At 30.5% G+C, this 57,671-nt stretch carries 51 protein-coding genes and 7 tRNA genes (2 of these 58 cut by a window edge); 13 read left to right on the top strand and 45 right to left on the bottom strand.

Translation table 11 applies throughout. The annotated features are described in order from the left end of the window. From spoIIE to purR, 26 genes are all read right to left on the bottom strand, one after another. Positions 1-816, bottom strand: partial view of a stage II sporulation protein E gene (spoIIE, locus tag BEE63_RS12350; protein ID WP_066021677.1) — the start only. 1,572 nt of this gene lie to the left of the window's left edge; the window shows 816 of its 2,388 coding nt (coding positions 1-816); the start codon lies at positions 814-816; the stop codon falls past the left edge of the window. A 260-nt stretch (positions 817-1,076) separates the two neighbouring features. Further along, positions 1,077-1,153 (bottom strand) — tRNA-Met (locus tag BEE63_RS12345). A gap of 6 nt (positions 1,154-1,159) precedes the next feature. Then, positions 1,160-1,235 (bottom strand) — tRNA-Met (locus tag BEE63_RS12340). Positions 1,236-1,244: 9 nt separating this feature from the next. Beyond that, positions 1,245-1,334: transfer RNA gene (locus BEE63_RS12335), tRNA-Leu, on the bottom strand. A 19-nt stretch (positions 1,335-1,353) separates the two neighbouring features. Beyond that, a tRNA-Met gene (locus BEE63_RS12330) sits at positions 1,354-1,429 on the bottom strand. A 9-nt stretch (positions 1,430-1,438) separates the two neighbouring features. Next, a tRNA-Leu gene (locus BEE63_RS12325) sits at positions 1,439-1,528 on the bottom strand. Between the two features lie 113 nt (positions 1,529-1,641). Then, positions 1,642-2,052, bottom strand: coding sequence for a S1 domain-containing RNA-binding protein (locus tag BEE63_RS12320; RefSeq protein ID WP_066021676.1), 411 nt, complete (start codon positions 2,050-2,052; stop codon positions 1,642-1,644). A gap of 41 nt (positions 2,053-2,093) precedes the next feature. After that, complete coding sequence (locus BEE63_RS12315) at positions 2,094-2,366, bottom strand: FtsB family cell division protein (protein WP_066021675.1); 273 nt, start codon at positions 2,364-2,366, stop codon at positions 2,094-2,096. Between the two features lie 94 nt (positions 2,367-2,460). Then, on the bottom strand, positions 2,461-2,844 hold the full coding sequence (yabQ, locus tag BEE63_RS12310) for a spore cortex biosynthesis protein YabQ (RefSeq protein ID WP_066021674.1): 384 nt from the start codon (positions 2,842-2,844) through the stop codon (positions 2,461-2,463). A 9-nt stretch (positions 2,845-2,853) separates the two neighbouring features. Then, a complete protein-coding gene (yabP, locus tag BEE63_RS12305) occupies positions 2,854-3,150 on the bottom strand; it encodes a sporulation protein YabP (protein WP_066021673.1) in 297 nt (98 codons plus the stop codon). A 59-nt stretch (positions 3,151-3,209) separates the two neighbouring features. Then, positions 3,210-3,464 carry an RNA-binding S4 domain-containing protein gene (locus tag BEE63_RS12300; RefSeq protein WP_066021672.1) on the bottom strand — a complete coding sequence of 85 codons (255 nt, stop codon included), beginning with the start codon at positions 3,462-3,464 and terminating at the stop codon, positions 3,210-3,212. An 89-nt stretch (positions 3,465-3,553) separates the two neighbouring features. Continuing rightward, complete coding sequence (locus BEE63_RS12295) at positions 3,554-3,829, bottom strand: HU family DNA-binding protein (protein WP_066021671.1); 276 nt, start codon at positions 3,827-3,829, stop codon at positions 3,554-3,556. Between the two features lie 109 nt (positions 3,830-3,938). Then, on the bottom strand, positions 3,939-5,384 hold the full coding sequence (gene mazG, locus BEE63_RS12290; RefSeq protein ID WP_066021670.1) for a nucleoside triphosphate pyrophosphohydrolase: 1,446 nt from the start codon (positions 5,382-5,384) through the stop codon (positions 3,939-3,941). Between the two features lie 15 nt (positions 5,385-5,399). After that, a complete protein-coding gene (locus tag BEE63_RS12285) occupies positions 5,400-6,941 on the bottom strand; it encodes a putative polysaccharide biosynthesis protein (RefSeq protein ID WP_066021669.1) in 1,542 nt (513 codons plus the stop codon). A gap of 73 nt (positions 6,942-7,014) precedes the next feature. Beyond that, the gene (gene spoVT / locus BEE63_RS12280; protein WP_066021668.1) at positions 7,015-7,566 is read right to left on the bottom strand and encodes a stage V sporulation protein T; all 552 of its coding nucleotides are present in this window, start codon (positions 7,564-7,566) and stop codon (positions 7,015-7,017) included. A gap of 228 nt (positions 7,567-7,794) precedes the next feature. Next, on the bottom strand, positions 7,795-8,796 hold the full coding sequence (locus tag BEE63_RS12275; protein ID WP_066021667.1) for a peptidylprolyl isomerase: 1,002 nt from the start codon (positions 8,794-8,796) through the stop codon (positions 7,795-7,797). Positions 8,797-8,943: 147 nt separating this feature from the next. Then, the gene (gene mfd / locus BEE63_RS12270; protein ID WP_066021666.1) at positions 8,944-12,459 is read right to left on the bottom strand and encodes a transcription-repair coupling factor; all 3,516 of its coding nucleotides are present in this window, start codon (positions 12,457-12,459) and stop codon (positions 8,944-8,946) included. A gap of 16 nt (positions 12,460-12,475) precedes the next feature. Beyond that, entirely contained in the window at positions 12,476-13,042 is a 567-nt protein-coding gene (pth, locus tag BEE63_RS12265; protein ID WP_066021665.1) for an aminoacyl-tRNA hydrolase, read from the bottom strand. A gap of 240 nt (positions 13,043-13,282) precedes the next feature. Further along, positions 13,283-14,479, bottom strand: coding sequence for a S1C family serine protease (locus BEE63_RS12260; protein ID WP_066021664.1), 1,197 nt, complete (start codon positions 14,477-14,479; stop codon positions 13,283-13,285). A 152-nt stretch (positions 14,480-14,631) separates the two neighbouring features. Beyond that, positions 14,632-16,059, bottom strand: coding sequence for a sensor histidine kinase (locus tag BEE63_RS12255; protein ID WP_066021663.1), 1,428 nt, complete (start codon positions 16,057-16,059; stop codon positions 14,632-14,634). A gap of 2 nt (positions 16,060-16,061) precedes the next feature. Continuing rightward, positions 16,062-16,748, bottom strand: a complete 687-nt coding sequence (locus BEE63_RS12250) for a response regulator transcription factor (RefSeq protein WP_066021662.1) — start codon at positions 16,746-16,748, stop codon at positions 16,062-16,064. 179 nt (positions 16,749-16,927) lie between these two features. Further along, the gene (locus BEE63_RS12245; protein WP_066021661.1) at positions 16,928-17,893 is read right to left on the bottom strand and encodes a ribose-phosphate diphosphokinase; all 966 of its coding nucleotides are present in this window, start codon (positions 17,891-17,893) and stop codon (positions 16,928-16,930) included. Between the two features lie 22 nt (positions 17,894-17,915). Then, positions 17,916-19,286: a bifunctional UDP-N-acetylglucosamine diphosphorylase/glucosamine-1-phosphate N-acetyltransferase GlmU gene (gene glmU / locus BEE63_RS12240; RefSeq protein WP_066021660.1), complete on the bottom strand. Its 1,371-nt coding sequence runs from the start codon at positions 19,284-19,286 to the stop codon at positions 17,916-17,918. A 510-nt stretch (positions 19,287-19,796) separates the two neighbouring features. Further along, positions 19,797-21,101 carry a helix-turn-helix transcriptional regulator gene (locus BEE63_RS12235; RefSeq protein WP_066021659.1) on the bottom strand — a complete coding sequence of 435 codons (1,305 nt, stop codon included), beginning with the start codon at positions 21,099-21,101 and terminating at the stop codon, positions 19,797-19,799. A gap of 208 nt (positions 21,102-21,309) precedes the next feature. After that, positions 21,310-21,597 (bottom strand): septation regulator SpoVG, encoded by a 288-nt coding sequence (spoVG, locus tag BEE63_RS12230; RefSeq protein ID WP_066021658.1) that lies wholly within the window; start codon positions 21,595-21,597, stop codon positions 21,310-21,312. Positions 21,598-21,721: 124 nt separating this feature from the next. After that, entirely contained in the window at positions 21,722-22,537 is an 816-nt protein-coding gene (gene purR / locus BEE63_RS12225) for a pur operon repressor (RefSeq protein WP_066021657.1), read from the bottom strand. Between the two features lie 282 nt (positions 22,538-22,819). On the opposite strand from purR, the gene murC reads away from it, so the two are divergent. From murC to BEE63_RS12190, 7 genes are all read left to right on the top strand, one after another. Next, entirely contained in the window at positions 22,820-24,193 is a 1,374-nt protein-coding gene (gene murC / locus BEE63_RS12220) for a UDP-N-acetylmuramate--L-alanine ligase (RefSeq protein ID WP_066021656.1), read from the top strand. Between the two features lie 194 nt (positions 24,194-24,387). Then, positions 24,388-24,702: a hypothetical protein gene (locus BEE63_RS12215; RefSeq protein WP_066021655.1), complete on the top strand. Its 315-nt coding sequence runs from the start codon at positions 24,388-24,390 to the stop codon at positions 24,700-24,702. A gap of 643 nt (positions 24,703-25,345) precedes the next feature. Then, a tRNA-Pro gene (locus tag BEE63_RS12210) sits at positions 25,346-25,421 on the top strand. A 50-nt stretch (positions 25,422-25,471) separates the two neighbouring features. Continuing rightward, positions 25,472-25,546: transfer RNA gene (locus BEE63_RS12205), tRNA-Pro, on the top strand. Between the two features lie 135 nt (positions 25,547-25,681). After that, complete coding sequence (locus BEE63_RS12200; protein ID WP_066021654.1) at positions 25,682-26,338, top strand: hypothetical protein; 657 nt, start codon at positions 25,682-25,684, stop codon at positions 26,336-26,338. Positions 26,339-26,502: 164 nt separating this feature from the next. Then, positions 26,503-27,858: a [Fe-Fe] hydrogenase large subunit C-terminal domain-containing protein gene (locus tag BEE63_RS12195; protein ID WP_066021653.1), complete on the top strand. Its 1,356-nt coding sequence runs from the start codon at positions 26,503-26,505 to the stop codon at positions 27,856-27,858. 62 nt (positions 27,859-27,920) lie between these two features. Continuing rightward, the gene (locus tag BEE63_RS12190; RefSeq protein WP_066021652.1) at positions 27,921-28,568 is read left to right on the top strand and encodes an HAD family hydrolase; all 648 of its coding nucleotides are present in this window, start codon (positions 27,921-27,923) and stop codon (positions 28,566-28,568) included. A gap of 323 nt (positions 28,569-28,891) precedes the next feature. On the opposite strand, the gene BEE63_RS12185 is transcribed toward BEE63_RS12190, so the two are convergent. From BEE63_RS12185 to BEE63_RS12140, 10 genes are all read right to left on the bottom strand, one after another. Next, complete coding sequence (locus BEE63_RS12185) at positions 28,892-29,410, bottom strand: methyltransferase family protein (protein ID WP_066021651.1); 519 nt, start codon at positions 29,408-29,410, stop codon at positions 28,892-28,894. Between the two features lie 534 nt (positions 29,411-29,944). After that, a complete protein-coding gene (locus BEE63_RS12180) occupies positions 29,945-30,379 on the bottom strand; it encodes a hypothetical protein (protein ID WP_066021650.1) in 435 nt (144 codons plus the stop codon). Between the two features lie 532 nt (positions 30,380-30,911). Further along, positions 30,912-32,345 (bottom strand): zinc ribbon domain-containing protein, encoded by a 1,434-nt coding sequence (locus BEE63_RS12175; RefSeq protein ID WP_066021649.1) that lies wholly within the window; start codon positions 32,343-32,345, stop codon positions 30,912-30,914. A 30-nt stretch (positions 32,346-32,375) separates the two neighbouring features. Next, positions 32,376-33,230, bottom strand: coding sequence for a zinc ribbon domain-containing protein (locus tag BEE63_RS12170; RefSeq protein WP_066021648.1), 855 nt, complete (start codon positions 33,228-33,230; stop codon positions 32,376-32,378). Positions 33,231-33,479: 249 nt separating this feature from the next. Continuing rightward, positions 33,480-34,418 carry a PucR family transcriptional regulator gene (locus BEE63_RS12165; protein WP_066021647.1) on the bottom strand — a complete coding sequence of 313 codons (939 nt, stop codon included), beginning with the start codon at positions 34,416-34,418 and terminating at the stop codon, positions 33,480-33,482. A 56-nt stretch (positions 34,419-34,474) separates the two neighbouring features. Further along, entirely contained in the window at positions 34,475-35,584 is a 1,110-nt protein-coding gene (locus BEE63_RS12160; protein ID WP_066021646.1) for an ABC transporter ATP-binding protein, read from the bottom strand. 86 nt (positions 35,585-35,670) lie between these two features. Continuing rightward, positions 35,671-36,606, bottom strand: coding sequence for a TIGR01212 family radical SAM protein (locus BEE63_RS12155; protein ID WP_066023226.1), 936 nt, complete (start codon positions 36,604-36,606; stop codon positions 35,671-35,673). Between the two features lie 43 nt (positions 36,607-36,649). Then, a complete protein-coding gene (locus tag BEE63_RS12150) occupies positions 36,650-37,279 on the bottom strand; it encodes an O-methyltransferase (protein WP_066021645.1) in 630 nt (209 codons plus the stop codon). Between the two features lie 31 nt (positions 37,280-37,310). Then, positions 37,311-37,775, bottom strand: a complete 465-nt coding sequence (locus tag BEE63_RS12145) for a MarR family winged helix-turn-helix transcriptional regulator (protein WP_066021644.1) — start codon at positions 37,773-37,775, stop codon at positions 37,311-37,313. Between the two features lie 73 nt (positions 37,776-37,848). After that, the gene (locus BEE63_RS12140; RefSeq protein WP_066021643.1) at positions 37,849-38,928 is read right to left on the bottom strand and encodes a hypothetical protein; all 1,080 of its coding nucleotides are present in this window, start codon (positions 38,926-38,928) and stop codon (positions 37,849-37,851) included. Positions 38,929-39,069: 141 nt separating this feature from the next. Here BEE63_RS12140 and BEE63_RS12135 point away from each other — a divergent pair, with 141 nt between their 5' ends. Together BEE63_RS12135 and BEE63_RS12130 are read left to right on the top strand one after the other, a co-directional pair. Next, positions 39,070-40,107 carry a YkvI family membrane protein gene (locus BEE63_RS12135; protein ID WP_100369883.1) on the top strand — a complete coding sequence of 346 codons (1,038 nt, stop codon included), beginning with the start codon at positions 39,070-39,072 and terminating at the stop codon, positions 40,105-40,107. Positions 40,108-40,123: 16 nt separating this feature from the next. Further along, complete coding sequence (locus BEE63_RS12130; RefSeq protein ID WP_066021641.1) at positions 40,124-41,020, top strand: radical SAM protein; 897 nt, start codon at positions 40,124-40,126, stop codon at positions 41,018-41,020. A 228-nt stretch (positions 41,021-41,248) separates the two neighbouring features. On the opposite strand, the gene BEE63_RS12125 is transcribed toward BEE63_RS12130, so the two are convergent. The 4 genes from BEE63_RS12125 to BEE63_RS12110 all read right to left on the bottom strand — a co-directional run bounded on the left by BEE63_RS12125 (position 41,249) and on the right by BEE63_RS12110 (position 49,200). Then, a complete protein-coding gene (locus BEE63_RS12125; protein WP_066021640.1) occupies positions 41,249-42,127 on the bottom strand; it encodes a C39 family peptidase in 879 nt (292 codons plus the stop codon). A gap of 292 nt (positions 42,128-42,419) precedes the next feature. Further along, positions 42,420-44,219 (bottom strand): heme NO-binding domain-containing protein, encoded by a 1,800-nt coding sequence (locus tag BEE63_RS12120; RefSeq protein ID WP_066021639.1) that lies wholly within the window; start codon positions 44,217-44,219, stop codon positions 42,420-42,422. Positions 44,220-44,313: 94 nt separating this feature from the next. Continuing rightward, the gene (locus tag BEE63_RS12115; RefSeq protein ID WP_066021638.1) at positions 44,314-45,642 is read right to left on the bottom strand and encodes a peptidoglycan-binding domain-containing protein; all 1,329 of its coding nucleotides are present in this window, start codon (positions 45,640-45,642) and stop codon (positions 44,314-44,316) included. Between the two features lie 66 nt (positions 45,643-45,708). Continuing rightward, positions 45,709-49,200, bottom strand: coding sequence for a S8 family peptidase (locus BEE63_RS12110; RefSeq protein WP_175400890.1), 3,492 nt, complete (start codon positions 49,198-49,200; stop codon positions 45,709-45,711). A 163-nt stretch (positions 49,201-49,363) separates the two neighbouring features. Between BEE63_RS12110 and BEE63_RS12105 the strand changes: the two genes are divergently transcribed. Then, positions 49,364-49,780 (top strand): pyridoxamine 5'-phosphate oxidase family protein, encoded by a 417-nt coding sequence (locus tag BEE63_RS12105; protein ID WP_066021637.1) that lies wholly within the window; start codon positions 49,364-49,366, stop codon positions 49,778-49,780. Positions 49,781-49,866: 86 nt separating this feature from the next. On the opposite strand, the gene BEE63_RS12100 is transcribed toward BEE63_RS12105, so the two are convergent. From BEE63_RS12100 to murI, 4 genes are all read right to left on the bottom strand, one after another. Next, entirely contained in the window at positions 49,867-50,535 is a 669-nt protein-coding gene (locus BEE63_RS12100; RefSeq protein ID WP_066021636.1) for a S24 family peptidase, read from the bottom strand. Between the two features lie 627 nt (positions 50,536-51,162). Then, entirely contained in the window at positions 51,163-51,537 is a 375-nt protein-coding gene (locus BEE63_RS12095; protein ID WP_066021635.1) for a DUF3783 domain-containing protein, read from the bottom strand. Between the two features lie 42 nt (positions 51,538-51,579). Continuing rightward, entirely contained in the window at positions 51,580-52,032 is a 453-nt protein-coding gene (locus BEE63_RS12090; RefSeq protein ID WP_066021634.1) for a hypothetical protein, read from the bottom strand. Positions 52,033-52,176: 144 nt separating this feature from the next. Beyond that, a complete protein-coding gene (gene murI / locus BEE63_RS12085) occupies positions 52,177-52,953 on the bottom strand; it encodes a glutamate racemase (RefSeq protein WP_066021633.1) in 777 nt (258 codons plus the stop codon). A 258-nt stretch (positions 52,954-53,211) separates the two neighbouring features. Between murI and BEE63_RS12080 the strand changes: the two genes are divergently transcribed. Next, positions 53,212-54,711 carry a DUF3369 domain-containing protein gene (locus BEE63_RS12080; protein ID WP_081312537.1) on the top strand — a complete coding sequence of 500 codons (1,500 nt, stop codon included), beginning with the start codon at positions 53,212-53,214 and terminating at the stop codon, positions 54,709-54,711. An 832-nt stretch (positions 54,712-55,543) separates the two neighbouring features. Here the strand turns inward: BEE63_RS12080 and proC are convergent. Continuing rightward, positions 55,544-56,350 (bottom strand): pyrroline-5-carboxylate reductase, encoded by an 807-nt coding sequence (gene proC, locus BEE63_RS12075; RefSeq protein ID WP_066021631.1) that lies wholly within the window; start codon positions 56,348-56,350, stop codon positions 55,544-55,546. A gap of 201 nt (positions 56,351-56,551) precedes the next feature. On the opposite strand from proC, the gene proB reads away from it, so the two are divergent. After that, entirely contained in the window at positions 56,552-57,352 is an 801-nt protein-coding gene (proB, locus tag BEE63_RS12070) for a glutamate 5-kinase (RefSeq protein ID WP_066021630.1), read from the top strand. 22 nt (positions 57,353-57,374) lie between these two features. After that, a protein-coding gene (locus tag BEE63_RS12065; protein WP_066021629.1) for a glutamate-5-semialdehyde dehydrogenase crosses the window boundary here: on the top strand, positions 57,375-57,671 show its 5' portion. It continues 960 nt past the right edge of the window; only the first 297 of its 1,257 coding nucleotides appear in the window; its start codon is at positions 57,375-57,377; its stop codon lies off the right edge, out of view.

The following is a 57,671-nucleotide window of genomic DNA, read 5'->3' as shown; positions in this document are numbered from 1 at the left end:
AATCCATTTGCCAAAATCTTTAAAAATGCTTACTATAAATCCTGAAAGTCCGAATATTCCTATATACACTATCAAATTACTACTATTCATTCCTATTATAGTTCCCATAGCAATACCGCCAGCTGCCCCAGCCGAATTACCTACAACATATGATACTATAAGTACAAAAGCCATAGCCATAATATTTCTTACTGATACATTAAAAATATTAAGATTTCTAGTTCCCGAGATTATAAGTGCTATAACTATAGACATACTTATTATTTCTTCACTTGCAAAAATATGTTTTGTCTTTATATTATCAAAGCATATAATAGAATATCCAAGAATATAATAAATTGAAGCAATACAGGCAATTTGAATTAAAGTAAATATAAGTGATGACTGAATAGTAAGCTTCTGAACAAAGATTTTAAACATATTAAATTCTATAAAAAGCATCACTAAAGCTGTAATTAATTTTTTTAAATCATCTTTTTCTCTCATAATTATCATGATTAACGTAACAACAATCGCAGCTAATTCATACATAACAACATCTTCTATTTCACCTGTAAGCGATATATATCCAATTAAACTGCCAAGCGAAGCGGCAAATGAAACTTTTTCATCTTTTTTAAAAATTAAAATGCAAGCTAAAAAAGCTAGTCCAAATGGAACCATAGAATTTATCATTATAACTCTACTTATGGCAAACGAACTTATCCCGTATACAAACAATTTTATAATAGTGGATTTTTTTATTTTTTCAACTTTAGTATTTTTTTCTGATTTAGACGCTCTTTCATATGTAAGTATTTCACTATTATATTGCATTTCAACATCCCCAATCTATAACATACATATTATTAAATAAGAATATGTAATAATTTTCCGTACTGGCATTTTTAATTATATCAGATACGTTTGGAAATGTTTGTCAATTATTGTTTGCTTTATCACTTTTTTTTAAGACATTTATCCCTACAATTATTTATAAAGTGAAAAAAGGATGCTTTATTTTGAATAAGTGTAAAAATAATTATTTAGTTAAATAACAAAAAGACTTTCACACATTAATGTGAAAGTCTTCTATTTGGTAGCGGAAATAGGACTTGAACCTACGACACTTCGGGTATGAACCGAATGCTCTAGCCAGCTGAGCTATTCCGCCATGTTATGGTTGCGGGGATAGGACTTGAACCTATGACCTTCGGGTTATGAGCCCGACGAGCTGCCAGCTGCTCCACCCCGCGATATTGTACTGGTGCCGAAGACCGGAATCGAACCGGTACGATGTGATTAGCATCGCAGGATTTTAAGTCCTGTGCGTCTGCCAGTTCCGCCACTTCGGCAAATACATATTAAATTAAATGGTTGCGGGGATAGGACTTGAACCTATGACCTTCGGGTTATGAGCCCGACGAGCTGCCAGCTGCTCCACCCCGCGATATTATATTGGTGCCGAAGACCGGAATCGAACCGGTACGATGTGATTAGCATCGCAGGATTTTAAGTCCTGTGCGTCTGCCAGTTCCGCCACTTCGGCAAGCCACTCATTGGCGACAGTATTTATTATATAGTATACTTCTATACTTGTCAATGATAAATTTTAAAAAAGTTAAAAAAGCACGGAAATCCATTCCGTGCTTAATCTCATAATTAATGATTTGCATTTTTCTTATAGCCTCTTGAGCTTGAATCCTGATGTCTTTTTAAATCCTGAAATTTTTCTTCACTATCTTTTAAAAATCTAGATAGCTTATCTTCAAAATTAACTCCACTATTCTGATTACTTCTCTTGTTCCAATCAATTTCAATAGGTTTTGATGATTTTTTGTGTTCTATAGCTTGCTTTATAGATAAACTTATCTTTCCATTATCATCTACTGAAAGAACTTTGACTTTCACTTTATCATTTTCCTTTAGGTGATCGTGTATATCTTTTACAAATGAATCTGCCACTTCGGATATGTGAACCAATCCAGTTTTGCCTTCTACCTCCACAAATGCACCAAAATTAGTAATATTAACAACAGTACCCGTTAAGATACTTCCTGCCTTTAAGGTCATATAAAAAGACTCCTCCTTGATATTTATTGTGTATATAATTTTTATTTCTTACTATCCATTACAGGGATTTCGCCTTGTTTTATAAGACCTAACTTTTCCCTTGCAAGCTTCTCAGTATAACTATCAGTCTTAGATAATTTGATTTCATCCTGTAATTTTTGATTCTCTTTTTTCAGATTGTCAATACTTCCCTGCTTTTCAGCAATACTTTTGTTTATTTTATTTATGGTAATTTGTTGATTCACAAAAATATAACCCACATTAATCAATATAATAAAAAAAACTATATATTTGATTTTTGAACTGATTTTCATTTTTTATCCAATTCCCCTTTAAGGTTATAAATTTATTAAATACCTATACTATATATTTTAAAAGCTTTTTGACTTTTATTCAAGACATTTATGTTTATTTTTTATCTAAAAATAAGCACTCAAAAAAATATATAATAAACTTTAATAATATTCTCATAAATTTTATAGAATAATCAATAATTTTTTTCATTACATTCACAAATATACGACTTACAAATTTCATATAAAAGCATAATCCAAAAATTATGAACACATAAACATATGCATTTATGTACGCTTCATTAGTATATAATAAAAATATAAAAATTATTATAGCATCTAGAGTTAAAAATAATATATCTTCTATAAAAGTAACAATTTTATTAGGATGTTCAAATCCACGCATAACCCTGTACACATCAAATATCGCCGCTGCTATAATTCCTGCTGCAAAATTAGCTATAAAAAACATTAATTGTTCATGAATTGATAAAATCATATCTATGTCCTATTTAAACAATCTTGATATTATGCTGTCTTTTTTATTTGAGGCTTCATTTCCACTATATACACAGGAATTTATGGTACCAGTTATAGCTATATCACCATTTTGAACATCTAATTTATTCATTTTTAATTCCCTTCCCCTTATAGTAAGAGAACCTAAATTAGTATTGAGAACTATTTGTTCATCGTTAAAGTTAATCACTTCACTTACTCCCGTAAGTAAAAGTTTTTTTCTATTTTCTATAGTCATTAAACTTTTCTTATTATTCTCTATATTTACTTCCTTTTTGGATTCCATACAAATTACCTCCCATTCCACTTTTTAATATATATGTGAAATAGAAAGATTTTATCACTTTAAATTTGCTCTCCACTTATTATTTCATACATTTCTTTAGCTTCATTTTTTAGGACGTGATTTGCTACATTCACTACTTTAGCCTTAAAAACTTTATTAGCATATGTTATTTCTATAATATCATTTTCCTCAACATTCGTTCCTGGTTTTGCAACCTTACCATTTATGGATACCCTTCCGCTTTCACAGGCTTCTTTGGCAACAGTTCTTCGTTTTATTATTCTAGAAACCTTTAAATATTTATCTAACCTCATATATTAAACCTCCTGCTTGAAATATATTATCCTAAAACTTCAAAAATCCCGGCTAATCACCGGGATTTTCAAAATCTTTAACAATATAATTATTTATTAACTCTTTCCTTAAATTCTTTTCCTGCTTTAAATACCGGTACAGTAGATGCTGGTATTATTATTTCCTCTTTGGATCTTGGATTTCTTCCTTTTCTCTCAGCTCTTTCTCTAGTTTCAAAAGTACCGAATCCAACAAGTTGAACTTTTTCATGTTTTTCTAATGTTTCCTCGATGCTTTCTATAAATGCTTTTAATGCAACTTCCGCATCTTTTTTTGTTAAATTACCCTTTTCTGCTATACTAGTGATTAATTCAGCTTTGTTCACTTTTGTTACCTCCTTAAATTTTAAGAGTATGCTATAACCATATAAGCATATTCTTCATATAATATAAAAATCCTCCTTTTAAAGGACATTTTTATTGAATTTTAATACATTATTTTGATTTTGCTTCATTCCATAGAGCATTCATTTCCTCTAAAGACATATTCTTTAAATCAATGTTTTTTTCTTTTGCTCCATTCTCAATGCAGCTAAAACGTTTAATAAATTTGTCTATAGTATAATTTAATGCAAATTCACTGTCAATGTCAAGAAGTCTCGCAACATTTACCACTGAAAAAATTAAATCTCCGACTTCTTCTGTTATTCTGTCCCTTTTTATCCCTTTATATACATCTTTTACTTCATTAATTTCCTCAAACACTTTATTTAAAGCACTCTTGGCATCTTCAAAATCAAATCCAACTTTAGAAGCTTTTTTCTGAACCTTTTCAGCTCTTATAAGTGCTGGAAAATTTTTGGGTATATGCTTCATTTCATCAGTAAACGATTTTAAATTCTGTTCTTTCCTTTTTATTTCGTCCCATTTTTTCAAAACTTCAGTGGAATTTTTTAATTTTTCACTATTAAAAACATGAGGATGTCTCTCTATCATTTTATTGCAAATTCCAGAAATTATATCGTTTATATTAAAATACCCTTCCTCCTTACCTATTTGAGCATGAAATATTACCTGAAATAGCACATCTCCTAGTTCCTCTACCATGGCAGCATCATCTTTTTTATCAATGGCTTCTACTGCTTCATAGCTTTCTTCTATAAGTGATCTCTTTACTGTATCATGATTCTGTTCTCTATCCCATGGGCAGCCATTTTCTCCTCTAAGTATACTCATTATGTTTAAAAGATCATAAAAATCTTTATTGTTATTTAAGTCCTGAGGTACATAAACTGATGTGAGATAGTCTATGTCATTTTGCCTATCTAATTCATAAAGAGGTATTTTCCTAATGCTTTCCTGCCCTTCAATTCCCGCTGCTCTTACAAAATATATTTCAGTCTCATCTTTGTAATATTCCGTAAGTGCAAGTTTTACATCAGATGCTATAAAATTATTATATACCTGAGTAACAACAAGACCTATTCTTTTATCTAAAACCTGATTTTTTATATCAAACGCATCTACTATTTTAATTCCCTTTATTGGATCTATCTTAAGACTTTCCATTAAAGCATCAACAAAACTAACTGCCGGTACTATTTCAAATTCAACATCTTCTTTTTCACACAGTTCAATGAGCATCTGCACCGACTTTTCTGCAACAAGTGGATGACCTGGCACTGCATAAACTATGTCCTTAAGCTCTTTGACCTTATCTATTAAATCATGTGCTATAAAGCTGTATACTTCTTCAAAGTTATCTCCCGCATCATACTCTCCATCATAAGTACTATATTTTATTCCAAGTTTATCAAAGTACTCTACAACAGGATGCTTTTTCGTTCTAAAAAAAACATTATGTGCGGCGTTAATTTTTTCAACAGTTCCAAGAGTTAATGCTTTTTTCGAACCTGGCCCAAGTCCAACTATACTAATCACTTTTTTTCCCTCTCTTTACCTGATTTTTTTAAATCGAGATTTGATTTCACTATAATCAAATATTCCAAACAGAATAATTAATATAAAATATAATATTATCCCTGAAAAAACTGATATAGCAAAACTTAATAAATTATTCATAGTTTTCTTATAAATATTCATATATGAAAACATAACACCTATAATCATTATTATAGAGGCATATGCTGGTTTCATTATTATATCATACCATTTTATTTTAAAATTACAAACAATTTTAACAGCTATGACATTTAATATGCATGATAACATGTATCCAGATATAGTTCCTATAACAGCACCATATACATTAAACATCTTTATAGGCACCAAATAATTATTAATAAACACTTTTAACACACAGGCAAAAAACAAGTTAATAACAGGTATAGCATATTTTCCTACTCCTTGAAGTATAGATGTTGTAACCTGAGACAATACAATAAAAGGTATACTTATACTTAGATACTTTAGTATAGTGGCTCCACTTGAATGTCCTGGAAATATAAAATTCATAATCTGATTAGACATAAAAAATATACCTACAAACGATGGTATCGCTATAACCATTGAAATCCTTAAAGCCATTTCAATCTTATTTTTCACTTCATGATTTTTCTTTAAAATAAACGCTTCTGAAATCACAGGTACCAAAGATACACATAACGCAATGGATAAAGTTAACGGTACATTTATAAGCACAAAAGCTTTTCCAGTAAGTTGTCCATATAATTCAGCTGCTTTCCTGTAACTAAAACCCGCTTTAACTAAATTTTGAGGTACTAATATTGAATCTATAAGACTCATTATGCTGCTGACTGTAGAACCTAATGATATTGGTACAGCTATGTATAATAATTCATTTAATATCTTATAACTTTTTTTATATGATTTTACGCAATTAAATTCCTTTCTAACCTTCATGTACTTTATGAATAAATATACACCAGCAATAGCTGCCCCAAATACTGCTCCAAAGGCTGCACCACCTGCCGAATATTCTATTCCCTTTGGAAGAAGAATATATGCAAGTCCTACACCAACTATAACACGTCCAACTTGCTCAATAACCTGTGAAATTGCTGTCGGTGTCATATTCTGTAGTCCTTGAAAGAAGCCTCTAAATGAGCTTACTAAGGATATAATAAGTGGCGCTAGTGATATACCTATAAGTGAATAATATGATTTTTCATTCCAATTAAAAAAGCCCACTAATTGTCTTGAAAATAGAATAAGAAATAATGTAAATCCTCCCCCCATAATTGCCATGAGAAGAATGGCTTTTTTTAAAACTAAAATAATTCCTTCTCTATCATTCACTGCATTTCTCTCAGATACCATCTTTGAAATGGCAACTGGTATGCCTGATGCAGTTGCTATAAAAAACATATATAGCGGATATGACATCTGATAATATCCTATGCCTTCATCCCCAATAAGCATAATAAGAGGCCATCTAAAAAACATACCCAATACTTTTGCAATTATACCCGTAATTCCTAATATTAAAGTTCCTTTTATTAAAGTTTGTTTTTTCATTAAAATAATACCTCCAAATTCTCTATAAATATATTAATATTTATAATTTGAAGGTATTATTACTTTATTTATTTTATTGCTCCATTTGTTTACCAAGGAATGATGATGCAGTCTCTGCCATTTTAATTTCAAGATCTCCAAATTTTGCTTCATCATTTTCAGAAAAAATTATCACAGCACCTACAGCATCGCCTTCTGCAAGTATAGGAGCTACAATCTGAGCCTTGTATTTCTCTGTACCATCGTCTCCTTCATATATAGGAATTGCTTTTCCTGCCTCTGTCATATTAAAAACTTTTCTTTCGTCCATTATATTCTCGATTTCATTACTTATTCGCTTATCCATATATTCCTTTTTATTTCCCCCGCTTACAGTAATGACACCATCTCCATCGCAAATTATAACCGTATGCCCCATAGAAGCATTTAATGATTCGGCATATTCTTTTGAAAAATCACTTAATTCATTTATTGGAGAATACTTCTTTAAAATAACTCCCCCTTCTCTATCTGTAAATATCTCCAGTGGGTCTCCTTCCCTTATTCTGAGTGTTCTTCTTATTTCCTTTGGTATTACAACTCTCCCCAAATCGTCTATACGCCTAACAATACCTGTTGCTTTCATTATTATTCCCTCCTAAATTTATGTAAAGCATTTTTACATTTATAGTATCCAACTTATCTCCAAATTTTATGCATATATATTTACTTATTTTTCATAGAATAAAAAAAAAGAAGAAGTTTAGTATTAATTTGTCATTGAGAAACTTAACTTCCTGTTTAACAAACTATACTAAACTTCTTTCTATTATTTTCTTTTAGATTTCTAAATATTTTTTAAGTGTATATCGCATTACATAAGGTTCTTTTCATTTTTCTGTATATTAGCTTGATTTTCCCATTTCTTTAATGTGCTTTCATATACAGATTTTTGCTTATTACTCAATAGCTGCTGCTTTATTTCGTCTTTAACTTTATCAAAATCTTTTATTGGATATTCCGTTCTCTTTACACATTTTATTACATGCCACCCAAATTGAGTGTGTACAGGCTTACTAACTTCGTTATCCTTTAACTTTAAAGCTGCTGCCATAAAGGTTTTATCAAAATTAGAGTTATTCATTTCTACGTCTCCAAGATCTCCGCCTTTATCCTTTGTAGTATCTATAGATACAGCTTTAGCTACTGATTCAAAAGATTCCCCTTTATCTATTCTAGCTTTTGCTGCCTTTGCTTCCTTCTCTGTTTTTACTAGAATATGTTCTAAGTGTATCTTGTTAGGCTGCTCAGTATAAGAGCTCTTATTTGCATCATAATATTTTTTAGCTTCAGCGTCAGATACTGTTACACCTTTAGTCATCTTCTGAACTAATTTATCTGCAATAGCTTTAGTCTTCAATTCCTTTTTAAATTCAGCTGTTGTATAACCATACTTTGATAATGTACTCTTGAATTCAGATTCTGATTTAAACTGTTTTAGATATTGATTATATGTATCATCTACAGCAGCCTTTTCTTCATCCTTACTTAATGTTATCTTTTCATCCTTTGCCTTCTTTAAAAATATGTCCTGGTCAATAAGGCTTTTAACTATTGCATCTTTTTGCTTTTTTAATGCTGCCATGGCTTCTTCATTTTTAGTGTAGTCGTCACCATACTGAGATTTTAATTGTTCAATAGCATATTTTGCCTTGCTATCAACTTCTCCTCTAGTAATAGTTTTGTTCCCGTAATAAGTTGCAACAACTTTAGCATTTATAGCTTCTGGGTTCTTTTCTATCATATCACATCCTGCTGTAGAAAATGTAAACATTCCCAGTAAAAGTGCAGCAATCAGCTTTTTAGTGCTTCTCATTTTTATACCCCGCTCCTCACTATTTGTTTTTTTTATAATATTTTATTGTAAAAAACATTATTTAACTTTTTCATCATAATTAAATAAAACATCTATTTGTTTAACTTTATCATTTTTTTAACTTACAATTATAATTTTACCATAAATTTAATTTGTTTCAACTAAAGATTTCATATATTTTAAAAATTGTTTTAAATTTTCAAGTATATCTTCTCTTTTTACATCCTTCAAGCTATACATGATAGTAGGAGTATCCCCCATCTTAAACAAAACAGACTTATTATAATTTTTAAGCAATCCCTCTACTAATTTCTTACTAATTCTATCATTACTTTCAAATTTAATTTCAAGCTGATTTATTCTATCCTTAATTTCTAAAATACCCATTTCCCTTGCCACACTCTTTAAGCAAGCTATGAGCATAAGATTTTGAACAGTTTTAGGTATAGTTGAAAATCTATCTTCAAGTTCTTCTTTTATATCAATCATTTCATCATATGAATCTATAGCCGCAATTTTCTTATAAACAGATATCTTTAAAGTTTCATCATCAATAAAGGATGACGGTATATAAGCATCAACTTTTAAGTCCACAGTAGTTTCAACAGGCTCATTTTTAATTTCACCCTTTATTTGTTTTATGGTGTCTTCAAGCATTCTGCAGTATAAATCATAACCAATAGCTGCCATATGTCCATGCTGTGCAGAACCCATTATATTTCCTGCACCTCTTATCTCAAGATCTCGCATGGCAATTTTAAATCCAGAACCTAATTGTGTAAATTCTTTTATAGCTTTAAGCCTTTTTTCTGCAACTTCAGTTAATATCTTATCTTTTTTATAAGTAAAATAAGCATAGGCCATCCTATTAGTTCTTCCAACTCTACCTCTAAGCTGGTAAAGCTGAGAAAGTCCCATTTTATCAGCATTATAAATTATAAGCGTATTTACGTTCTGTATATCAATTCCAGTTTCTATTATAGTAGTACAAAGCAATATATCATAATTTCCTGACATAAAATCAAGCATTACATTTTCAAGCTCATGTTCGGACATTTGACCATGTGCTATTGCAATTCTAGCTTCTGGAACAAGTTTTCCAAGAGATGCTGCCATTTCTCTTATAGATTCAACTCTATTATATACAAAGAATATCTGTCCGCCCCTACCAATTTCTCTCATTATGGCATCACGTATAAGCTGATCATTATATTCAACAACATATGTCTGCACAGGATATCTTTCTTCAGGTGGAGTTTCAATTACGCTTATATCTCTAACACCAGTAAGTGACATATGAAGAGTTCTTGGAATAGGTGTAGCTGTCAAAGTTAAAACATCAATATTTTTCTTAAACTGCTTTAACTTCTCCTTGTGTGAAACCCCAAATCTTTGTTCCTCATCAATTATAAGCATTCCCAAATCCTTAAAACTAATCTCCTTATTTAAGATTCTATGAGTACCTATAATTATGTCTATATTTCCTTCTTTTAAAGCCTTAAGAGTTGATCTTTGCTCAGACTGACTCCTAAATCTACTTATCATATCTATCTTGACAGGAAAATCGGCAAATCGGTTTTTAAAATTGTTGTAATGCTGCTCTGCAAGTATAGTCGTAGGTACTAGAAAAGCCACTTGCTTGCCCTCCATAACAGCCTTAAATGCTGCCCTTACAGCTACTTCAGTTTTTCCATATCCAACATCACCACATATTAATCTATCCATAACTTTACCAGATTCCATATCACTTTTTATCTCTTCAATAGCTGAAATCTGATCTGGAGTTTCATTATACGGGAACTCATCTTCAAATTGTTTTTGCCAAACTGTATCCTTTGAATATTTGTGACCATTAACTGTCGATCTAACCGCATAAAGCTTAACAAGCTCCTCCGCAATTTCATTTATAGACTTTCTAACCTTATTTTTAGCCTTAGTCCACTCATTACTTCCAAGTTTATTTACCTTAGGAGCTTTTCCTTCGCTTCCTATATACTTCTGCACTAAATCAAGCTGCTCTACAGGGACATAAAGTTTATCATCTACAGCATAATTAAGTTCTAGGTAATCCTTCTTATGGCCCTGAACTTCAAGCTGTTTTATGCCCTTAAATATACCTATACCATGATTAACATGTACAACATAGTCTCCCGGTTTTAGTTCCGTAAAACTCTTTATTTTGCCTACACCTTTTCGCTTTTTTTTCTTTTCTTTTTTCTTTCTTGACGTTCCAAATATCTCCTTGTCAGAAATAACACACAATTTCATCTCTGGATATTTAAAACCCTTAAGTTGGCTTCCCGGTGTAACAACAATTTCTCCATAATCTACACTTAAAACACTATCTTTATATACGCTTTCTATGCCTCTATCTCTTAAACTTTCAACAAGTCTCTGACCTCTAGATTTAGTTCCACATAAAATTACTGTTTTATATCTTTCTTCTTTTAAATTTTTTATGTCATTAATCAAAATATCTATTTGACCTTGATAACTTGATAAAGTTATTTCATTAAATGCTATTTGAGCTCTAGCTCCATCCGAAATTGTTTTTTCAATAGACTCTAAGTTTATTATTTTTTTCTCTTTTAAAGTCTCATATACGGTATCCTCGGGAACAATTATATTACCTTGCTTAGGGAGTATATCCCCCCTCTGAAGAAAATTCTCGTAATTCTGTTCAAACTCATAATAAACGCTTTTAAGCTTGCCCTTACATCTTTCAAAATTATCCACAAAAATAACATAATTATTTACATAATCAAAAAAGCTTGAAGTTTTATCATAAAAATATGGGATGAAAGTATCTATAGTCTCAAAACCAGCCTTTTCTTTTAACTGTTCAAGATTATAATTAATTGTTTCCTTAAGATTTTTATAACTTTCTTCATTACTTTCTTTAAGTTTTTTAAGCGATTCATCTAACTCACTTTTAATTGAATTATAACCTTTTTCAATAGCTTCATCTGTAAGTATTATTTCTTTTGCTGGAAATATTTCTATTTTGTTTACTTTCTCTATACTTCTTTGAGATTCAGTATTAAAGCTCCTTATTGACTCTATTTCATCGCCAAAAAATTCAATTCTATAAGGAACATCTGATATAGGGGAGTATATGTCTATTATACCTCCCCTAACAGAAAATTGACCTTTAGCATCTACACTTTCAACGTGTTCATATCCACATTGAATTAATTTTGTTTTAAGCTCTTCAGCCTTTACTGTGTCCCCTAAAGATAACTTAAATGTAAACTTCTTATATAAATTTACAGGCAAATATACTGATGCTAAATTTTCCACAGAGGTAACTAATATCTTTTTACCCCTAGACATCATTTTTCTTATTACTTTTAATCTTTCCCACCTTAAATCTCCTGATACAGCATATATATTATAAAATACAACTTCTTTTGTTGGCATATAATATACATTTTGATTATAAAACGACAAGTCTTCATATATTTTCCTTGCCTGCGAATCACTATCCGTTACTACTAAAAAGGGGTTGTCTATTTCTTCATACAACCCACTTATTAAATAGCTTTTTCCTGATTCAGAAGTTCCACATAATTCTATAGGGAATTCACTGTTTTTTATTTTGCAAATAGCATCTTGAAATTTATTATTGCTTTTCAGAGGATGCATAAGCCCATCAAGTCTCATTTTAACACCTCTTAAATTATTCTAACTTCATGCCGTTAAATTTATTCATAGCACTTTCTAATCCATCTGCTACTATGCTGCTAACGGCTTCTGTAACAACATCAAAAACCTTTTCGATTATAACTCTATCGTTATCTTTAAACCTGCCAAGAACATAATCCACAAGATTTCCTATGGGATTTCCAACTCCTATTTTTATTCTGGGAAATTCATCTGAGGATAAATTAAGTATTATGTTTTTTATTCCATTATGTCCTCCTGCACTTCCTTTGCCTCTCATTCTAATCTTTCCAACATCAAGACTTATATCATCATATATAACAATAATATTTTCATTTTTCATTTTATAAAAATTTGCAGCCTCCTGTACACTTTCACCGCTTAAATTCATATATGTATACGGTTTTAATAAAATTACTTTCTCACCATTTATAATTCCACTTCCATATAAACCTTTAAACTTTTTTTTATCTATTTTTATATCATACCTATCTGCAATTTTTTCAATTGCATCAAAACCTGTGTTATGCCTTGTATGTTCGTACTTTTGTCCTGGATTACCAAGCCCAACTATTAGAAACACTTTTTACCACTACTTTCTTAATTGTTTAAAATTCAATACTTATATTATGAGTATAATAAAAAAAACTGTCAACAATTAATTTTCAATTACAGCCCTTTATAAACATAAGCTATACATTTTTCTATAGTTAAGCTTCAAAGCACTATGGCTTATGTATAAGCTAATTGTTTAATTAAAAAACTATAATTGAAATTTAAAATTGACAACCTATATGCACTAGATTAATTTAAATTAATCATTCTAATTCTTATTTTCGGTTAATACAATTTGAAGCTTAAGTAATTTTCCATTTCTATTAACCTTACATAGAACTTTATCTCCTACTTTTTTACTATTTAGTACATTTCCAATATCATCTATAGTAGTTATTCTTTGGCCATCTAATTCTAAAATTATATCACTTGGTTTTATACCCGCCTCTGCCGCACTACTTCTAGGTACAACTTCTTTTACATAAACACCCTCAAGTTTACTTTTAGAATTATCTTTAAGATCTCCTCCGACTATACCAACAAATGTTTTTATCACCTTTCCATTCTTCATAAGCTGATCTAATATCTCCTTAACATCGTTTATTGATACTGCAAAGCTAGCACCATCACTATCATAATCCATGTTAAGCTTATCGCTATTTATGCCTATAACTTCACCTTTTTCGTTGCATAATGCTCCACCGCTGTTTCCTGAATTTATAATAGCGCTTGTTTGCAAAACCCTATAATTTGAAATATCCATCACAGAAGAATCATCTGATGCCTTTAAGCTTCTACTTGCAGCACTTATTATACCTGCAGTAACATCACCGGAAGACTTATCACCAAGGAAATTTCCTACAGCAACAGCTATATCTCCAACCCTAACCTTAGATGAGTCTCCAAAAATAGCTGTAGGCAAATTATGACCATTTACTTTTATTATCGCTATATCTGATTCACCGTCAGATGCTATAACTTTGGAATCAAACTCTTTTCCATTAGATAATCTTACTAATATCTTATTAGCATCACTTATTAAATGAGAATTTGTAACTATATATCCGTCAGACTTAAATATTACCCCAGAACCAGTGATTGGCCCATGATTACTGGCATCACTTGAACTAACTATCCCAACTATGCTTGATCCTACTTCATCTGATACCTTATTAACTGAGTTTACTGGAATGCTGTTATTACTTCCTACAACAGATTTTTTTTCTTGAAACATAGGTGTGTTACTCTTTTCTGTAAGTTCATAATATCTTGTATTTACAACATATGTTGCTGTTATAGCACCAGATAATACAGAAATTGCTATAAAGGTTAATAATTTAAATAACTTTTTAAATTTAGATTTGCCGCTATTTCTGAAATTAATATTTCCCACATTATTCTTAGAATTATCTGTATTTACTTCCTTCCAGGTTACATCCTCTATTTCATTTTTGTCATCGAACAATTAGTGCACCCCCACAGAATTATTTAATATAGAGAAAGCAATTTAATTATATACTTAATTAAATTTTACACTTGTTGCTTTTTTATTATAACCTTAATTATTTATGCAAATATTAATAATTTGTAATAATTCCATAAATGTTACTATACTACTTACTTCACAGTTTTTAAGGTGAAAATAAATTCTACTCCGCCTTCTTTTTTATTTTCTACATTTATATCTTCTCCATGCTCAGTAAGTATGCTTCTCACAATTGGGAGACCCAGACCTGTACTCATTTTTCTAGTTCTAGCCTTATCTGATTTGTAAAATCTATCCCATATATGATTAAAATCTTGTTCTGAAATTTGCGGTCCATTATTATATATTGAAATGTAGGCTTTATTGTATTTCTCATTTGTTGTTATCTTTATCCTGCCACCACTATATACATATTTAACCGCATTATCTATTAAATTTGTAACTACTTGACTTATTCTATCTTTATCTGCAATCACATATAACTTATCGTCACTAAAACATACATCCACTGATAACTTTTTTTCTTTTATTTTCGTTTCAAACTTAAGAACTGTAAATCGTATTATTTCGTTAATATCTACTTTTGACAAATTTAGTTTTAAATGTCCAGCCTCTATAGAAGATAAATCCAATAAATCATTAACAAGTCTTGTAAGCCTATTTGTCTCATCATATGTAAGAGATAAATAGTATCTTTCCTTTTCCCTTGGAACTACACCATCAAGCATACCGCCTATAAAACCCTTTATAGAGGTTATTGGAGACCGTATTTCATGTGATACATTTGATATGAATTCTCTTCTATTTTTTTCTGATTTCTCAATAGAATCTGCCATAAAATTAAAAGATTCCCCAAGCTCACCTATTTCATCATTTGAGTTAATATTAACTCTCTTTTGGACCTCACCCTTAGCTATTTTTCTTGCTACGTCATTTATATTCTTAAGTGGGCTTAATATTATTTTTTGAGAAAGATAATACATAATAATACAGGCACCTATTATTGCAAATATCGCCGAAATCCATATTATTGCATATACCCTATTTAATGGGTGTTTGAAATCATTGTATGGAGTCGCCATTAATATTGTTCCCTTAAAATTATTATTAAATATCATCGGTATCCCATATAAATGAACAGTCCTTTTAAACACCTGACTATAATCAACACTTTTTTCTATAGTCTTCTCATTTTTTTCAACGTCATCCAAATCCTTGTCATTTATTTGAGTTCCAATTAAATAATCATTTTTAGGATTAGAGACAGCATATACATATCCATAATTGTCTACTACAACTATATCAGCATTTACATCCGTGTTTATATATGCAATTACTTCTTTTAAAGTATTATTTGTTCTCTCTATTGACATATTTCCTTCTATATATTGAAACGCAACGGCTTCAACATATTTTGCTTCTGTACCTACCTGACTCCTTTTTTGAGAAAAATAGTAGTTCTTAAACCAAAATGATAGAAAGGCAGACATAATAACAAAACTTATAGCAATTATTGCTGTATACGCCAGCATCATTTTGGAGAAAATTCCCTTTCTCATTATTATTTCACCTCAAATTTATATCCAACACCCCATACAGTTTGAATATCCCAGCCGCTTCCTTCCTGCAGCTTTTCTCTCAATCTCTTTACATGTACATCCACAGTTCTAGAATCGCCAGGATAATCATATCCCCATACTTCGCATAAAAGTTGCTCACGCGTAAATACCTTATTCTTGTTATTTGCAAGATAGTAAAGAAGCTCAAATTCCTTAGGTGGCATCTTTATTTCTTCTCCTTTATATATTACCGTATATGAACTCATATCTATTTTTAAGTCATTAAAATTAAGAACTTGATTTGAAACATTTTCTGAATTGGCCCTTCTTAATACTGCCTTAACTCTTGCTACTAACTCCTTTGGTTCAAAAGGTTTAACCATATAATCGTCTGCTCCTAATTCTAGAGCTAATACCTTATCAAAAGTTTCCCCCTTAGCAGTAAGCATTATAACTGGTGTATTGTCTGCCTTCCTTATCCATTTTAAAACATCAACACCGTCTTCCTTAGGTAGCATTATATCTAGTAAAACAATATCTGGTTTATATTCTATAAATACATCTTGTGCAGTTTTCCCATCATGACATAATTTAGTTGAATATCCACTGCTTTCAAGATAAAGTTTTATTACTTCACATATATTCTCATCATCATCTACTATTAATACTTTAGCCAAAGAATTATCCATATTATTTCCTCCTAGTATTTTTTATATCTATAATCAGTATTTATTATACTTTTAATCATTTTATACAATCCTATATATAATAATTTATCACACTTTTATAACTTAATCACTATTGGTTACAAAATGTTAACTAAAAAACAGGAATTACTTAAAAGTAATTCCTGTTTCTAAATTGCTAATCACTTATTTTCTTCTTGAAATATTTTACTTACAGGCATATCATCATAAATTCTTCTAATTGCCTCTGCAAATATAGGAGCAACTGATAAAACTTTTATTTTATCAATTTTTTTATCTCCATCAACTGGAATTGTATTTAAAATAACAACCTGTTTCAAAGGTGATTTATCAAGTCTCTCTATAGCAGGACCTGACAAAACGCCATGAGTGCAGCATGCATAAACTTCCTTAGCACCCATTTTTATTAGAGCTTCAGCTGCATTTACAATTGAACCTGCTGTATCAATCATATCATCTACAAGTATTGCTCTTTTGCCATTAACATCACCAATGATACTCATAACCTCTGAAACATTCGGTCTTGGTCTTCTCTTGTCTATAATAGCAATTGGTGCATGAAGCTTTTCTGCAAACTTTCTTGCTCTTTTAACCCCGCCTATATCAGGTGAAACCACAATAACTTCATCTTGATTCAAATTTAACTTTTTAAAGTATTTAGCAAGTATTGGCACTCCTTCTAAATGATCAACTGGTATGTCGAAAAATCCTTGTATCTGTGGAGCATGTAAATCCATAGTAAGAACCCTGTCCGCTCCCGCTGTATGTATTAAATCTGCCATTAATTTTGCTGTAATAGGTTGTCTTGCCTTTGCCTTTCTATCCTGTCTTGCATAAGCATAGTTAGGTATTACCGCAGTTATCCTTCCAGCCGAAGCTCTTTTAAATGCATCTAGCATAATTAAAAGCTCCATTATACTATCATTAACAGGTTCACATAATGTTTGAATTAAAAATAAATCAGTACCTCTAACAGTTTCATTAATATCAACAGATATTTCACCATTACTGAACTTACTTACCTTTGAATCTCCAACTTGAACTCCAATTATATCCGCTATCTCTTGGGCCAACGCAGGATAAGAGTTTCCTGTAAATATTTTTATATTCTTCCTATGATCCATCATCTATATATAATCCTCCTAAAAATTATTTCCTTAGTCCTTTTTTATCAACCCAACCTTGCTTTACCACTTGTCTAGCTCTTGCGATTGCAAGGGAACCTTCAGGAACTTTATCTGTTATCGTTGATCCTGCTGCTATATAAGTATTGTCTTCAACCGTTACTGGAGACACTAAATTAGTATTACAACCTATAAAAGATTTGTTTCCTATAATTGTCTTATTCTTAACTTTACCGTCATAATTTACTACAACTGTACCACATCCAAAATTGCAACCTTCTCCTACTTCTGCATCGCCTATATAAGTTAAATGTGATACCTTGGTTCCATTTCCAATAGTAGATTTCTTTACCTCAACAAAGTCACCAAGTCTAACATTATTACCTATTTTGCTTTCAGGTCTTATATATGCAAATGGTCCAACTGTTGTATTTTCTCCAACAATACTTTCAAGAATTACTGAACTTTGTATAGTAACATTTTTCTCAATGGTACTATCCTCTATTCTTGAATTAGGATATAAAATGCATCCCTCTTTAATCACAGTTTTACCTTGAAGTACATTACCTGGATAGATTACTGTATCACTTTCTATCTCAACATCAGGGCCTATATATGTGTTATCTGGATCAACTAATGTAACTCCGTTCTCCATGTGTTTTTCATTTATTCTCTTATTCATTATCTTACTAACTTCAGCAAGCTGAACTCTAGAATTTACTCCTAAAATCTCTTCAAAAGGTACTGCCATAGCTCCTATTTTTTCACCTTTACCCTGAAGAATTCCAATAACATCTGTCAAATAGTATTCTCCTTGAGCATTATCATTCTTTAATTCTCTAAGACTTTGAAGTAAACTTTTAATATCAAAGCAGTACATTGCAGAATTTATTTCTTTAACTTTTAACTCTTCCTCTGTACAATCCTTATGTTCTACTATTTTTTCTACTGAACCATCTGCATTCCTTATTATTCTTCCGTATCCTTCTGGATTATCAATTGAAGCAGTTATAATAGTAGCTTTATATCCGCCTTCTTTATGGAAATCAATTAACTTCTTTACAGTTTCTTCTGTAATTAAAGGAGCATCACCAGTAAAAATAGCTACAATTCCATCCTTACCTTGAAGAAACTTTTCGGCACATTTAACTGCGTGTCCTGTTCCTAATTGTTCTTCTTGTAATGAATAGCTGACGTTCTTCTCAGCTGTAGCTTTCTTTACTAATTCTGCTCCTTTTCCTATGATTACATTAATATCATCAAGATTGGATTTTTTCATAGTATCTATTACATGATTTATCATTTCTTTGTCGCATACTTTATGAAGCACTTTCGGCAATTTGGATTTCATTCTTTTGCCCTTACCAGCAGCCAATATTAAAGCACATTTATACATAATTTAAATACGCTGCTCTAAAAAATAACTATTTTATAGAGTAACGCTTTTCAACTCCTTCCATTTTATAAATAAAGGTGTATATTATTGTTTTGTTTTTAAATCATTTGTAACACATTTATTAAATATCTGTTACACCTTCCTTTATTATATTTTATTGAAGATATAATTTCAACATTATTAATTGTTTTACTTAAATATATGATCTTAAAATTGGTTTAATGTGGTGGAAGAGATTCAAAATAATTTAGAAATGACATGCCAGATAGAAATATTATAATATAGAATTTAGCCAAGTAATATTAAGTTAACAGATTACTTGGCATTTTTATGTAGAAATTAAAATTTTAATAAATTATAAAGGTAACGTTGTCATATGTTACCAGGGAAGTTCTGGTGCATGCGCTAATAAGGGTGCATTACTAAAATTTAAGCTTAAAAGTAAAATACCCATGACTAAAACCAGTAGTAGTATTTTTTTTCTTCTAAAAAACATAATTATCACATCCTTTATGATATAAATTTTGTACTAAAATCATATATTTCTTGAATAGATTGAGTATCATTGTTTTTTAGATAAATTCCTATCAATTTAAACACTATTTTAGTATTTAATTTATTTTCTTTACTTGTCATTATAAAAAAGTCATTTTTTACTTTTTGAATTTTTTCTGTATTATTTGTATCACAATATATATCTATCAATTCAGCGAATATGTTATCTATTACAAAGTAATGTGTATATTTTTGAGAAGCATAAAATCCTTTCAAGCAACATTCTTCAGCCTTTTTTAAATTTTTCAACCACTTAAAAGTTTTACTTAATTCTAAATATATACTAGGTAAATATTTAGAGTTGTTATTAAGTTTATTTATATTTGGTACCAAATTATTAATAGTTTTTTGAGCATTAATATAATCATTAGAATCTCTAAAGAGGTTCAGCATATTTGCTAATACTAATACATATTGTTCCGCGTTAGTATTTTTGAAGATATCTAATAATTTATTATAAATATCGAGACTTTCTGTATACTTTTCTAAGTGTTCCAAACAAATAGCTTCTTCAACAAGAACTTCATAATATTTATTAATATTTACATGCTTAATTATTTCTTCAGTTTTTATTAAATTTTTAATAGCTTCATAATATTGTTTTATTTCAATATAACATAAGGCACTATTAAATAAAAATATGCAGCGATATTCTTCTGTCAAATCATCATTAAACCAATCCAATGCAAATTGACAACATTTTATATCCTGTTCATATTCACCCATATAAAAATATACCATAGATAATTTTCTTAAAATGCTAATAGAATTTTTGCTATACTTATCAAATAGCGCTCTGGCTTTTTCATAATATAATGAGCTTTTATAATAATCATCTGTACTAGTAAAATAATCTCCTGCTAATTCAAAAATGTCTACTTTTTTATCAGTAATATTCCATTGTACTAAGAATTCTTCGACTTCGGTCAGTTTGTCCACAAAGCTAGCATCTTTGTATACCATAAGATCTCTAAGCTCTTTAATATATTTATCAAGTATCTTTTCAGCCTGAGATTTTTCATCTTCCATTAAATATTCTATGTTTTCATCAATTGTTATATGATTTTTACCGCAAATTTTCTTTAAGTTTTTTAATATGATTTCAGCAGCATTCTTGGTGAGATTTGCCTTGCCATGTTCTATCTGACTGATAAGATTTCTAGTTATTTCACCGCCTGCCAGATCTTCTTGTCTTACATTATATTTTTCCCTTAAGTTTTTAAGTTTTGTGCCAATAGACAATATCTCATAACTTCCCATACTTAAAACCCCTAACCTGTAAAAAATTTGATTTACGCTTATTGTACCATTAATTGATTAAAATGTTAATAAAATTATACTAACTTTTATAGAAATCTACCACAGAACTACCTAAAAAAAAAAAAAATAGTCTATGATTTAATAAGCCTTACCCTTGTGCTTATTAAATCATAGACAAAATAAAAAGGAGCTAATAACTCCTTTTTATTTATTCCTCTGTCTCCGTTTTTGTCTCTTCTTCACTCTTAACTTTTTCATATTCTGCCAATATAGCACTTTGAATTTTTTCTCTAGTAGCTGTATTTATTGGATGAGCTATATCTTTAAACTCACCATCTGGTGTCTTCCTACTAGGCATAGCAATAAATAAACCATTTTGACCTTCAATAACTTTTATATCATGAACAACGAATTCGTTGTCAAAAGTTACTGAAACAATAGCTTTCATTTTTCCTTCTGATGTTATTTTCCTTATTCTCACATCTGTAATTTGCATATATTACACCTCCAAAGATGCTCACATATTTTAGAATAAAAATATATCTACTTTTAATATTCTTTATGTAGCTTAATAATCCTTCTTAAATTTTAAAAAAAGCATTAATTTTTTGAAATTTTTATTATTTTCCTATAATAGCTGGAACTATAATTGCAGATCCGTCATCATTTATGCCATTAAAGTCCACTATTGAATAATAATTATGAACTAATTTTTTAGGGGTTTTAGTATTATCTACAAGAACTCCTATACCTAAAAGTTCACTTTCAAATTCTTTTAAGAGATCAACTATTCCAAGTGCTGTTCCACCAGCTTTCATAAAATCATCTATGAATACGCACTTACTGCCTTTGTTCATACATTTTCTTGCAAGTGACATGCTTTGAATTCTTCTAAGAGAACCTGTAACATAGTTTATTGTAACAGTAGCACCTTCCGTAACCTTAGCACCTCTTCTTACAATTACTAGTTCAACTCCCAAAAGCCTTGCCACCTCATATGCAAGCGGAATTCCTTTAGTTTCAACAGTAACTACATAATCTACATTTAAATCTGCAAACTTAGAAGCTAAAATTAACCCTGATAAATGCACCATTTGTGGATTACACATTACATCTGTCATATAAATAAAGTTACCTGGTATTATTCTATCCTTTTCTTGCAAAATCACACATAACTCTTTTACAAATTGTTCTACTCTTTCCTCTGATACTGACGAAATATATTTAACTCCACCAGATGCACCAGCTATAGTCTCAACTCTTCCATAACCTAATCTATCCATAGTATCTCTTACTATTACTAAATCTTCACTTATTGTTGACTTGGCAGCATTAAATAAATCCGTAAAATAATTCAAATTTATAACTTTATTTGGATATTCAATTAAAGTTTTAGTTATAGCCGAAACCCTTTGATTTCTGCTGAACTTTTCCATTACATCACCTATTCTATTATTTTAAAACTACATTCTTAATTTAGCTGTGTTTTAAATAAGATATTCTTCTGCACTTACTTAAAGCATTCTATTATTCTTATTTTATTCTTATTTATACCCTTAATCAATACTTTTTAGAACTTTAATCTTAATTTTACTATGAATTCCTTTATAAAATTTCAATATATAGTATAATGAGAATTAAAGAACATGGGTGGACTTTAATAAAACAATTTAGTAGAATCCCATGTGTATTTATTTTTGTTAGGAGTTGAATTTTTTATGTCTTTTAATCTAAAAAATGATGTAGGTAAAAAAATCCATTTTATTGGTATCGGTGGCGTAAGTATGAGCGGTCTTGCAGAGGTGCTGCTTGAAAGAGGCTTTAAAGTTTCAGGTTCAGATATGAATGATTCGCCGGTACTCGATAAGCTTAGAAAAAATGGTGCAGAAATATATATAGGTCATAGTAAAAGTAACATAAAGGATGTAGATTTAATAGTCTACACAGCAGCCATCCCAAAAGATAATCCCGAACTTATCTATGCACAAGAGGCAAAGATTTCTTTAATGACAAGAGCTGAATTTCTAGGTGCTTTGATGAAAGGACATAAATATAATGTAGCTATATCAGGTACACATGGAAAAACCACTACAACTTCTATGTTTTCTCACATTGCATTAACTGAAAAAGTAGACCCAACAATTTTAGTTGGAGGAAACTTAGACATAATACACGGAAATGTACGTGCAGGAAAAAGTGACTATTTTATAACTGAAGCCTGTGAATATAAAGCTTCATTTTTGCAATTTTATCCTTATATAGGTGTAATATTAAATGTAGATGCTGATCATCTAGATTTTTATAAAAACATAGAAAATGTAGAAAAAGCTTTCACAAAATTTGCAAACTTAATTCCAGAAGATGGCTATCTTATTACAAATGCTGATGATGAGCGAGCTTCAAGGGCAGCCTCAAATGTAAAATGTAATGTAGTTTATTTTGGAATTGACAAAGGAGATATAAGAGCAAAGAACATAACTTTCAATGATCATGGTTTTAGTTCTTTTGATGTATATAATAATGATAAACTTTTATTCCACATTAATCTTAATGTTCCAGGAAAACATAATATACTAAATGCTTTAGCAGCAATAACTACAGCTTTAAAATTAAACATGAGCAGTAAATCAATAGTAGCTGGTATAGAAAGCTTTAAGGGAACTCACAGAAGATTTGAAGTTAAAGGAGTAAAAGACGGAATCACTGTAGTAGATGACTATGCACACCATCCTACTGAGATAAAAGCAACTCTTGAAGCTGCTAAAAATTATCCTCATAATAAAATTTACTGTGTATTTCAACCTCACACTTATTCAAGGACATTAAATTTATTTAACGAATTTGCAGATGCCTTTCATAATGTAGACGAATTGGTATTGGCTGATATATATGCTGCAAGGGAAAAAGACACAGGGGTTGTAAGTTCAGCTAAACTTTCTGATGCTATAAATAAAAACAACGTTAAATGCTCAAATATACACAGCTTTGAAGACATAGTTAAATATCTTAAAACTAAACTTCAAAAAGGTGATTTGCTTTTAACTGTTGGTGCTGGCGATGTATTCAAGGTTGGAGAACTATTCTTAAAATAATGATATATAAAAACCATTAAATAAATTACAAAAGAGCTGAGAATTTTAATAGCCTAATTTCTTTTAGGTGAATTAAATTTTCTTAGCTTTTTTAATTTCAAGCTTAGTTTTATGCCTTTATTTAATGTTATAGAATACTATTTATTGTTATGGGTAAAAATACTTATAGAAATAATTTATAGGAGGATACTATAATGTTTAATTTTTTAATTTCATCAGCAGTTGATATAGTATTAATATTTGCATCTTATTTTATTTTTAGAAGTATAATAAGCGGACCCACAAGACACAAAATATACGAAAAATTTATGAGTTCTTTTGCAAAGTTTGTAATATATATATTTATAGTTTCTGTTGCTATAACTAGCATTTCAGCTTACATTATGTACAGAACCAGATTCGTATCTTACATAAACATAGTTGCACCTGCCTTAGTATCTGTTTTCATAGGTTTTGTAATGTCTACAGTACCTACTAGAGGACTTGGCGATACTAATGAAACGAAATAACAGTGCTTTGGAACATTAAAAAAATTCTATAAATCTAAGAAGAAAAAATCATAAAATACTAAGAGTTTTGAATAACTCACTACTGTTCAGACAAATTCAAAACTCTAAGTATTTTACGATTTTTTCTCCAAGATTTATTAGAATTTTTTTAAATCGTTCCAAAGCACTATTATTTCATTTAGAGAGTAAAACAATGATACCTTAATGTTTACGATTAACAACTTTGGCTTATTAATTAAAAGATTTATCTAAATGTATTTTTCGTAGTGAAACGGAGAAAAATTCACCTTGCTTTTATTTTAAGCGAAGTAATAGTATTTTGAAAACAATTTAAATAAAATTCAATGAGTATTATCATACACGAGGCTTGGGCGAAGCCCATTATCCTTCTTAACTTTAAACAGGCAATCTCCATATTATAAAGGGTTTAGATAAGTTTTTCAATTAATAAACCAAAGTTGTTAGCCTTAAACATTAAGATAGCCTATATTTTATAAAGAAGCATAATTGGTCTACGACCCAACCCCCAGTTATGATAAGACTTATGAGTTTTATTTAATGTTTCAAAATACTATTACTTCGCAGTTTTTTTATTATAACTATTGCTTTTTTCTATGAACTCGTATATAATAGTACATGTTTGCGGGGTGTGGCGCAGATGGGAGCGCGCGTGGTTTGGGACCATGAGGTCGCAGGTTCAATCCCTGTCACCCCGACCAATATTTAACCCTTAGGGGTTTTTTTTATACATAAAATTCAATTATCTTTGCGGGGTGTAGCGCAGTGGTAGCGCGCATGCTTCGGGAGCATGATGTCGCAAGTTCAACTCTTGTCACCCCGACCATTCATTTATATATCTCAATTTCACCAAAAATATTCTTTCAATCCCATGTTACGCTTTTATCAATTGACTCATATAATGTATTGGGTACAAAAACACTTTACCCAATTTATATTACAATTAGGAGTTGATTAATAAATGGCTACAGCACGTATTGCAAGCATACCCGCCACCACTTTATTTAAGAATTCAGGTGGCAATGCATTATATATACCACCAAATCAGGCTGTTGCAGTAGCTAATCCTTATTCAGGTTGGGTTCAAATACCAACGACTGCTACAGATATTGGTGATATTGCAGCTGCTGAATTCTTATGGTATTTGCCTGCAACAAATCCGCTTTTAATAGCATCTGGAGAAACTGCTTATTTTTATAGAAGATTTACTGTTAGTTTCGCTGCTCTAACAGCTGTAACTACCCCAATAACTCCAGCTGTAAGTATTGTTGCTGATAATGCTTTTTTAGGGAGAATTAATATAATTCCAAGTTTAGGCGGTGCAAATATTACTAACTTGTACGATGGAGTATTTACACCTTCTCAATCATTGTACCAGACCACTCCTTACACTTGGCAGACTATTACTACACCACCCGTAACACCATCTAATTTACTTTTAGGTGAAACTTCAGTAACTGTAGAATTTGAACTTGAAGTAATGAATTATATGGCTTCTCCTCTTGGAAATCCTCAAAACCCAGCAGGCTTTGAATACAGTGTATCAATCTCTGGATTTCCTGCAGGTTCAACTTTTACTAATGCAAATAACTCTAATCCAGTTAGCCCATTGCCTTAATAATATACAGGTTTTCCATTAATTTTAATTAACGGTGTCCACAGTAATTTTACTGTGGGCACTTTTTTATACTACACAAAATTTGTATATATTCTTATTAGAATAAATACTAAGGTTATTGGTTAATATATACTGTATAACATAATTTTAAGGGGGCTTCTTTAATGAATAATAAATATTCCGAGTTATTTAAATCATTAGTTGATTCCTATTACAATAATAGTTTTGATTCCTTCGTTTACCATATTCTTTCCGATGAAAACATAGATAAAGCTGAACTTTCAAAGATAATATCTTCCTTATGCGGTGTACATATCGACTTCAAAGATACAAATACATACATAAAAGAATTGAAAAATGCAATTTCACATTATGAATGTAAAGACAATATAGTAGAAAAGATCAAGGAATGCAATAATTCTTGTGCCACCTCAAACGAGAAAACCCCGTGTCAAAAATCATGTCCTTTCGACGCCATATTAATTAATAAAAAAAATAATACCTCTTACATAGAAGATGATTTATGTGTAGATTGCGGAAAATGCATAAATTCATGTCCATCTGGATCAATACTTGATAAGGTAGAATTTTTACCACTTGTAAATCTTTTCAAAAGCAACACAAATGTAATAGCCGCAGTAGCTCCAGCAATAGCAGGACAATTTGGTGAAAATGTATCCCTTGAAAAAATGCGAACCGCTCTAAAAAAAATCGGTTTTTCTGATATGGTAGAAGTAGCTTTTTTTGCTGATATGCTCACTATAAAGGAAGCCTTTGAATTTGATGAATTTGTAAATTCAAAAGACGATTTAATGATTACTTCCTGCTGCTGTCCAATATGGGTCTCAATGCTAAAAAAAGTTTATAAAGACCTAGCAAAATACGTTTCTCCTTCAGTTTCTCCAATGATTGCCTCTGGAAGAGTTATAAAAAAATTAAACCCAGATTGTAAAGTTGTATTTATAGGCCCCTGTATTGCTAAAAAGGCAGAAGCCCGAAATAAAGATTTAAATGATGCAATAGACTTTGTGCTGACTTTCGAAGAATTGAAAGGAATATTCGAGGTGCTTAACATTAACCCTGAAGAACTTTCTGAAACACCTACTATAAATTATGCTTCAAGAGAAGGACGATTATATGCACGTGCAGGTGGAGTATCTACTTCAGTAAGTGAAGCTGTAAAAAAACTTTTTCCAGATAAATATGAATTATTCAAATCTATAAAAGCTGATGGTGTGCCAAATTGCAAAGAGTTACTTGAAAAAGCTCAAAATGAGAAGCTTCCAGCTAATTTCATGGAAGGAATGGGCTGCTCAGGTGGGTGTGTTGGAGGTCCAAAGGCATTAATATCAGCAGATACTGGTAAAAAAATAGTCAATGAGACAGCAGAAAATTCTGATATAAAAATTTCTCTTGATAGCCCGTGCCTAAAAGATATATTAAATAGAATCGGCATTAACTCTGTAGAAGATTTTAATGATAAGTCCAAAACAGAGATTTTTGAAAGAAACTTTGAATAACAATTTATCAGTCGATAATTTTCTCACCTCATGATATACTTATAACTATGAGGTGATAATATATGACCAATTCAATTAAAGCCGCTATTTTTGACATGGATGGTACTCTTATTGATTCCATGTGGGTTTGGCAATCAATAGACGTTGAATACTTGAAGCAAAAAAATTTATCTTTTCCTGAAAATTTACGCTCTGATATAGAACATTTAGGTTTTCAAGATACTGCTGAATATTTTAAAAACAGATTTAATCTTAAAGATTCAGTAGAAGAAATAATTAATGATTGGACACAAATGGCATATAAACATTATGCATATGATATAAAACTAAAGCCATATGCTAAAGAGTACTTGACTTATCTTAAAAATAAAGGTATAAAAATAGGCTTAGCAACAAGTAACTCTCATCTTCTCGTAAAAACTGCATTAAAACCACTTGGAATCTATGATTTATTTGATTCCATAACAATTACAGATGAGGTGAAAAAGGATAAAAGTTTCCCCGATGTCTATCTTCTTGCAGCTAAACGCCTTGGAGCTAATCCAAATGAATGCGTAGTATTTGAAGACATCTTGCCAGCCGTCCTATCAGCAAAAAAAGCCGGTATGACCGTCGTTGCCGTACATGATGAATTTTCTGAAAATAATATATTAGATATAAAAAATGAAGCCCACAAGTTTATTCATTCTTACAATGAACTCATTGCCTAGGAATGCGGGCGAAGTAATAGTATTTTGAAACATTAAATAAAAATCATAAGACTAAGCTCCAAATTATAAAAATACTAAGAAATTTTAATAACTCGCTGAAAAGAAGCTCAGACAAATTAAAATTTCTAAGTCTTTTTATAATTTGAAGCAAGTCTTATTGAATTTTATTTAAATCGTTCCCAAAATACTATTACTTCGCTTAGAATAAATGCTTAATTGAATAAAAGCTTTGGAAAGTTATTACATTTCAAGTATTCTCCTTGGTGAATAATATAAAAAGAACACAAACCATAACTTGAATAATAGAGTTATAGCATAACTGTCTAAATATAACGTCTCACTTTATTCATATATTTTATATATTCTTCTCCGAATTTCTTAATACACCATCTTTCTTCTGAAAGAATAATCCAGTGTGCGGATACTTGAAAACAGATTAATAACGCAAGTAATATCAAAGAATGTGTTAGCAATGCACACCCTAAAAAATAAATAAAATATGCAATGTACATAGGATTGCGGGATACTCGGTATAATCCGTTTAAATTTATTCCATTCATTTTAGGTTTAGCATAATTTACTATAGATACAGCATATAAAATAATTCCTAAACTATATACTCCTAAACCTATGTAAAACCAATAAGAATCAGTTTTGATTTTGAGTACTAATAGGTATAGAAAAATAAAAACGGTTGTAATTTGATAAACCCAGAATGCTACTTTTTCTCTTCCGATTAATGGAGCAAAGAAACCAGCACGTTTAAGTGATTCTTTACCTATTATACTTAAAATTCCATACCTAATAAATATTAGTGGTATTACTGTCAAAAGTGCATTCATTTTACCCCACCTTTTAGTTTTTTGCTCTATAACATTTCTATTTTAGTTATTCTCCCTTTCTAACTATTGTTCATTAAATTATAGTCCTATATAATACTTATTATAATGCAATTTATAAAATATCACACATGCATTGGTTCTTTATTTTTTAAATCTTTTACTTTGGTATATGAATACACTACATTGCTTTGAACTATAAAGTTATTAACCATCCTATATTTTATACAGAAGGATAATTGGTCCTTGTCCAAATCCCAGTTACGATAGAATTTATGAATAGAATAAACCCGCTACAAATCTTTACACCCAAAATTCCGTAGGCACGGAGGAATTTTTTCCCTTGCTTTACTCCAAAAGGGACGGAACAGTGCTGATAAGACAATTTAAAAAAATCTTAAAATACTTAGATATTTCAATTTGTCTGAGCTTTTTTCGCGAGTTATTGAAATATCTTAGTATTTTAAGATTTTTTCGCCTTAGATTTATAGCATTTTTTTAATGTCTCTTCAGCACTGTTCCGTCCCTTTCCTTTCGTTAGGGTTCGATAATATCCTCTTGTAAAATCAGATCTGCTGCAGGTACCCATCCCTTATTATTAACATCTTTATTCAAATCAGTTACTATTTCATACCAAAATACTCCATTAATTTCACCACTATCAACTATCTCAATATTCCTTCCACTTGGTATGCTATCTAATATTTCAGCATTGTCAATTGGAGCAATGTGAAGTTCAGTATCTTTATTTACTATTCCTTTTTTACATTTTACAGGTACATATTTAATCTGAATTGCTTCCTTGTCCTTTTTAACTTTTTCTTCGTAATTCTCTTTTAAGCTTTTCTTTATTTTATTGTTTTGTTTTGTTAAAAACATTAACTGCCTTTTTTGTTTTTCCATCTTTTTTATGAGATCAAATGTAAAATACATACAAATTCCAATAAATATAAGAAAAATAATTATCAACAAAAATTATTACCTCTCGTAAAACATGTATTCACTATACAATATATGTTAAACGATCTAAGTGTATGCTATATATATTGTGAAGTAATAGTATTTTGAAACATTAAATAAAAATCATAAGACTAAGCTCCAAATTATAAAAATACTAAGGTGAATTTTTCTCCGCTTCCCTGCGAAAAATAATATAGATATCAAATTAAATCAGCTATTTAAATTTCACAAGCTTAGTTCAATTATTGGAAGCTTACTTGTCTAAATAGTAATGTACTAATTTAATCTCTGTAATTTATGCCTAAAATTCCGTAGGCACGGAGGAATTTTTTCCTTGTTTTACCCCTAAAGAGAAGTAACAGTGCTGAAGGAACGATTTAAAAAAATTCTAATAAATCTTGATGAAAAAATCGTAAAATCCTTAGATATTTCAATTTGTCTGAACGCTAGTGAGTTATTGAAATATATTAGGATTTTACGATTTTTCCATCTTAGATTTATAGGATTTTTTTAATGTTCCAAAGCACTGTTACTTCTCTTTTAATTACTTGGCATTTGCTATACTAGTTAACTGATATCCGTAATTTTTGTCGCTATATTTAAAAGTGTACTTATAATCAAATGTTTTTTGAGAGTCACTGCCATTATTATTTATATCATAAACCTCATGAGTAACTACTGTACCTGACTTATTATCATTATCAAAAGTACATGAAACAATATCGCAGCTTAGATTATTTTCCTTTATATTTTGGCTATATGCATTAGGTATATATTTTACCTGTTCATTATAAAGTTCACTAGCAGGAGCTATATAAGATGATACATATGAAATATCATTATAATTAACAGCACTGCAGAATGCAGTTATATAATTTTGAACAAGGCTCTTAACTTCGTTTTCATTAGATTGAAGCTCACTTTTTGCATCAGCAAAATTCAAATAAATATCTGCATTTTCAGAGTTGCCATAACTATCTCTTGTTTCACCCATACTCTTTAGCTTTTTGCCGTCCTGTTCAATAACACCATATATGTTAGCATTATTATCAATAGGTCCTATAGGTTCTCTGTCTTTTACTTTTTTACCTGTATCTTCACTATTTACAAAAATCTCAGCATCATCATTATCACTTTTTACATTAACGTATTTTAAATCTTCTAGAACTTTTACTGAAATTTTATTATTAGTAGCTTTTACAGTATCTACATCTTGAGAATTATTAGAAGTACTGTATTTACCCTTGTATGAGCCCTTTACTACGTATTCTCCTGGAATATATGGACCATACTCTTTAGAAAAATCATCACTTGTACTTGTACCAACTTTGGTATTATTAATATAAATATTAGCATCTTTTATCTTAGTTTTCACAGTTATATATGATGCTTTTACTTCTATTTTATAATTTGGAAAGAATAAAAATTTATTTCCATCACGTTTTACATTAAGAATATAAGATGATAAATTAGAATTACTGTTAATTCTATCTGTGTTAAGTGCCTGGTTGTCCAACTGACTTAATGTATTAGTCAAATATGAAGGATTATTTTTAAAATATCTAAGAAGCATAGCCACATTTCCATCATCAATTTTTAATCCGCTATCGTTACATACCATTAATTTTTCCATTTCACTTTTATCTTGCTTATTAACTGCAGTTTTAAAATTATCAACTACTTTTTCTGGACTAGACTGGCTCTTTCCAAAGTAAATAAATATTCCTATTAAAACTATAAGTACCAAAACTGACGCTGCAGCTATTTTTTTATTTTTTGACAGTGGCGCCTTAAATGGTACTGGCAAGTTTTCTTCTTGACGAGCTGGCAATTTTTCTTCTTTTGTATTAAAATTATCGTTTGCTTCTGTTAAAGTTTCATGAGGCTTATTTTCAGCACCCTTTACTTTATTTCCACATTTAGGACAAACAATTTGATCTTCCTTTAATTCATATCCACATTTAGTACAGAATTTCATGTTTAACCGCGCCTTTCTTAAATAATTTAATTATAAATTCAAATTTGAGCTCTGCATAAATGACTGCATTATATTTCTTATGTCTGATTGTATAAATTGTCCCACACATAGACTTCCTAATATTAAAACGAATAAAACTGAAGCCGCTGCAATAAACAAAATTTTATTATTATCTATACTAAATACATTTCTTACAAGTAAAACAAACGTTCCAATACAAATTATAAGTCCTACTAATTCAATAACAAAACCTGCATAATTGGAAGCATAAGAAACTATTATAGCTAATATTTTAAAATAAAAAAATGGTATTACAGATATTATTACGGTATTATAAATTTTTAAAGTATTAACCTTATTTTTATCTACAATACTTATGCCTAAATATAAAATAATAAACATAATTATAATGGTAACTATAAGAACGGCTACATTCTGTACAAAAATAGCCCCATAAGGAACCTTTAAATATTGCCTTATCTTAGAATAATATTCTATAATATCGCTATTTTGTACATTACTTCCTCGTGACCCCATAATATTTGCTAGCGAGTTAATCGTACTAACAAAACTAGTAACCAAATTTTGAATGCTTGAAACAAATTGTTGTACTCTCCATACGCCCAATATTCCGGAAAATAGACATAAAATTATTGTCATGATTATTGTGCTATTTTTTGAATTTTTGGAGATAAACTCTTCACCAGCTGATACAGGTTTTAATAACATATTAGGTAAACATTTAAATACATTTTGTAAATCTGTATTCTCATATTTTACTGGTGCTGTCTCAGTTTTTTCATTTTCGTATTGCTTTGCCCCGCAATTTCCGCAGAACAAATCATCATCTTCCATTTGTGAACCACATTTGTAACAGTATTTCATTTTCTTCCCCCTTAAACTTTTTTGTAATTAATGAATTATTGCATGTTCGTCATAATAGTATAATTAATGACGACTAATTATATTTTACAATGTTTTTTTGTTCTTTTACAGCGTTTTTTTAGGATTTCATGTATTTTTTTAATGAAATTTTAAAAATGAAAATGGTTTCACACAAAAATTAACTCTTATGTAAAACCATTCTTACTATAATTTTCAAATCAACTATTAAATTTCGCCCTGTGAAATTCCTTATTTATACTCTTTCCAAATCAAAAAGGCTATTATAAACACGGCTGCTTCCTTAAAATTTTTTATATCAAATCCAGTTTCCTTTTTTATCTTATCAATCCTATATATGAGAGTATTTCTATGAATATATAATTTTTTAGCCGTACTACTAATATTGAGTCCATTATTAACAAATTCCTCTATAGTGTTAAGCATTTCCGAATCAAAACTATCAAATTTTTCTTTAAACTTATGAAGTATTTCTCGCTTCAGGTTCGTTTCTATATAATATACTATTTTTTCAAAGAAAAGCTTATTGTAATCAATCACCTCATCTTTGAGAGAAAATATTTTCTTAAAGATTAAACTTTCCCTCGCTTTTTCATAATCATCCTTTAAATTAAGCTTTCCCTTTGCGATTTCAACAAAACTAACAATACATTTACAAAATAGATTTGATATCATTGCCTCTCTTATACTTACAGCATGTTCATAGACATCTTCAAAATCACCAACGATTATAATCTCAGATTTATAAATAAAACTTATAATTTTATTTTCATTATACATCTGATTTATTATGTTCAAACCATCGTACACATCAGAATTCAAATTTACAATAAAAATCGCAGAACTACTAGATAAGATACCATTAAGTTCCTTATTTATATTAATACTTTTTCCATCTAAAATATCTACAAGTTCTTTGTATCTCATAGAACGCATTTCATTATACTTATTTTCAATAGAATAGATAAGAAGCTTACTGCATACTTCATACTTCTTATCTATTTTTAATAGAAATTTTTCTTTTCCTAAAGTCAGAGGGCGATATACATTACTGCAATCTTCTGAGTATGAAGCACTTGCATATATTTCTTTTCCATTCTTAGATGAAATTTTAAATTGTATGCCAGAATTCTTTTGGATTTCCTGCAAAAATATCTTCAAATCATCCACATATATCTCTCCTATTTTTCAGATTCCCTTAATAATATAAATTTCTATCAATGCTTTTAAAATATAGTTTTCTCCGTTTCCTTATCAAATACGTGTATTTTGTTTGTATTTATTCCAACTTTAATTTTATCTCCAGCCTTTGACATAGAAGAGCCTGCGACTCTTACAGTAAAATTAGATTTACCTTTAGTTAAATAAATGTATGTCTCAGCACCCATTAACTCAGTAACCTCTACTTTAGCATCAATCACTGCATCATTATGCTTTTCAAGGAATTCAGGATCTTCATCCATGTTTTCAGGTCTTATTCCCATAACGACATTCTTTCCAATATATCCACCATCTTTTAGAACTTTACCAAGTTCCTTTGTGGCAGGAATCTTATCGTCTTCAATTGACAGCATAATAGTTCCATTTTCCTCACTTACCTTTGAATCTACGAAATTCATTTGAGGACTTCCTATAAATCCTGCAACAAACATATTAACTGGCTTCTCATATATATTTTGAGGAGTATCAACCTGGTTAATTACTCCATCTTTCATAACGACTATTCTTGTTCCTAAAGTCATTGCTTCAGTCTGATCATGTGTAACATATATAAATGTATTCTGTAATCTTTTATGAAGCTTAGATATTTCAGTTCTCATTTGAACTCTAAGCTTTGCATCCAAATTTGATAAAGGCTCATCCATTAAAAACACCTTTGGTTCTCTTACTATAGCCCTTCCCATGGCAACTCTCTGCCTTTGACCACCTGATAAAGCTTTTGGTTTTCTATCTAACAAATGCTCTATATCTAGAATTCTAGCAGCCTCTTTAACCTTCTTATCTATAACCTCCTTTGGTGTTTTTCTAAGTTTAAGTCCAAATGCCATATTATCATAAACAGTCATATGAGGATATAATGCATAGTTCTGGAAAACCATAGCTATGTCCCTATCCTTAGGAGAAACATCATTAACCACTTGTCCTCCTATACGTAATTCACCTTTTGTTATTTCTTCAAGTCCTGCTATCATCCTAAGAGTAGTAGACTTACCACAACCTGAAGGACCTACAAATACAATAAATTCTTTATCTTCAATTTCAAGATTAAAATCCTTAACTGCTTCAACATTTCCCTCATAAATTTTATAAATATGTCTTAACGATAAATTTGCCATAACTAATTCCTCCCGCTTTTAAATTATATTTATATTTTAAGACATAGGAAAATGTTTATCTATTCATAAAGCCACCAAATTTTAATCTAAATCTTTGTGCGAAAATCCAAACCCTGATATAAATTATTGGTCCTCATGGTATTATCTATAGAATTAAGAATTTCCCATTTCTTAAGGCTCCACTTTGGTCCTATTAAGAGATTTCTAGGGGCATCTCCTGTAAGCCTATGTATTACAATATTTTGTGGAAGCATGGTTATTGCTTTGCATACTATTTTAACATACTCATCTTTAGTCATAAATTTAAGTTGACCCCTATTATAAAAATCCACCAAAGGAGTGTCCTCTAATAAATGCAGTAAATGTATCTTTATCCCCTGAACATCCTTATGACCAACATAATCTATAGTTGAAAGCATATCCTCCCCTGTTTCTCCTGGAAGTCCGAATATAGTATGAACCACTACATCTATATTTCTCTTTCTGAGATTTTCTACAGCATTATTAAAAACCTCAATACTGTACCCTCTATTTATAAGTTTTGCAATTTTATCATTAGAAGTTTGAAGCCCAAGCTCCACCCAAACATAAATCTTCTTGCTAAATTCCTCTATTAAATCCAAAACATTATCATCTAAACAATCAGGTCTAGTTGCAATAGCAAGCCCTACTACTCCCTCTTCATTTATTGCCTCATTATACTTTTCTCTAAGTACATCTATGGGTGCATAGGTATTTGTGTATGCCTGAAAGTACGCTATGTATTTTCCACTTTTCCACTTTTTCTTCATCATAGCTTTTATCTCTTCAAACTGCACTGGTATTGAAAATCTTCTATCCCCTGCAAAATCTCCAGAACCTCTCTCGCTGCAAAAAACGCAGCCCCCTCTACTTATGGTTCCATCTCTATTGGGGCATGAAAATCCTGCATCCAATGATATTTTAAATACTTTTTCATTAAACTTCTCTCTTAAAAAACAATTTAAACTATAGTAAGGCTTATCACCCCACTTTTTTCTCATATTTTCACTCTGAGTATCACCCAAATTTATACATCTCCTAGTATTATTTTTTAACAGCTGCTATTATTCCATCACCTATGGGCAATAAAGTACTGTAAACCTCATCGCTATCAGCTACTAATTTATTAAACTCTTTCATAGGTTCTGTTAAATTTTTCCATTTTTCGTCTAAATCAAGTACCGGAAATAATGCATCATCAGCTATTAGAATTCCACCTTTTTTTAAAATTCTAACACAACTTTCAAAAAGTACGGGATATAATCTTTTATCTACATCCTGAAATATCAAGTCGTACTCTTCATGAAGCTCTGGAATTATTTTTAAAGCATCTCCAAATTTTAATTCTATGCACTGAGAAACACCTGCATTTTTAAAATTTAGCTTAGCCTGCTCAGCAACTTTTTCATCATACTCTATAGTAGTTATCTTTCCACCGTACTCATTTACCATTTCAGCCATAGATGTAGTTGAATATCCTATACTTGTTCCTATTTCAAGTATTCGCTTAGGCCTTAAAGCCGTGATTATTAATTTTAAAAATCTAGCAGTATCGTCATCTATAACTGGTATAAATTTCTTGAGTTTAGTTTTACTTATAAATTCTTCTTTAGTTATTTTATCCTGATTCTTATATAAATCCTCAATGTACAAGTTAGCTTTATCAAAATCCATTTTTAATTTTCCTCTTTTCTAAAATTATTTTTTAATTTATCTTATTCATTTGTTTTATCAAGATATTTAAGCAATTTAGTAAATTATCAATATCTTTGTCCTCCATGCATCCCAATGAATCAAATAAAAATTTGCTATTTGCTTCTTTATCCATCTCTTCAATAAGTTCTCTTCCCTTATCAGTTAAATACACCCTGCTTATTCTTCTATCCTGCTTGTCTCTTTTTCGTTCTACAAGACCTTTATTTTCAAGTCTTGTTATCCTTTCTGATACTGTGTTCTGTGAATTGTTAATATTTTTTGCTATCTCCCCTACAGTAGGTGCCGCCTTACTATCTTCTACATCAAGCATAAGCTCATCTAATTCTATGAGAAGATGAAATTGCTCAAGGCTCAAGTCATATTTTTTGGTCAAACTATGATATTTTTCATGTATAAGTGAATTTATTTTATCTCTGCATTTTATTATATTTTTTATCTTATCTTCTCTACTCATATTATCCTCCAAAAATAAATCGTGCAACGATATAATCGCCACACGATTTATTTTACTCTTCTAATCTAAATTGTCAATCTTTATATTTAGTTATTTTATAACTCTTTAAATTCCATTCCCATTTTCCAACATTCTTTTTAACCTCAGCATCATCTTTATAATTATCCTTTGCCGCGCTTTCAAATATCAAATACTTATCGTCAAACCTCACAAGCTTTAAGTCAAATTTATCTTGTGGGAATTTTTTATCAATGCTTTTTGATAAAACTTTACCTGCGCCTGCATCATACACCTGTATATGCATAGTTGCATTTTGATTATACTGAACAGCAACCATATCATCAGACTTTGAAAATATCATATTAACTATTTGAGAATCTTTATATACATCTACAGGGCTAAGAGATTTTGCTGCTACCTTAAAAGGCTGACTTTCATCCTCTAAACTTTGATCACTTTGATTTTGAGAACCGTTTTGACCGCCACTTTCCTGCTCTTCAAGATCTGTTATTTGACATATACCAACAAATGGATTAGGACCTGCTGTAGAAATAATGACCGTATCACCAAAATTTGATAAGGTTAAATAACTAAAGGTATCTTTAGAAACTCTTAGCTTATCTACTTTTAAATCATCTTTCTTAGAAAAAGCATACTCCGGTATACCTCTCAAATTGATAAGTATATTGCTCTTAGCTTCATCTTTAATCTTTACCATTAAATTTCTTTTATATTGAAATACTTCTTTATCCAAACTGCTGTCTATTTTATCTATAACATACTTTCCCTTATCCTTTTTAATCTTAAAAGTATAATCATCTACACTGGTATAGGGTGAATGTTCATCAGCACTTACAACATTTACTTCTATATCTGCTGTAGTTCCCATTTCTCGAGTATTTATTACCTTATAGGATGACACCTTAAGATAATGCGTATTTACACTTTGAGCCTTCTTTTTAAGACCTTTGCTATACATACGATTCATAGCTGAAGTATCGTTACTCATATAGCTATTCATATATGCTTCAACCGTTTTAATTGCACTATTAATTTTAAACTCATTTATATTTTGTAATTTTTTATTTTTCTTGCATCCCACCATAGTAAATACAAGCAAAAAAACACAAATATAGCTGAAGAATTTTTTCATGAGTAATTCCCCCAATATATCATTTGTAATTATAGTTTGCTCAAAATTCATAAACATAATCACTATTTTTATAAAAATGTACTATAATAAAAAAATTTTAATTATATATAAAACAGTACATAAATGTGTAAGGAGGATTTTATGAAAAAAAATTTTAAAATTATCTCTACCGTTGCGGGGATTTTTATAGGTACAGTAGTTGGCGCTGGTTTAGCCTCCGGTCAGGAAATATTTCAGTTTTTTTCATCTTATGGTTACAAGAGTTTTTTAGGTTTAATATTTTGCGCCATAATATACATAACAATTGGATTTATAATAATAAAACTGAGTATGAAGTTTAATCTTCATTCTTATAAAGATATAATCTCCCTAACAAGCCCTGGAGTTTTAGGAAAAATAATAAATATTATGACTAGCTTTTTTATGATAAGCAGCTGTTCAATTATTTTAGCTGGAAGTGGGGCTCTTTTTAATCAGTACTTTAATATTCCCAAATGGCTTGGAATTATGTTTACACTTTTAGTATCCTTAATAATAACTCTCAAAAACACCGATGGGTTAATAAAAATAAATTCAGTTATAGTTCCCATGCTTATTTTAACTATAGTAACTACATTTACACTTTATCTGATGCTCCCAAGAAATTTTTTGTACAACCCTGTTCCCATAAAAAAAGGCTCCTATATATTATCAAGTATATTGTATGGAGGTTTTAACATATTATGCTGCTCAGGAGTTCTTGTACCCTTAAGTTCTGAAAACAACATAAGCTTTAAAAATTTATTTTTAGGTGTATTTATAGGTTCAATCGTACTAACAGTTATTTCTGCTATGATAAATTTTTTACTTATTTCAAATATCCCATTTATATTTAAATATGAAATACCTTTGCTTTACGTGGCAAGCAGTTTAAGCAAATCAATACAATTTGCCCTGCTTCTAATAATATGGTGTGAAATGCTCTCAACTGAGGTTTCAGACATATACAGTATAGGAAAAGCCCTTGAAAGCACATTTAATCTTTCTTATATTAAGTCAACAATTTTGATGTCAATAATAGTTATTCCCGTATCTCAAATAGGCTTTAAAAATTTAATAACATTTCTATATCCAGCCTTCGGATTCATAAGTATAATATTTATGGTACAATGTATTTGTTTCTATATAAAAAATAGATAAGGAAGTGCTTAAAAAAATGAATCCGCTTGAAAACTGCAAGCTCTGTCCAAGACAATGCAGTATAAATAGATTAGAAAACGAAAAGGGCTTTTGTAAATCCGGCAGCAGCGTAAAAATAGCAAGAGTCTCCCTACACAATTGGGAGGAACCATGTATCTCAGGAAAAGACGGCTCTGGAACCATATTTTTTTCTGGCTGCACTCTAAAATGTGTCTTCTGCCAGAACCACGAAATAAGTCAGGAAGGCGTTGGAAAAGAAGTTTCCATAGAAAGGCTAAGTGAAATATTCTTAGAGCAACAAGAGCGAGGTGCTAACAACATAAATCTCGTAACTCCAACCCATTATGTACCTCAAATAATAGAAGCCATTAAGCTTTCAAAATCAAAAGGTCTTAGTCTTCCAATTTTGTATAACTCAAATGGCTACGTACCTCTAGAAACCCTTAAACTTTTAAATGGATACATAGATGTATATTTGCCTGACCTTAAATACTTTAACGACAAATACGCAATAAAATACTCAAAAGCTCCAAATTATTTTAAGGTAGCTTCAACTGCAATAAGGGAAATGGTAAGACAGGTTGGTGAGCCTAAATTTGATTATAATGGTTTAATTAAAAAGGGCGTTATAATAAGGCATCTAATGCTGCCAGGGCTTTTATTTGATTCAAAAAAAGTAATGGATTATATATTTAATACTTTCGGTAATTCAGTTTACGTAAGCATAATGAACCAATACACTCCTACTTTTAATGCTAAAGAATATCCTGAAATAAACAAACCTTTAAATCCAAAGCATTATGATGCACTCATAGATTACAGTTTATCTATAGGCATAGAGAATGGATTTATACAAGATTCCGGAACAAACTCTGAAAGCTTTATACCGGAATTTGATTTGAGGAATTGCTAAAATAAAATGTTGATATACTTATCAGGTGAGAAGTTTACCTATGGCAAAATAAAACTGTTACTTTGAACTAATTATTTCTTCTTTCTCGGTTTTGTTTCTGGCAGTTCTTTGTAAGCAGCATTTACAATTTGCCTTAGGTACTCTCTGTCATCTAAAATTTCAATTAGAAAATATGGTTTTACCCCTTCATAGGGGGGGCTGCTTCTATAACTTCATGCAATAATTTTTCTACTTACCATATCCTACTTTTATTTTGCTAAGTCTTGTCTCTGCATTAGCTTTATTTTGCATCATATTATTGTTTTCAATAAAACTGTTTCTTGATGATGCAGTATTGTTGTTAACTACTATTAAGTAATTCCACCAATTACTTATACCATTCATTAACTCGTTGTCGGCATAATATCTGTCCTGTCCTTTTGGCTGACCATCACTATAAGTTTCATCCCAGTTGTTAGGATCATATGTTTCAAAATATGTCTTACCATCCACTACTATGTATCCTTTTACAACAATGAAATGTCCTCCTTCGTAATCATAAAATCTTCCCACTCTTTGTTGTGGGTTATCATTATAACTAAGATAGCTTGTATCTATACATAATATAACTATATTCCCACGTTTTAATGTACTTTTTAAAAGATTTTCTCCACTATTTTCTATCACAGAATATTTAGCATTATTTAAACTAAGATAATTTGTTACATCAGTGGTTCTCCACCATCCACCACCTTCAAGATAAGTATTTCTTGCATCTTCAGCTGTTTTTGAAAAATTACTGTTATACCATTTTAAAGCCATTGTGGTACTTGATGGACCGCAGTTATTATTTGAGTAAGCACCTGTATTTCCTTGATCAATATACCAAGAATATGGTTTATTATTAGATATATGTTCACTTTCATATTCTCCTAATCCCCATTTTTCAAGAGTAGACCTTGGAATAGTTGTCCCTGCTTTTGATTTTGCTAGCTGAGTGACATTATAAGATTTATTACTAGATATGTTTTTTGCATATACTGAATTATCTGCTAAGACAGACGTATTTGCTAAAAATGTAGCTGATGCAACTAGTGCAACTAATGATTTCAAAAAATTTTTTTTCATATTATTAACCTCTCATATAATAAATTTATACTTCTAAAAAATTTTGATAAGCTAAACCAAACACTTCTTTAGCTTTATCGCTTATAGTAATAACATGTTTTATACTATATGAGAATATTTAACATAAAGTTTACAAAATATTGTATGTACTTCATAAAAATTTATTTATTACTAATTTTATTGAAATACTTATGTATTTTTGAAGCATTGCTGATATTTATTATAGCAAAAGGCACCAATGATTTTATTTATTATCATTGATGCCTTTGTCCGATATCTATATATTGTTATATTATATCTTATACTTATTCAAATCCGTCCTGAAGTTCTCTGCAATCTTTTCAAATTCCCTTATCTTCTTTGTTAAATCTTCTATTTCACCAGTATAACTAGTTACGCTGGCACTTACTTCTTCAGATGAAGCGGAATTTTCCTCTGCGATGGAAGCTAGTGTTTCCATCTTGTTGTATACTTGTGATATTGATTCAGCTTCTCTGTTTAATTCCTCAACAGTTTTTATCATAGCATCAGAAACAACCTTTGCTGAAGCATTTGCATCACGACTTAAATTTCTTACACTGCTTAAATTTGATATTTCACCCTCTAAAACTCCGTACTGAGTCTCTATTCTCATTACAAGGTCATTTATATTTACTACAAATTGCTCAAGATTAGTATTTATACTTTGAACAGCATTTTTAGTCTGCTCAGCTAATTTTTTTACTTCCTCAGCAACAACTGAAAATCCCTTGCCAGCTTCTCCAGCACGTGCTGCTTCGATTGAGGCATTTAATGCAAGCAAATTAGTTTGCTCTGAAATCTCCGAAACCATTGAAACTATACTAGTTATGTCCTTAGCCTGATTAGAAAGCTCTACGCCCTTATCCTTGACCTCTTTAAACTCATTTATACTATTTGTTATATTTCCACTTGTTGTATTTACACTTTCATAACTGTTATTTATTTTGCTTATTGTGTCTTCAAGTTGAACTTTATTTTGGTTTTCTATATCAACTACACGTTTTAAAGAATTTATATTGTCGTTAAGTACTGTTACACTGCTTTGAGTGTTATCAGCTTGACTTACAGCACCGTCGGCAACCTGTTCAACTACCTCAGATATTTCCTTTGAAGTACTGTCCATATCCTTGGTTATAACATTTATGCTTTGAACAAAAGTACCCATTTCATCAGTAAGGCCTTTAAAGCCAACAAAATCTTTGATTAAATTTTTTCTGTATTCTTTTAATTCATTATAAATTTCTTCCCAAAAATCTGAAGTTTCTATAGTTCCATCCTCTGAAAATTCATTACTTTTTAATGATGATATTTCTTTCTTTATAGTATTTAAAGGTCTCATTAATAGTTCTGATGCTATAAATGATGCTGCCGCTGGTATCACTGCACAAATTAATGCTTTTACTAAATTATTTACTCCAAGTATTGGCACTGAAGTAATTGCTGCAATAATAAAAACAAATATTGCAATTTTAACAGAAATATTTTTTATAAATCCTAAAGAAAGTATTTTATTTACCTTGAAGCTCTTTCTATAATATATGTCTTTATCAAAGGTAAATTTATATGAAACACTTTCATTTGTTTTTTCAACTTCACTCATGCCAAGATTTTCATGGAAAAAGTCAGCACTTCCCTTTATGAGTCCTTTTAAATAAGGAAACATTCCTCTCTTGGATTTATACGTAAAAATTGCCTCTCTATTAGATATTGGTTTTATTAATATAAGTGGAGGCTTGGCACCTGGAAACTTTTTGGTCATAACCACATGCACATCAAACATAGATTTAAAAAACGAATATAAGTTCTCATGTTCAAAAAATGCGGGAAAACTTTTATGGAAAGCATTTATATTATCCTCTCCTATTTTTTCCCAAATTATGTCTTTATCTTCCTTAACTGCACTCGATATATTTTCAATGAATTTATTTACCTTGTTATCATCAACATCTTCAAGTGGAGAAAATAACTTTTTTCTTCCGAATCCAGCTTTTTCAAGTGCATCTTCTACTACATCTTTTCCATACAGTCCTTTACATGTTTTTACCCATGTTCCTACTACCGTTCCTTTCATGCGTTCTTTCCCCTTTCATAGAAAAATATATTTCCTATGATAATTATACAATATAAATCCGTTTTTGTTAATAATAATTATTAATTAGATTGCATTAAATATAATTTTGTGGATAATTAATATATGGAACCGGCTTATCTGTGTACGCTATAGGTGGAAAAAATATTCCTTCATCTTCAGTGTAATCGTCCCTCAGTTCTCCTATCTTAGTTACTGCAACATATATGTCTGAAATTCTATACCAGGTAGCATAGTCCACATTTCCTATAGGTGGCATGTTAAATATCTTTTGAAATTGCAACACAGATTTTCTAGTTGCATCATTGTAAATGCTGGTTACTGCAACTTTAGGAATTGCAGGATAATCTACAGAAATTCTATTTAGGTAAGTTTGAATAGTTCTAACTGGATTTCCCGTAGAACCTACTTTTAAAACATATCCAGGATACGACATTGGTATACCTTTTACCTTTTGAGCTGTGGCAAATTGAACATCAGAGCCATAAAAATTTCTAATAATTTGAGGCGCATTTTTCCCCTGATCGCCAAGGTACTTACTTCCCCATTGAGTTAGCCATCCAGGGCAGCTTACATTTTTCCCATCACAAAATTGCGTTAAAAGCGGCTGTTTTCTACCTGGACGCTTAATGTATGTTGAAAATACATCATCAACTACGTTACTTATACTTTTATATATATTACGTCCATAATTAAATGCTTGATCAAAAGCTGTTGAATTTGTTATGGTAAAATCCTTTCCTTTTCCCCTATACCATTCTGTATAAACTCTATTGAGTACGAAAGAAACTATACATAAAACATTAGCTCTTATGGTGCTTTCAGGCCAAGTTGAGAATATTTCACATGAAGCTACGTTCTTTATATAATTAATAAATCTCACTGTATAATTTGGTGCTGCTGCATCCGGAGGACCCGCATGAACAACTATATATTGAGGCACCTGAGGTTCTGGCAAAACAACAAAGCCACTAGGCGGCGGTACCATTGGCTTTTCTGGATCTTCCGGTATTTTACGAGGATAATTTCCAACAAGCACATTTGGCCTTATCTCTATAATAACCTCCTGCCTTTCTCTAGCAGGTGGTAAATTACAATCCTGCATTGCCAAACTATTTGGCATTACCTGACAGCCTTTTATAAGCTTTGGGCTTAAACCTGAAGCTTCAACTCTTACATCATAAAGACCATAAGGAATTTGATTTGTTGGATTCATTGAATATTCAAGTGGCGGCGTATCAAGCTCTACTTCCTGTGTAAGACCTGAACTATCCGTTGAAACCACTATGCTTTTTTCATTTCCAGTGCCGGTACCACTTGATTTAGTTATGGTAACCTTTGATTTTTCTACCGGTATATAGTCATCTCCCTTAAAAACCTGCATTTGCAATCTACCTTTTGCCATAATAAACCCATCCTTAATTAAAATTATTCATTATACATTAATATTCAAATGCAGTAGATTCTATTACTACTTTTTATCCAAAAATTTTTTTATCTCATTAGGCACTCTTACAAAAACCCTGCTTTTCTTTTCACTTCTCATTCTTTCAAAGACACCATTTAAGTCAAGAAGACCATAACCAATTTCACGATTAGGATAAACCTCTCCTTCACGCCTTGCCGCCCCCCTTATAATATAAGTTTTTATTTTGGTTGAATACATTGTTTTATCATTTCCGTCAACAATTCCCCATTGAAGCATTAAGATAACTGCTCCTGCAAGAACAGCTGAAGCTGGGCTGCTCCCTGTCATTGTTGCAGTCTCTCCATTATTTCCTACAGTAGGTACCTCATATCCTCCTGCTCCCACTATAGGCGCTATTCTATCATCCCTCGTATAACCTCTACCAGAGCTTGCTATTAAAGTATTGTTATCCTGATTATAGTAACTACATACTATTGCGCTTTCACTGGTTGCGGGTACCGTAAGAGTTATATACTGAGAAGGATTTAAAAATTCCGTTCCTTCTTCCAAAAGAGCCCTTTGAGGCATCCAAGCATTGTATTGTCCATTAGATATATATTCACCAGTTAAAGTGAGCTTCCATACGCCTGGTTTTATATCCTGTATATATACGCTTATAAGTTCGTCCCCCGTAAGTTCCTCTGGAAAATTGTATTTCACATAAACCGTACTTTCTTCATAAACCAGTTTTGTAGTATATTGACCCTTGTATTTAACAGGAATCTTGTCTATGATTTCACCAGAAGGAGAAGTTAAGCTCAGGGAAACCCTATCCGGCTTGTTAAACCATATATTCATAGGGAGATTCTTTTGATTCTGTCCCGATTTAAATTCAATCACATTTACATCATTTGTACTTTTAAATATTCCCGAAGTATGAGTATTAGTATCGCCCTCATTGCCAGTACCACATACCACTGCAACTCCTCTTATCCTTGAAATCTGATCTATATACCTTTCCACAAGTGAATGTCCATCGTGACCACCCTCATTTGTTCCTAATGGAATATAGATGACTATTGGCATATTAACCTTATGAGCATAATCAAACAAATATTTTATTGCTTGAATTATAGCTACACTGGTAGTAGTAAAGCACTTTGGAGTATCCATTATTCCATAGCGGTTAAGCGAAATCTTTTTTGCTTTCGCAAGCTTAACTACCGCAAAAGTACAATCCGGTGCCGCTCCTACGTATTTACCACGTCCTCCTATTATGCTGGCGACCTTCGTACCATGACCATCTTCATCCCTAGAATTCACCTTGCTGTATGGGTCCCCTTTATTTTTACTTAGGGCAATTGCCTCATTTATCTCTGTTGATGAATATTCATGTCCATGACTTATTTCTTTATTCTTTGGATCATACACTCCAGTTTGATCCCATATAGTCATAATTCTGGTTGTATTGTCCTCATACATAAACTCGCTGTTTAAATAATCTATACCTGTATCTATAATACCTGCAATAACTCCCCTGCCTGTAAGTGTCAAATACGGATTATCATGAAATTTATTGATATTCGCAGTATCAAGCGGTGATAAAGCACACTGAGTATAAATTGCTGGCATCTCAACATAAAGTATTTGAGGAACAGCCTTTAAAAGATCCTCCTGCCTATTTCCCTGTACGCTCACAATATAGTAATTGTTTCCTATAGGAAATGCACAAGCATAGTCTAATTTTGAAATAGCATTAATAATATCGCTGTCTGCTTCAACTGTCATGTTCATGTAATCTTCTTTAAAATATATATTTTCGCATGACTTTTGAGTCTGCCTTAAAAGCTTTTTATTTCTTGTGATAATTAAGCTTAGAGTATCGTTTAAGCACACTGCACCATAGCCAAAAGTTGGATCAGGGTAAATAACATCCTCCCTATTTCGTTTTGCTCCCTTAAGCAAATAATACTTTAGTCTATCTCCATACATGTATAAATCGTTTCTAAGAACTATCCCCCACTGCATTAAAAGCGCACAAATACCAGATACAGTAGGTGCTGCCATTGATGTTCCAGAAAGGCTATCATAACCTCCACCAGGAACTGACGATTCTATATTTTCTCCCGGCGATACCACATCGGGTTTTATGGGATTTCCTGTTTCTCGTCCTCTTCCTGAAAAACTTGATATTGTCCCTGTAACATGATTATAACTTCCAACCGTCACCGCATCCTTTACTGTTCCCGGAATACCAAGAGTATCATAAACATTTGGTCTTAAGAATCTAGTCTTTGGATTAAGCCCCTCTGCTATAGGCATCCATATATCATAAACACCCTTAGTTTTAGATTTTTTAGTTATAGTTATCATCCAGATTCCTGAAACAAGAGCAGCCGAGTCAGATGTAAGGCTTATTAAAATTTCACCATTTAAGCTAAAGGGTTTTGGACCGCTGTAATATATAAAATACCTATCATTTTGTATACGCCCATTACTGTAACCTTCTTTTATATTAATTACCCCTGTGGACACATTAGCTGGATTTTTAATTTCTATACTTATATCCTCCGTAAAACTTTTGTACATCTGAAGAGTTATGATTTTCTCATCTTCACTTATATTCATAGATATAGTTTGAGTATCCTTTAATTCTGACCCCACATGATGTCCCCTATCTCCCTCATTTCCAGCTGAAATTACAAAATTTATTTTTTCAAGTAGACATATATTTTCTATATACTGCTCAAGAAGACTTGTTCCATCATGAGCTCCATCATTAGTACTGAAACTCAAGTTTATTACAAGAGGTACATTCATTGAATTGGCTCTATCTACTAAAAATTTTACCCCGCGCATAAGCTGTGTACTTTTCCCATAAACGGTCTTGCCCTCTCCTGTCATTTTAACCATTGCAATGCTGCTCTCATAAGCAGGTCCAAAATGTCTTCTGTCTATATTTCCGCCTCCGCAGGCTATTCCCGCAACATGTGTCCCATGTCCCAAATCATCTCTTTCTGGCACTACTGAAAATGGGTTATTAGACTTAATTGCTCTATTTATATCATTATTATTCCATACCTTGCCTCCAGAACTTAAATCATATATATACTGAATCCTGCTGGTACCATCTTTGTTCATAAAAGCTTGATGTGTATAATCAATACCTGAATCTATAAATCCAACTAATACTCCCTTACCAGAAAGCTTATATACATCCCAGGCACTTAAAACACAGCTTGCTTCATTAGCAGGAAGAAAATCAGCATAAAGATTTTTGGGCAGTTCTATATATTGAATTTGAGGTATGCTACCCAATTTATCAAGATTGTTTATTGATATTGTTACAATGCCGAAGCCAAAACCTAAATCTTCAAAAGTTCCTCCTAATTTATCCACAGAATTCTTTAAATTAACAGGGTTATCCACAAATTTTATCACAACTTCAACATTTTGAGCTGTACCAATAGCTTTGAGTGTTAATAACTTATCTTTCACATTTTGTGGGACATTAAAAAATAAACCTAAAAATGCATCACTCTTATCCGTAAAAATCCCTCCGAGAATAAATATATCAATAAAATATATGCTTATATATGTAATTAATGTTATATAAAAAAGTTAATATAAATTTATACATACACAAAAGTATTTCATATACACCTGGATATATTTCTGGTAAAATAAAAGAAAATTTATGCAGGAGGTATTTTAAATAATGAGAAATCCAGAGCAAACAATTGGCAATCTGATTGATAAAAGTAATATAACAATTATTAGTTATGTAGATAATGAAGGTTTTCCCATCAGTAAAGCAATGCTATCCCCGCGTGAACGTGAAGGAATTAAAACGTTTTGGTTTTCAACAAATACATCATCAAATAAAGTAAAATATTTTCGTGAAAACCCCAAGGCAAGTATATACTTTTTTAATAGACGTTTTTTTAGAGGAGTAAGCCTTGTTGGAATAATAGAAGTCATTGAAACACCAGAGGCTAAAGAAAAATTATGGCGTGATGGTGATACCGTGTACTATAAGCAAGGTGTGACTGATCCTGATTATTGTGTATTAAAATTCACAGCCAAAAAAGGTCGCTACTATAGTAGTCTCAAATCTGAGGATTTTGATATATAAATTTTAATATTACACTAATATCAAATATTCTTAAAACATAAAAAGGGAAGCCATACTTCAGCTTCCCCTAAAAACCACTTAATCTATTAAACATAAAATTCTATCTTAACTATCTTACCTATAATCTTTATGTCATTTGCCTGAACTGTTTGAGTCATTAAATTTCCATTATTGCTTATAAGTAATAGTTTGTTTCCGTCCAATCTTTTTATTTGTCTTAAAACTCTCAAGTTATTGTACTCAATAAGACAAATAGCATTATTCTCAATTTCTCCTGTCATATGTCCAAATGCTATATCGTCCTTCATTATTCTAAATCCTGTCATATCATTATTTTCAATTTTTATAAAGAAAACTTTGTCCTGATTAAATCCTTCAATTTTGTTATCCACAACAGGAAGAGATTTTTTAGAAATTACATTCTTAAATGAATAATCATACACAGGTACACTCTTTAAAATAGAACTAAATGCATCGGTCCAAACTGCATTTGTTTCCTTCTTCTTTAATGGAGTTTTAAAAGCATACTTAGACTCATTTGTTTCCTCTTCTTCATTTGCAATCATATTTATATCATTAATATCTTTACCAAATAATTTTTTTATTCTATGTATCATATTATCATTTATAACTTTTCTTCCACATTCAACTTCATTAATAAACTTCTCTGCTACCCCTAATTTTTTAGCAAACTGCTTTTGAGAAAGTTTAGCTTCTTCTCTGATTTTTCTAATTTTTTCTCCTGCTCTATTCATATAATACCATCCCTTTAAACTTATATTTTGCTATTAGGCCAACAGTAATAAAGGAACATTAAAAAAATTCTATAAATCTTATCGTAACTGGGGTTTGAGTCTTTAGACCCATTATCCTTCTTTATAAAATACAGGCCATCTTAATATTTACGACTAATAACTTTGATCTGAAAACTTATATAAACTTCTTATAAAGGGAGCTTGCCTGTTTAAAGTAAAGAAGGATAATTGGCAAAGTCCAAACCTCGTATATAATAATTTTACAATTTTTTCATCAAGATTTATTAGAGTTTTTTAAATCATTCCTCCATCACTGTTAATCCAATTTAGGAGTAAAAACAAGGAAAAAATTCCTCCGTTCCTACGAAATTTTAAATACGAACTGACTTGATTTTTAATATTTTTCGTAGCGGAACGTAGAAAAATTCACCTTGCTTCTACTCTATATGGGAAGTAACAATATTTTGAAAACAATTTAAACAAAATTCAATAAGTCTTGCTCCAAATTATAAAAAGACTTAGAAAGTTTAATTTGTTTGAGACTAGAGTCGAGTTATTAAAATTTCTTAGGATTTTTATAATTTGGGGCTTAGACTTATGAGTTTTATTTAATGTTTTAAAATATTGTTACTTCCCATTCTTTAGATACCATTCACGTTCTTTGTTTAATTCCTGGAGTAAATGCTTTACAGTCCAATTCATAGATGTAGGGGTTACCGATGCAAATATAGGTGAGCTTTTACCTATACCTCTTATAGCTTTTATAGCTGTCTCAACTTGTTTGTCTGTAAATTTATTAAACAAAACAAGCTTACATGCTGGCAATTCCTCATCATATGTTGAAACACTTAGACCCTTTATTATATCCCTGACTTTCATATTGCCCATATTTTTATTTATTGTTGAAAAACCAGGAAGTTTATTTTCACTTACAATCTTTTTTAATTCTTCAATTTCATTTTCCTCAAATCCATACACATACATTCTACTATTGTTCTTCATCGTATCCCCTTCTTTGCATAAGTTTTTACTTTAACAAAAATATCACCCTATAAAGTACTTTTGAAACTTCATATCTATTTCCAGTGATGACACATTTTCATTCAATTTTATAATCAAACATCCACCTGGCAAAACAATGTCAACATCACTTTTTAGTATATCAAAACTTTCATCTTCATCAGCTAGAATATTTCCGATTTGAAGAAACTCATCCATATCTTCTTTTAATATATAGTCCAAGTTAAAAATGCTTTCTCTATTGCTGCAAATCCTGCAATCATCCTTACCCATAAATACATCTACAGAATCTATTTTCCCATATAAATTTAATTTAATGCCATAAATAATATATATATTTCCACTATTTTTATGATTAGCAATAGTAATGCAGTTAGCAGGCTCATTCCATGAGAATTTAAGGTTTCTATCTTCAATGTCATTGTCATTTTTTAAATATTTATCCTTATCTACATTACTTAAAGTAAAAACTTTCATTTTACCACCTTATTTCACTAGTTTTTATGAAGATGCTCCTAATAAACTCACTATTAATTTATTCATCAAAAAAACATTATGTGAAATAAAATAGAAAGCAAAAATATATAAAATAATATTAATCAGTTAATTAAAAATATCACTCTACTTCAAATGTAAAAGCTTAAAACTTAAATCTATTATTTTGCTATCATCAAGAGAATTGAGCATTTTTACTTTTCCCTTTTCTTCATTTCTATTTAAAATATTATAAATCTTGAGTTTCCTCTTAAGTTGTAAAACAGTTCCCTCACTGCCATCAATTATAGGCACATCTTTTGGAACAAGTTTTGCAATTTCTTTTTTAACAAACGGGTAATGAGTACATCCAAGTACAAATGCTGATATATCATTTTCTAAATACTTTTGAAGTTTACTCATTAAATAATCTTGCATTTCTTTTCCCTCGACTATGCCATCTTCTATAAGCTCCACAAGACCTGGGCATGGAAGTTTTACTATCTCAGTTTCTTCAGCATATTTTTTCATGAGATTTTCAAACTTCTTTTCAGAAAGAGTCATTGGTGTTGCCATTATTATTATTTTGCCTTTTCTTTTTAATTCTACTGCTGGTTTAAGGGCAGGCTCTATCCCTATTATAGGAATACTCTTATATCTCTTTCTAAGTTCTTCTATTGCCGCACTAGTTGCTGTATTACAGGCCACAACAAGTGCTTTTATATTCATATTTAAAAGCTGTTCCACTACATTAAAAGTTAAATTTCTTACTTCTTGAACGTTTTTTATCCCATATGGTGCATTTTTTGAATCTCCATAGTAAATAAAATTCTCATGCGGCAGCTGTTTTAAGGCTTCTCTTAAAACACTTATTCCTCCAACACCAGAATCAATAACACCCACAGGATTATTTCTTATATCCACAAATACCACCTCTTATGTTCTATAATTATAATATCATAAATATTACAAATTTCTATAGTAAATAGGTTATAGATTTATTCCTCACTTCATTATTATTTTCAAATAGTTATATACTGTATTACATTTTATACCCCGTCTAACATTTAATTAAAATTATTTACTTTTTTTACATTAATATTTTTTAAAATTCCTTCTAATTTATTTACTTTTAGTCTATAATATAACATGTATTCAAATATATGGAGGATATTATGGCATATGTTAGAGAGATTAATATTTAAGATAATAATTTTAAGTAAACATAAATGTAATCATGACTTTTTAACTGAAATTTTATCTTCAATAAAAAGCAAAAATTCTTCTGTAAGTATCCTACATGCCTACTCAACAGAAGAATGTAAAATAATCATAAATAATAACAGCGATGCATCAGTATTATTTATAGACTCTGAAAACAATATAAATTCAATATCGGTAAAAAATGAATTATTAATAGTTAATTATATAAGAAAAGTTTTAAAAAACAAAAGTATCCAAATAATACTTAAAAACAAGTTTCTAGGTAATTACTCTCCTGATAAAATAATTATGAACTACGATATAAATGAGTTTCTCTACGATAAAAATCTTGATAGAGCTATGATTCTATCCTCGGTTATTTCTTCATTAAAATCCTTTGAAATTATTAAAGCTTCTGAAAATAGTAAAAGGGGATTAGAAGATGTAATTAAAAGTTCTTCTATTATCTTTGAAATTCACTCCATTGGCAAATTCTCCATAGGAGTTTTAAATCAATTATCCTCAATTATTAAATCATATAATAACCTTTCATCTTATAATGAATCCTGTTTTGTAGCTATCAAAAAGAATAATGCTTTTTACATATCACAAGGCAGAGGACGATTTTCTTCTGCTAATGGCAAAAATATAAAAAAAGTTGTTTCATTAGCAACATTACGAGAATTTAATATTGTAATTCATGCCAAAAAAAATAAATACTCAAGTGACCACTTTACCATATATTTTACTAATAATTTTAATTCAAGTATGATAATTTATTTTGAAAAGCTTAAAAACTTACCAAAATCATGTATAAATATCATAGAATTATTTTATAAAAATATGTCTATAGCCTTTGACAATATATGCCTTAATCTTGAACTGGAATCAACTCAAAAGGAAATAATACTAACTCTTGGAGAAATATCCGAAGCTAGATCCCATGAAACAGGTCATCACGTAAGAAGGGTTGCAGAATATTCTAATCTCTTGGCTTGTAAATACGGATTGCCTTCCAATGAAATTAAAATTTTAAAACTGGCATCACCTATGCATGATGTTGGAAAATTAGCAATACCTGATTCCATCTTAAATAAACCTGCTTCTCTCACAAGAGAAGAATTTGAAATAATGAAGACTCATTCTAAAATAGGCTATGATATGCTGAAATCCTCAAGCAGAAGGATTATGAAAAGCGCTGCAATAATAGCTCTAGAACATCATGAAAAATTTGATGGGACTGGCTATCCATATGGCCTTAAAGGTAATAGTATACATATATATGGCCGCATAACTGCTATAGCCGATGTCTTTGATGCTCTAGGGTCAAAGCGTGTATATAAAGATGCGTGGAGTCTGAATGAAATATTAATGCTTTTTAAAAAAGAAAGAGGACATCATTTTGATCCCATATTAATAGATATCTTTTTTGATAATCTAAATTCCATATTAAGCATAAAAAATACATTCTCAGACTGAATAAAATGAACTAACATTGATTTGTAACATTAAAAAAATTCTATAAATCTAAGTAAAAAAATCGTAAAATCCTAAGATATTTCAATAACTCGCTGAAAAAATGTTCAAACAAATTGAAATATCTAAGTATTTTACGATTTTTTTACCAAGATTTATTAGAGTTTTTTTAAATTGTTACTTCATCAATGTTAGTTCATTTTTGGAGTAAAACAAGGAAAAAATTCCTCCGTGCCTACGGAATTTTAGGCATAAATTGCATACATTCAATTAGCAAATAGCTTATTTACTGTGATATCTATATTATTTGATCTTTAAATAGTTTAATATATTAGTCATTATTAACAAAATCATACACGAGGCTTGGGCGAAGTCCATTATCCTTCTTAACTTTAAACAAGCAATCTCATATTATAAAGGATTTAGATAAGTTTTTTAATTAATAAATCAAAATTGTTAGCAGTAAACAATAAGATATCCTATATTTTATAAAGAAGGATAATGAACTAAAACCTAAGTCTTATGTATGCTGCCGATCATCACAAATTAATGATGACTAATACATTAATTTATTTAAAAGCCAAGAATTTAAAAAATTAAAAGCTTTCTGTAGCAAAGCGTAAGAAAGGTATCATTGCTTTACCCTCTAAGTGAAGTAACAGTGCTGAAGGAACGATTTAAAAAAATTCTAATAAATCTTGGTAAAAAAATTGCAAAATACTTAGATATTTCAATCTGTTTGAACATCCTTCCAGTGAGTTATTGAAATATCTTAGGATTTTGCAATTTTTTTACCTTAGATTTATAGAATTTTTTTAACGTTCCTTCAGCACTGTTACTTCCCCATGCTTTTTGACTTGTTTGTGCATGCATCTACTGCTTCCATTACTGCTGCTCTAAATCCGCTCTCTTCAAGAGAATAAACTGCTTCAATAGTTGTTCCTCCTGGCGAACATACATCATCCTTAAGTTTACCTGGATGCTCTCCTGTTTCAAGTACCATTTTAGCTGATCCTAAAACAGATTGTGCTGCAAATTTATATGCTTTTTCCCTAGGCATTCCATTTAAAACTGCCGCATCTGCCATAGCTTCAATAAACATATAAACATATGCTGGAGAAGAACCACTTACTCCTGTTACTGTATCCATTAAGCTTTCATCTACAACTTCACATTTTCCAAATGAATTAAAAATTTCTATTATATCGTCAAGCTCCTTTTTTTCAATTCCCTTACCAGGAGTTATCGCAGACATAGCTTCACCAACAAAAGCAGGCGTATTTGGCATAGCTCTTACAACCTTTTTATTTTCCTTAAACATAATATTTATCTTTTCTATAGAAACCCCTGCCGCTATAGCAACTATTATGGCATCCTTTGATATTGATTCTTTTATTTCCTCTATAACTTCTGCATATTTATTAGGCTTTACAGATAATATTACAATATCTGAATTAAGTGCAACTTCTTTATTGTCATTTGTAGTTAATACCTTGTAGGCTTCTTTAACCTTTTTCAGTTTTTCACTTGAAGGATTACTTACTGTTATATTTTTAGCCGGTACAGTCTTAGCTTTAACTATTCCCCTTATCATTGCCTGTGCCATATTTCCGCAGCCAATAAAACCTATTTTCTTATCCATTCTTTTTCACTCCTTGAAACCAAACAAATTTTTATGATATAATCTTATGATAAATATATATACATTTTTTATTATACAATAAACTATATTTATTATCTAATAATTTATAAAGAGGAGGCTGCGTTACTTAAAATATTGCTATGTAACCTTATTATTGTAAAATAATTAAATATCTATACAATATTTTAGTAGCCACATAATATGAACACAAGAGAACAATACTTGAATAATGTACATAAATTAGTTATAAAAGTAGGAAGCTCTACATTAACGCATCCAAACGGACGTCTAGATTTTTATAAAATAGAACATATTGTAAGACAAATTGCAGACATACATAATCAAGGGGTTAAAGTTATACTTGTCACTTCTGGTGCTGTAGGCGCTGGCATTGGCAAATTAAGATTAAAGGAAAAGCCAAAGACTATACCGGAAAAACAAGCTGCTGCTGCTGTAGGTCAGGGAGTTCTAATGCACACTTATGAGAAACTTTTTGCTGAATATGGTCAAATAGTAGGCCAAATTTTAATAACCCGTGAGGACTTATCCAGTAAAAAAAGACTTGTAAATGCACAAAATACTTTTTCAGCCTTGCTGAATAGTGGAGTAATTCCAATTGTAAATGAAAATGATGCTACAGTAGTTGACGAACTTAAATTTGGAGATAATGACACCCTTTCTGCAAGAGTTTCATGTCTCATAAAAGCAGACTTACTTATTTTACTTTCTGATATAGATGGACTCTATGATTCAAACCCCAATACAAATGAAAATGCTGTTTTGATAAATACTGTAGAAAAAATAACAGATAAAATAAAAAAATCAGCTGGCGGTGCTGGCACAAAGCTTGGTACTGGCGGAATGACTACAAAGATAAGAGCTGCCTCAATAGCCACCGAAAGTGGAATATCAATGGTTATTGCAAACGGAGAAAAACAAGAAGTTATACGAAATATTTTAAATTTCCAAAATGAAGGTACGCTTTTTATACCTCAAAACTAAATAGATATTCGGAGGGTTAAAAATGGATATAAAAGATTATGTTATTCAAAAGGCAAAAAAGGCTAAGCTTGCGGCAAAGAAGCTTTCCTATGCGAATACAAATGATAAAAACAGAGCTCTTTTAGAAATGAGTGCTGCTCTCCTAAAAAATAAAGACTATATACTAGATCAAAACAAGATAGATGTAAAACGAGCAAAAGAAAATGGGACTTCAGAAGCACTTATAGATAGATTAACTTTAAATGATAAAAGAATTAATGGTATGGCCGAAAGTCTAAAGAAAACGGCTGCTCTTCAAGATCCAATTGGTGAAGTCATA

The sequence above is a fragment of the Clostridium pasteurianum genome, from assembly GCF_001705235.1.
GTDB lineage: Bacteria > Bacillota > Clostridia > Clostridiales > Clostridiaceae > Clostridium_S > Clostridium_S pasteurianum_A.
The sequence above is the reverse complement of the archived record's forward strand: the minus strand, read 5'-3'. Positions and strand labels throughout refer to the sequence as shown.

Coding starts and splice junctions, on each gene's coding strand:
- BEE63_RS12135 (WP_100369883.1), top strand. CDS start 39,070: ATGAAAAAAAATTTTAAAATTATCTCTACCGTTGCGGGGATTTTTATA.
- BEE63_RS12245 (WP_066021661.1), bottom strand. CDS start 17,893: ATGATGGATCATAGGAAGAATATAAAAATATTTACAGGAAACTCTTAT.
- mfd (WP_066021666.1), bottom strand. CDS start 12,459: ATGAGACTTGATGGGCTTATGCATCCTCTGAAAAGCAATAATAAATTT.
- BEE63_RS12195 (WP_066021653.1), top strand. CDS start 26,503: ATGAATAATAAATATTCCGAGTTATTTAAATCATTAGTTGATTCCTAT.
- proB (WP_066021630.1), top strand. CDS start 56,552: ATGAACACAAGAGAACAATACTTGAATAATGTACATAAATTAGTTATA.
- BEE63_RS12255 (WP_066021663.1), bottom strand. CDS start 16,059: ATGAGAAAGGGAATTTTCTCCAAAATGATGCTGGCGTATACAGCAATA.
- BEE63_RS12275 (WP_066021667.1), bottom strand. CDS start 8,796: ATGAGAAGCACTAAAAAGCTGATTGCTGCACTTTTACTGGGAATGTTT.
- BEE63_RS12235 (WP_066021659.1), bottom strand. CDS start 21,101: ATGGGAAGTTATGAGATATTGTCTATTGGCACAAAACTTAAAAACTTA.
- BEE63_RS12100 (WP_066021636.1), bottom strand. CDS start 50,535: ATGAATAGAGCAGGAGAAAAAATTAGAAAAATCAGAGAAGAAGCTAAA.
- BEE63_RS12215 (WP_066021655.1), top strand. CDS start 24,388: ATGTTTAATTTTTTAATTTCATCAGCAGTTGATATAGTATTAATATTT.
- BEE63_RS12285 (WP_066021669.1), bottom strand. CDS start 6,941: ATGAAAAAACAAACTTTAATAAAAGGAACTTTAATATTAGGAATTACG.
- purR (WP_066021657.1), bottom strand. CDS start 22,537: ATGGAAAAGTTCAGCAGAAATCAAAGGGTTTCGGCTATAACTAAAACT.
- spoVT (WP_066021668.1), bottom strand. CDS start 7,566: ATGAAAGCAACAGGTATTGTTAGGCGTATAGACGATTTGGGGAGAGTT.
- BEE63_RS12115 (WP_066021638.1), bottom strand. CDS start 45,642: ATGGCAAAAGGTAGATTGCAAATGCAGGTTTTTAAGGGAGATGACTAT.
- spoVG (WP_066021658.1), bottom strand. CDS start 21,597: ATGCAAATTACAGATGTGAGAATAAGGAAAATAACATCAGAAGGAAAA.
- BEE63_RS12170 (WP_066021648.1), bottom strand. CDS start 33,230: ATGAAATACTGTTACAAATGTGGTTCACAAATGGAAGATGATGATTTG.
- BEE63_RS12145 (WP_066021644.1), bottom strand. CDS start 37,775: ATGAGTAGAGAAGATAAGATAAAAAATATAATAAAATGCAGAGATAAA.
- yabP (WP_066021673.1), bottom strand. CDS start 3,150: ATGGAATCCAAAAAGGAAGTAAATATAGAGAATAATAAGAAAAGTTTA.
- BEE63_RS12105 (WP_066021637.1), top strand. CDS start 49,364: ATGAGAAATCCAGAGCAAACAATTGGCAATCTGATTGATAAAAGTAAT.
- BEE63_RS12160 (WP_066021646.1), bottom strand. CDS start 35,584: ATGGCAAATTTATCGTTAAGACATATTTATAAAATTTATGAGGGAAAT.
- BEE63_RS12125 (WP_066021640.1), bottom strand. CDS start 42,127: ATGAAAAAAAATTTTTTGAAATCATTAGTTGCACTAGTTGCATCAGCT.
- BEE63_RS12250 (WP_066021662.1), bottom strand. CDS start 16,748: ATGGATAATTCTTTGGCTAAAGTATTAATAGTAGATGATGATGAGAAT.
- BEE63_RS12190 (WP_066021652.1), top strand. CDS start 27,921: ATGACCAATTCAATTAAAGCCGCTATTTTTGACATGGATGGTACTCTT.
- BEE63_RS12155 (WP_066023226.1), bottom strand. CDS start 36,606: ATGAGAAAAAAGTGGGGTGATAAGCCTTACTATAGTTTAAATTGTTTT.
- murC (WP_066021656.1), top strand. CDS start 22,820: ATGTCTTTTAATCTAAAAAATGATGTAGGTAAAAAAATCCATTTTATT.
- BEE63_RS12175 (WP_066021649.1), bottom strand. CDS start 32,345: ATGAAATTCTGTACTAAATGTGGATATGAATTAAAGGAAGATCAAATT.
- BEE63_RS12150 (WP_066021645.1), bottom strand. CDS start 37,279: ATGGATTTTGATAAAGCTAACTTGTACATTGAGGATTTATATAAGAAT.
- BEE63_RS12315 (WP_066021675.1), bottom strand. CDS start 2,366: ATGAAAATCAGTTCAAAAATCAAATATATAGTTTTTTTTATTATATTG.
- BEE63_RS12185 (WP_066021651.1), bottom strand. CDS start 29,410: ATGAATGCACTTTTGACAGTAATACCACTAATATTTATTAGGTATGGA.
- BEE63_RS12140 (WP_066021643.1), bottom strand. CDS start 38,928: ATGAAAAAATTCTTCAGCTATATTTGTGTTTTTTTGCTTGTATTTACT.
- glmU (WP_066021660.1), bottom strand. CDS start 19,286: ATGTATAAATGTGCTTTAATATTGGCTGCTGGTAAGGGCAAAAGAATG.
- yabQ (WP_066021674.1), bottom strand. CDS start 2,844: ATGATTTTATCAATTCATGAACAATTAATGTTTTTTATAGCTAATTTT.
- BEE63_RS12300 (WP_066021672.1), bottom strand. CDS start 3,464: ATGAGGTTAGATAAATATTTAAAGGTTTCTAGAATAATAAAACGAAGA.
- BEE63_RS12130 (WP_066021641.1), top strand. CDS start 40,124: ATGAATCCGCTTGAAAACTGCAAGCTCTGTCCAAGACAATGCAGTATA.
- BEE63_RS12200 (WP_066021654.1), top strand. CDS start 25,682: ATGGCTACAGCACGTATTGCAAGCATACCCGCCACCACTTTATTTAAG.
- proC (WP_066021631.1), bottom strand. CDS start 56,350: ATGGATAAGAAAATAGGTTTTATTGGCTGCGGAAATATGGCACAGGCA.
- BEE63_RS12080 (WP_081312537.1), top strand. CDS start 53,212: ATGTTAGAGAGATTAATATTTAAGATAATAATTTTAAGTAAACATAAA.
- BEE63_RS12120 (WP_066021639.1), bottom strand. CDS start 44,219: ATGAAAGGAACGGTAGTAGGAACATGGGTAAAAACATGTAAAGGACTG.
- BEE63_RS12090 (WP_066021634.1), bottom strand. CDS start 52,032: ATGAAAGTTTTTACTTTAAGTAATGTAGATAAGGATAAATATTTAAAA.
- BEE63_RS12320 (WP_066021676.1), bottom strand. CDS start 2,052: ATGACCTTAAAGGCAGGAAGTATCTTAACGGGTACTGTTGTTAATATT.
- BEE63_RS12095 (WP_066021635.1), bottom strand. CDS start 51,537: ATGAAGAACAATAGTAGAATGTATGTGTATGGATTTGAGGAAAATGAA.